Source organism: Conchiformibius steedae (genome assembly GCF_014054725.1).
GTDB classification, from domain to species: domain Bacteria; phylum Pseudomonadota; class Gammaproteobacteria; order Burkholderiales; family Neisseriaceae; genus Conchiformibius; species Conchiformibius steedae.
In genome coordinates this window covers 1,259,673-1,317,343 of sequence record NZ_CP059563.1, presented here as the reverse complement: position 1 = coordinate 1,317,343, position 57,671 = coordinate 1,259,673, and the positions used below count along the sequence as shown (strand labels likewise).

At 50.4% G+C, this 57,671-nt stretch carries 56 protein-coding genes (2 of these 56 cut by a window edge); 32 read left to right on the top strand and 24 right to left on the bottom strand.

Features of this window, described 5'->3' with window-relative positions; translation table 11 throughout:
- From H3L98_RS07010 to aroA, 3 genes are all read left to right on the top strand, one after another.
- Positions 1-1,266: the 3' portion of a murein hydrolase activator EnvC family protein gene (locus H3L98_RS07010; RefSeq protein WP_051531974.1), read on the top strand. 3 nt of this gene lie to the left of the window's left edge; 1,266 of the gene's 1,269 nt are visible here — the last part of the coding sequence; the start codon falls outside the window, past its left edge; the stop codon is at positions 1,264-1,266.
- Between the two features lie 192 nt (positions 1,267-1,458).
- The gene (locus H3L98_RS07005) at positions 1,459-3,477 is read left to right on the top strand and encodes an OPT family oligopeptide transporter (RefSeq protein ID WP_027021377.1); all 2,019 of its coding nucleotides are present in this window, start codon (positions 1,459-1,461) and stop codon (positions 3,475-3,477) included.
- 108 nt (positions 3,478-3,585) lie between these two features.
- Complete coding sequence (gene aroA / locus H3L98_RS07000; protein ID WP_027021376.1) at positions 3,586-4,881, top strand: 3-phosphoshikimate 1-carboxyvinyltransferase; 1,296 nt, start codon at positions 3,586-3,588, stop codon at positions 4,879-4,881.
- A 65-nt stretch (positions 4,882-4,946) separates the two neighbouring features.
- Here the strand turns inward: aroA and H3L98_RS06995 are convergent, their stop codons facing one another.
- From H3L98_RS06995 to rtcR, 3 genes are all read right to left on the bottom strand, one after another.
- A complete protein-coding gene (locus tag H3L98_RS06995; protein WP_084481832.1) occupies positions 4,947-5,780 on the bottom strand; it encodes a transporter substrate-binding domain-containing protein in 834 nt (277 codons plus the stop codon).
- A gap of 172 nt (positions 5,781-5,952) precedes the next feature.
- Positions 5,953-6,678: a hypothetical protein gene (locus H3L98_RS06990; RefSeq protein WP_027021375.1), complete on the bottom strand. Its 726-nt coding sequence runs from the start codon at positions 6,676-6,678 to the stop codon at positions 5,953-5,955.
- Positions 6,679-6,699: 21 nt separating this feature from the next.
- On the bottom strand, positions 6,700-8,316 hold the full coding sequence (gene rtcR, locus H3L98_RS06985; protein WP_182078427.1) for an RNA repair transcriptional activator RtcR: 1,617 nt from the start codon (positions 8,314-8,316) through the stop codon (positions 6,700-6,702).
- Between the two features lie 254 nt (positions 8,317-8,570).
- Between rtcR and H3L98_RS06980 the strand changes: the two genes are divergently transcribed.
- The 10 genes from H3L98_RS06980 (at position 8,571) to H3L98_RS06935 (ending at position 18,113) form a co-directional block, all read left to right on the top strand.
- Positions 8,571-9,353 (top strand): hypothetical protein, encoded by a 783-nt coding sequence (locus tag H3L98_RS06980; protein ID WP_051531972.1) that lies wholly within the window; start codon positions 8,571-8,573, stop codon positions 9,351-9,353.
- A gap of 9 nt (positions 9,354-9,362) precedes the next feature.
- The gene (locus H3L98_RS06975) at positions 9,363-10,877 is read left to right on the top strand and encodes an RNA ligase (protein WP_027021373.1); all 1,515 of its coding nucleotides are present in this window, start codon (positions 9,363-9,365) and stop codon (positions 10,875-10,877) included.
- Between the two features lie 14 nt (positions 10,878-10,891).
- Positions 10,892-11,545: a phosphoesterase gene (locus H3L98_RS06970; protein WP_027021372.1), complete on the top strand. Its 654-nt coding sequence runs from the start codon at positions 10,892-10,894 to the stop codon at positions 11,543-11,545.
- A 56-nt stretch (positions 11,546-11,601) separates the two neighbouring features.
- Entirely contained in the window at positions 11,602-13,167 is a 1,566-nt protein-coding gene (gene guaA, locus H3L98_RS06965) for a glutamine-hydrolyzing GMP synthase (protein ID WP_027021371.1), read from the top strand.
- A 69-nt stretch (positions 13,168-13,236) separates the two neighbouring features.
- On the top strand, positions 13,237-13,974 hold the full coding sequence (locus tag H3L98_RS06960; protein WP_051531971.1) for an SIMPL domain-containing protein: 738 nt from the start codon (positions 13,237-13,239) through the stop codon (positions 13,972-13,974).
- A 72-nt stretch (positions 13,975-14,046) separates the two neighbouring features.
- On the top strand, positions 14,047-14,610 hold the full coding sequence (locus H3L98_RS06955; RefSeq protein ID WP_027021369.1) for a hypoxanthine-guanine phosphoribosyltransferase: 564 nt from the start codon (positions 14,047-14,049) through the stop codon (positions 14,608-14,610).
- A gap of 9 nt (positions 14,611-14,619) precedes the next feature.
- Positions 14,620-15,120, top strand: a complete 501-nt coding sequence (locus H3L98_RS06950) for a hypothetical protein (protein ID WP_027021368.1) — start codon at positions 14,620-14,622, stop codon at positions 15,118-15,120.
- Between the two features lie 60 nt (positions 15,121-15,180).
- Entirely contained in the window at positions 15,181-15,369 is a 189-nt protein-coding gene (locus tag H3L98_RS06945; protein WP_027021367.1) for a zinc-finger domain-containing protein, read from the top strand.
- A 14-nt stretch (positions 15,370-15,383) separates the two neighbouring features.
- Positions 15,384-16,061: an epoxyqueuosine reductase QueH gene (locus tag H3L98_RS06940; protein ID WP_027021366.1), complete on the top strand. Its 678-nt coding sequence runs from the start codon at positions 15,384-15,386 to the stop codon at positions 16,059-16,061.
- Between the two features lie 24 nt (positions 16,062-16,085).
- Positions 16,086-18,113, top strand: a complete 2,028-nt coding sequence (locus H3L98_RS06935) for a UDP-glucose:protein N-beta-glucosyltransferase (protein WP_027021365.1) — start codon at positions 16,086-16,088, stop codon at positions 18,111-18,113.
- Positions 18,114-18,245: 132 nt separating this feature from the next.
- Here H3L98_RS06935 and trpB read toward each other — a convergent pair whose 3' ends face one another.
- The 7 genes from trpB to H3L98_RS06900 form a co-directional block, all read right to left on the bottom strand.
- Positions 18,246-19,445, bottom strand: a complete 1,200-nt coding sequence (gene trpB, locus H3L98_RS06930) for a tryptophan synthase subunit beta (protein ID WP_027021364.1) — start codon at positions 19,443-19,445, stop codon at positions 18,246-18,248.
- A 106-nt stretch (positions 19,446-19,551) separates the two neighbouring features.
- Positions 19,552-20,565, bottom strand: coding sequence for a ketol-acid reductoisomerase (ilvC, locus tag H3L98_RS06925; protein WP_027021363.1), 1,014 nt, complete (start codon positions 20,563-20,565; stop codon positions 19,552-19,554).
- 263 nt (positions 20,566-20,828) lie between these two features.
- Complete coding sequence (locus H3L98_RS06920) at positions 20,829-21,443, bottom strand: glutathione S-transferase family protein (protein ID WP_027021362.1); 615 nt, start codon at positions 21,441-21,443, stop codon at positions 20,829-20,831.
- Between the two features lie 35 nt (positions 21,444-21,478).
- Positions 21,479-22,372, bottom strand: a complete 894-nt coding sequence (locus H3L98_RS06915) for a pirin family protein (protein ID WP_027021361.1) — start codon at positions 22,370-22,372, stop codon at positions 21,479-21,481.
- A gap of 4 nt (positions 22,373-22,376) precedes the next feature.
- The gene (locus H3L98_RS06910) at positions 22,377-22,901 is read right to left on the bottom strand and encodes an NADPH-dependent FMN reductase (RefSeq protein WP_027021360.1); all 525 of its coding nucleotides are present in this window, start codon (positions 22,899-22,901) and stop codon (positions 22,377-22,379) included.
- Between the two features lie 75 nt (positions 22,902-22,976).
- Positions 22,977-23,540 (bottom strand): YceI family protein, encoded by a 564-nt coding sequence (locus H3L98_RS06905; RefSeq protein ID WP_027021359.1) that lies wholly within the window; start codon positions 23,538-23,540, stop codon positions 22,977-22,979.
- Positions 23,541-23,771: 231 nt separating this feature from the next.
- Positions 23,772-25,352: an AbgT family transporter gene (locus H3L98_RS06900; protein WP_027021358.1), complete on the bottom strand. Its 1,581-nt coding sequence runs from the start codon at positions 25,350-25,352 to the stop codon at positions 23,772-23,774.
- A 224-nt stretch (positions 25,353-25,576) separates the two neighbouring features.
- On the opposite strand from H3L98_RS06900, the gene H3L98_RS06895 reads away from it, so the two are divergent.
- From H3L98_RS06895 to qatD, 7 genes are all read left to right on the top strand, one after another.
- Positions 25,577-26,224 carry a CDP-alcohol phosphatidyltransferase family protein gene (locus tag H3L98_RS06895; protein WP_246327797.1) on the top strand — a complete coding sequence of 216 codons (648 nt, stop codon included), beginning with the start codon at positions 25,577-25,579 and terminating at the stop codon, positions 26,222-26,224.
- 164 nt (positions 26,225-26,388) lie between these two features.
- Positions 26,389-27,783, top strand: coding sequence for an MFS transporter (locus H3L98_RS06890; RefSeq protein WP_027021357.1), 1,395 nt, complete (start codon positions 26,389-26,391; stop codon positions 27,781-27,783).
- A 5-nt stretch (positions 27,784-27,788) separates the two neighbouring features.
- On the top strand, positions 27,789-28,316 hold the full coding sequence (locus tag H3L98_RS06885) for a single-stranded DNA-binding protein (protein WP_027021356.1): 528 nt from the start codon (positions 27,789-27,791) through the stop codon (positions 28,314-28,316).
- A gap of 227 nt (positions 28,317-28,543) precedes the next feature.
- Positions 28,544-30,328: a KAP family P-loop NTPase fold protein gene (locus H3L98_RS06880; protein ID WP_246327796.1), complete on the top strand. Its 1,785-nt coding sequence runs from the start codon at positions 28,544-28,546 to the stop codon at positions 30,326-30,328.
- Positions 30,329-30,331: 3 nt separating this feature from the next.
- The gene (locus H3L98_RS06875; protein WP_027021354.1) at positions 30,332-31,072 is read left to right on the top strand and encodes a hypothetical protein; all 741 of its coding nucleotides are present in this window, start codon (positions 30,332-30,334) and stop codon (positions 31,070-31,072) included.
- Positions 31,072-32,388, top strand: a complete 1,317-nt coding sequence (gene qatC, locus H3L98_RS06870; RefSeq protein ID WP_034333013.1) for a Qat anti-phage system QueC-like protein QatC — start codon at positions 31,072-31,074, stop codon at positions 32,386-32,388. The genes H3L98_RS06875 and qatC overlap by 1 nt, the downstream gene beginning before the upstream one ends.
- Entirely contained in the window at positions 32,385-33,110 is a 726-nt protein-coding gene (qatD, locus tag H3L98_RS06865) for a Qat anti-phage system TatD family nuclease QatD (RefSeq protein ID WP_027021352.1), read from the top strand. The genes qatC and qatD overlap by 4 nt, the downstream gene beginning before the upstream one ends.
- Positions 33,111-33,153: 43 nt before the next feature.
- Here qatD and H3L98_RS10820 read toward each other — a convergent pair whose 3' ends face one another.
- Positions 33,154-33,393, bottom strand: coding sequence for a hypothetical protein (locus tag H3L98_RS10820; RefSeq protein ID WP_211247090.1), 240 nt, complete (start codon positions 33,391-33,393; stop codon positions 33,154-33,156).
- A 690-nt stretch (positions 33,394-34,083) separates the two neighbouring features.
- Between H3L98_RS10820 and ilvB the strand changes: the two genes are divergently transcribed.
- The 10 genes from ilvB to trpS all read left to right on the top strand — a co-directional run bounded on the left by ilvB (position 34,084) and on the right by trpS (position 43,238).
- Positions 34,084-35,862 carry a biosynthetic-type acetolactate synthase large subunit gene (gene ilvB, locus H3L98_RS06855; RefSeq protein WP_027021350.1) on the top strand — a complete coding sequence of 593 codons (1,779 nt, stop codon included), beginning with the start codon at positions 34,084-34,086 and terminating at the stop codon, positions 35,860-35,862.
- Complete coding sequence (gene ilvN / locus H3L98_RS06850) at positions 35,862-36,353, top strand: acetolactate synthase small subunit (protein ID WP_027021349.1); 492 nt, start codon at positions 35,862-35,864, stop codon at positions 36,351-36,353. Before ilvB ends, ilvN begins: the two co-directional genes overlap by 1 nt.
- Positions 36,354-36,426: 73 nt before the next feature.
- Positions 36,427-36,738: a hypothetical protein gene (locus H3L98_RS06845; RefSeq protein WP_027021348.1), complete on the top strand. Its 312-nt coding sequence runs from the start codon at positions 36,427-36,429 to the stop codon at positions 36,736-36,738.
- A gap of 10 nt (positions 36,739-36,748) precedes the next feature.
- Positions 36,749-38,161 (top strand): phospholipase D-like domain-containing protein, encoded by a 1,413-nt coding sequence (locus H3L98_RS06840; protein ID WP_027021347.1) that lies wholly within the window; start codon positions 36,749-36,751, stop codon positions 38,159-38,161.
- Between the two features lie 39 nt (positions 38,162-38,200).
- On the top strand, positions 38,201-39,535 hold the full coding sequence (gene deoA, locus H3L98_RS06835) for a thymidine phosphorylase (RefSeq protein WP_027021346.1): 1,335 nt from the start codon (positions 38,201-38,203) through the stop codon (positions 39,533-39,535).
- 92 nt (positions 39,536-39,627) lie between these two features.
- Positions 39,628-40,149 (top strand): hypothetical protein, encoded by a 522-nt coding sequence (locus tag H3L98_RS06830; protein WP_027021345.1) that lies wholly within the window; start codon positions 39,628-39,630, stop codon positions 40,147-40,149.
- A 61-nt stretch (positions 40,150-40,210) separates the two neighbouring features.
- Positions 40,211-40,678, top strand: coding sequence for an LPS-assembly lipoprotein LptE (locus H3L98_RS06825; protein WP_034333011.1), 468 nt, complete (start codon positions 40,211-40,213; stop codon positions 40,676-40,678).
- Between the two features lies 1 nt (position 40,679).
- Positions 40,680-41,690, top strand: a complete 1,011-nt coding sequence (gene holA / locus H3L98_RS06820) for a DNA polymerase III subunit delta (RefSeq protein WP_027021343.1) — start codon at positions 40,680-40,682, stop codon at positions 41,688-41,690.
- Positions 41,691-41,739: 49 nt separating this feature from the next.
- Complete coding sequence (locus H3L98_RS06815) at positions 41,740-42,159, top strand: hypothetical protein (RefSeq protein ID WP_027021342.1); 420 nt, start codon at positions 41,740-41,742, stop codon at positions 42,157-42,159.
- Between the two features lie 71 nt (positions 42,160-42,230).
- Positions 42,231-43,238, top strand: a complete 1,008-nt coding sequence (trpS, locus tag H3L98_RS06810; RefSeq protein WP_027021341.1) for a tryptophan--tRNA ligase — start codon at positions 42,231-42,233, stop codon at positions 43,236-43,238.
- A gap of 60 nt (positions 43,239-43,298) precedes the next feature.
- On the opposite strand, the gene H3L98_RS06805 is transcribed toward trpS, so the two are convergent.
- From H3L98_RS06805 to H3L98_RS06795, 3 genes are all read right to left on the bottom strand, one after another.
- Entirely contained in the window at positions 43,299-45,764 is a 2,466-nt protein-coding gene (locus H3L98_RS06805; RefSeq protein ID WP_027021340.1) for a heavy metal translocating P-type ATPase, read from the bottom strand.
- 132 nt (positions 45,765-45,896) lie between these two features.
- Entirely contained in the window at positions 45,897-46,970 is a 1,074-nt protein-coding gene (gene pheA, locus H3L98_RS06800) for a prephenate dehydratase (RefSeq protein WP_027021339.1), read from the bottom strand.
- A gap of 48 nt (positions 46,971-47,018) precedes the next feature.
- The gene (locus H3L98_RS06795) at positions 47,019-47,561 is read right to left on the bottom strand and encodes a hypothetical protein (protein WP_156932204.1); all 543 of its coding nucleotides are present in this window, start codon (positions 47,559-47,561) and stop codon (positions 47,019-47,021) included.
- A gap of 73 nt (positions 47,562-47,634) precedes the next feature.
- On the opposite strand from H3L98_RS06795, the gene hscB reads away from it, so the two are divergent.
- Positions 47,635-48,135, top strand: a complete 501-nt coding sequence (gene hscB / locus H3L98_RS06790) for a Fe-S protein assembly co-chaperone HscB (protein ID WP_027021338.1) — start codon at positions 47,635-47,637, stop codon at positions 48,133-48,135.
- Between the two features lie 79 nt (positions 48,136-48,214).
- Here hscB and hscA read toward each other — a convergent pair whose 3' ends face one another.
- From hscA to H3L98_RS06740, 10 genes are all read right to left on the bottom strand, one after another.
- A complete protein-coding gene (gene hscA / locus H3L98_RS06785; RefSeq protein ID WP_027021337.1) occupies positions 48,215-50,071 on the bottom strand; it encodes a Fe-S protein assembly chaperone HscA in 1,857 nt (618 codons plus the stop codon).
- Between the two features lie 152 nt (positions 50,072-50,223).
- The gene (locus H3L98_RS06780) at positions 50,224-50,646 is read right to left on the bottom strand and encodes a F0F1 ATP synthase subunit epsilon (protein ID WP_027021336.1); all 423 of its coding nucleotides are present in this window, start codon (positions 50,644-50,646) and stop codon (positions 50,224-50,226) included.
- A 10-nt stretch (positions 50,647-50,656) separates the two neighbouring features.
- The gene (gene atpD, locus H3L98_RS06775; protein ID WP_027021335.1) at positions 50,657-52,054 is read right to left on the bottom strand and encodes a F0F1 ATP synthase subunit beta; all 1,398 of its coding nucleotides are present in this window, start codon (positions 52,052-52,054) and stop codon (positions 50,657-50,659) included.
- 33 nt (positions 52,055-52,087) lie between these two features.
- Positions 52,088-52,966: a F0F1 ATP synthase subunit gamma gene (gene atpG / locus H3L98_RS06770; RefSeq protein WP_027021334.1), complete on the bottom strand. Its 879-nt coding sequence runs from the start codon at positions 52,964-52,966 to the stop codon at positions 52,088-52,090.
- A gap of 21 nt (positions 52,967-52,987) precedes the next feature.
- The gene (gene atpA / locus H3L98_RS06765) at positions 52,988-54,535 is read right to left on the bottom strand and encodes a F0F1 ATP synthase subunit alpha (RefSeq protein ID WP_027021333.1); all 1,548 of its coding nucleotides are present in this window, start codon (positions 54,533-54,535) and stop codon (positions 52,988-52,990) included.
- 10 nt (positions 54,536-54,545) lie between these two features.
- Positions 54,546-55,091, bottom strand: a complete 546-nt coding sequence (locus H3L98_RS06760; RefSeq protein ID WP_027021332.1) for a F0F1 ATP synthase subunit delta — start codon at positions 55,089-55,091, stop codon at positions 54,546-54,548.
- A gap of 4 nt (positions 55,092-55,095) precedes the next feature.
- Positions 55,096-55,566: a F0F1 ATP synthase subunit B gene (locus H3L98_RS06755; protein ID WP_027021331.1), complete on the bottom strand. Its 471-nt coding sequence runs from the start codon at positions 55,564-55,566 to the stop codon at positions 55,096-55,098.
- Between the two features lie 58 nt (positions 55,567-55,624).
- The gene (atpE, locus tag H3L98_RS06750) at positions 55,625-55,852 is read right to left on the bottom strand and encodes a F0F1 ATP synthase subunit C (protein ID WP_027009047.1); all 228 of its coding nucleotides are present in this window, start codon (positions 55,850-55,852) and stop codon (positions 55,625-55,627) included.
- A gap of 49 nt (positions 55,853-55,901) precedes the next feature.
- Positions 55,902-56,783, bottom strand: coding sequence for a F0F1 ATP synthase subunit A (gene atpB / locus H3L98_RS06745; protein WP_027021330.1), 882 nt, complete (start codon positions 56,781-56,783; stop codon positions 55,902-55,904).
- Complete coding sequence (locus tag H3L98_RS06740) at positions 56,773-57,168, bottom strand: ATP F0F1 synthase subunit I (RefSeq protein WP_124793863.1); 396 nt, start codon at positions 57,166-57,168, stop codon at positions 56,773-56,775. Before H3L98_RS06740 ends, atpB begins: the two co-directional genes overlap by 11 nt.
- Before the next feature lie 202 nt (positions 57,169-57,370).
- Here H3L98_RS06740 and H3L98_RS06735 point away from each other — a divergent pair, with 202 nt between their 5' ends.
- Positions 57,371-57,671, top strand: the start of a protein-coding gene (locus H3L98_RS06735) for a YebC/PmpR family DNA-binding transcriptional regulator (protein ID WP_027021328.1). The gene runs 428 nt beyond the window's last position; 301 of the gene's 729 nt are visible here — the first part of the coding sequence; the start codon lies at positions 57,371-57,373; its stop codon lies off the right edge, out of view.

The window sequence follows — 57,671 nt, the reverse complement described above, 5'->3', positions numbered from 1 at the left end:
CAACTGAAAAAATTCGCCGCTGTTGCGGCTTTGGGTGTGTTGTTTGCCCCTGCCGCGCATGCCGACCCCGAAACGGTTATTGAAATCAACCCCGCCATTCCGTCTGCCGAACTGAACCGCAAAGCAGCCAAAGCGCAGGTTAAGCTGAAAGAAGTCCGCAAAAAAATCCAAACGGTGCAAAAAGACCTGAAAGTCAAACAGGTACAACAGCAACGCGCCAAACAGGTGATTTCGCAAACCCAGATTGCCTTGGAAAAAGCGCGCGCCGAATTGGCAGCATTAGATAAACAACAACGCATTTCGTGGGAAAAACTGCAACAACTGCAAAATGATTTGAGCAGTTTGGAAACCGAAGTAAGCGGCACCAAAACCCAAATTGCCAACCTGCTGGTGAGCAGCTACAAAAACCGCCGTCCCGAAGCCTTGATTTTGTTTTTTAAAAACGTAGATGTGGCACAAAAAGGACGTTTGCTGCAATACAGCCGCTACATCAACGAAGCCAACAACCGCGTACTGCGCCAGTTGGCAGAACAAAAAGAACAGCTGATTCAACAAGAAGCAGCAGTCAAAGCAGAGCTGGCGCGTTTGAAAAAGCTGATTGCACAGCAACAGGCGAAATTGCGCGAATTGGGCAGTTCGCACCGTGATGCGGTGGCGGACAGTCAGCGTTTGGCGGGGGAAATCGGGCGTTATGATGCCAATATCCGCCAATTGCGCCAAAACGAGCAGAATTTAAATCAGGTATTGGCACAAATCGCGGCACGGCGCACGGCACAGCAACGCAACCAAGCCGCCGCCAAACGCAAAGCGGCACAACAGCGCAACCAAACCGCCAACGCCAAAACCCCAACCCCAGCACCCGCCGCCCAAGTTAATCATGTCGGTTTGGCGCGTTTGCAGGGTCAGTTGCGCCGCCCTGCATCAGGCAGGGTAATGGGACGTTTCGGACAGGCGCGTGCCGGTGGCGGCGTGTGGAACGGCATTTTTATCGCCACCCCCGCCACTTCCGTCCGCAGCGTGGCGGCAGGCGAAGTGGCATACGCCGCGCATTTGGCGGGCTATGGCAACACCGTGATTATTGACCACGGCGAAGGCTATTTATCGGTGTATTCGGGTTTGGGCAGCTTGAGCGTGGGTGCAGGTGGAAAAGTGTCTGCCAACCAAACTTTGGGCATCACAGGCACTTTGCCCGCAGGCGAACAGGGGCTGTATTTTGAAATCCGCTACCGCAACCGCGCCATGAATCCTTTGGCATGGCTGCGTTAAGCGCAAAAAGCGTTAATATTCGCTAAATTTGCTTACATTTTCTTGCAATTAAACCTAAAAAACCGCTACCCGTATCTGCGCCAGATACGGGTATTTTGCATTAGAATAATTATTTTTCTTGCCGCAACAGCTGATTACAAAAAACAAACGCCGTATAATGCACCTGTGATTAACCGTTAAGGAATGTAAATCATGCCTTCCGATGCTTACGCCGCCTACCGCGAATTAACGCTGCGCGGCATGATTTTGGGTGCGTTGATTACGGTGGTGTTTACCGCTTCCAACGTGTATTTGGGGCTGAAAGTGGGTTTGACTTTCGCTTCGTCCATTCCCGCCGCTGTGATTTCCATGGCGGTGCTGAAGCTGTTTGCGGGTTCCAATATTTTGGAAAACAATATGGTACAAACGCAGGCTTCGGCGGCAGGTACGCTGTCTTCGGTGATTTTTGTGTTGCCCGGACTGCTGATGTTGGGCTATTGGCAGGGTTTTCCGTTTTGGCTGACCATGCTGGTGTGTGCCACAGGCGGAATTTTGGGGGTGATTTTTACCGTGCCTTTGCGTCAGGTGATGGTGGTAAACAGTGATTTGCCCTATCCTGAAGGCGTGGCAGCAGCCGAAATCCTGAAAGCAGGCGCACACGAAAACGGCGACGGTGCTGCGGCACAAACGGGGATTAAAGAAATTGCTTCAGGCAGTCTGTTGGCGGGTGCAGCGGCGTTTGCCACCAATGGTTTACGAGTAATGGCGGACAGCGCGGGCTATTGGTTTAAGGCGGGCAATGCGGTGTTTCAAGTGCCGATGGGTTTTTCCTTGGCATTATTGGGTGCGGGCTATTTGGTCGGTATTGTGGGCGGATTGGCGATTTTAAGCGGGATTGTGTTGGCGTGGGCGATTGCCGTGCCGTATTTTACCGCTGCCGCGCCCATGCCTGCCGATGCAGACATGGCGGCTTACGCCATGCAGGTTTGGAAAGAAAAAGTGCGTTTTATTGGCGTGGGTACCATCGGCATTGCCGCCATTTGGACACTGCTTACCCTGCTCAAACCCATGGCAGAAGGCATGCGCCGCTCGTTTGCCGCCTTGAAAAATCCGCATCAAACCGCGCAAAGCCGCGTAGAACAGGATTTGCACCCGAAAACCATGATTTACATCACCTTGGCAACCGTGGTCGTGATTGCGGCAACGGTGTATGGTTTTGTACAAGCCGCTTTGCTGCCTGCGGGCATTACCGTGATGCTGGTGCTGGCGTGTACGCTGCTGGCGGTGCTGATTGGTTTTTTTGTGGCGGCGGCGTGTGGTTATATGGCGGGTTTGGTGGGTTCTTCTTCCAGCCCGATTTCAGGCATCGGCATTATTTCGGTGGTGGTAATTTCCTTAACGCTGTTGCTGTTGGGTAATATTAGCGGGCTGACCGCCACCGCAGACGGTACGCGCTTTTTAACCGCGCTCACCATCTTTTCCGCATCCATCGTTTTGGCGATTGCCACCATTTCCAACGACAATTTACAGGATTTGAAAACAGGTTTGCTGGTACACGCTACTCCGTGGCGGCAGCAGTTTGCGCTGTTAATCGGCTGCGTGGTGGGCGCAGCGGTGATTGCACCCGTGTTGGAAACGCTGTATCACGCCTATGGTTTTACAGGTGCGATGCCGCGTGAGAACATGGACGCAGCCCAAGCCCTTGCCGCACCGCAAGCCACGCTGATGACCACCATCGCCCAAGGGATTTTTTCAGGCGATTTGGAATGGACCTATATTTTTACAGGCATTGGTTTGGGGATTGCCCTGATTATCGCCGACAGCCTGCTCAAACGCAGCAGCAACGGACGTTTTGCCCTGCCCGCGCTGGCAGTAGGCATGGGTATTTACCTGCCCCCTGCCGTGAATATGCCGATTGTAGCGGGCACGCTGGTTGCGTGGTTTACCGCCCGTCACCTGCGCCGCCGCGCCGCACAAACAGGCGAAGATGCCGCTGCCTTGCACAAACGCGCCGAACGCAACGGCACTTTGTTCGCCGCAGGTTTGATTGTGGGCGAAAGCCTGTTAGGTGTGATTTTGGCATTTGTGATTGTCGCTTCGGTCACATCAGGCGGTTCAGATGCGCCTTTGGCGGTGAATTGGGTGTCGGAACACGCCGCACAATGGTTGGGCTTGCTGGTGTTTGCTGCTGGTGCGGTGATTTTTATCCGCCGTATTCTGTCGCGCCGATAAGTCCACTTGATTGTTGATAAACCAGCCGTCTGATTCCCCTGTCAGACGGCTTTTTTTGGTTTCCACAGCAAACCCGCTATAATCGCCCTTTTTACCCCCATTCCCGCCATGACCCAATCCCTACACCTGTCTGCCCGCACCATTTCCCGTCCCGTTTCCGTGCGCCTGCCTGGTTCCAAAAGCATCAGCAACCGCGTTTTGCTGCTGGCTGCGCTGTCGCACAACCCTTGCGAAATCCGCTCGCTGCTGCATTCAGACGACACCCAACGCATGTTGGAAGCCCTAAACAGCTTGGGCGTTCAAGTAGAAACCCTTGCCGAAAACAGCGTGCGCGTACACAGCTGCGGCGGACGTTTTCCCGTGCAGCACGCCGATTTGTTTCTCGGCAACGCAGGCACAGCCTTCCGCCCGCTAACCGCCGTATTAGCCCTGCTCGGCGGCGACTACACCCTGCACGGCGTGGCACGGATGCACGAACGTCCCATCGGCGATTTGGCAGATGCCCTGCAACAAGCGGGCGCGTCCATTGATTATTTGGCAAACACAGGCTTTCCCCCGCTGCACATCGGCGCATTCAACGATTCGGGTTCGCGCCTGATTCGCGTGCGCGGCAATGTGTCCAGCCAATTTTTAACCGCGCTGCTGATGGCATTGCCGCTGGTGGGCGAAGCCTACACCGTAGAAGTAGAAGGCGAACTGATTTCGCGCCCCTATATTGATATTACCCTGAATCTAATCAAACAATTTAGTGTGGAAATTGCATGCGAAGAGTACCGCCGCTTCCACATTCCCGCACAAGCCCGCTATACCGCACCCGCCGTGTTAAACGTGGAAGGCGACGCATCGGGCGCATCGTATTTTCTCGCAGCAGGGCTGTTGGGCGGCAATCCCGTGCGCGTGTGCGGCGTGGGCAAACAATCCATTCAAGGCGATACCGCTTTTGCCCGCGAATTGGAAAAAATCGGCGCAACCGTGGTTTGGGGCGATGATTTTATTGAAGTTTCCCGCACTGCAGGGCAAACCGTACTGCCGTTTGATATTGATGCCAACCATATTCCCGATGCCGCCATGACTTTAGCCGTAGTGGCGCTGGCAACGGGCGGAACATGCAGCATCCGCAATATCGCCTCATGGCGTGTCAAAGAAACCGACCGCATCGCCGCCATGGCAAACGAATTACGCAAACTGGGCGCAACCGTCCGCGAAGAAGCCGATGCCATTCACATTACCCCACCCGCACGCCTAATCCCCGATGCCCGCATCGACACCTACGACGACCACCGCATGGCAATGTGTTTTTCACTGGTTTCGCTGCTGGATACCCCCGTTATCATCAACGACCCCGATTGCGTCCGCAAAACCTTTCCCGACTACTTTAATACCTTTGCCCAACTATCTGTTTGAGCAAATTAAAAATCAAAAGGCTGCATGAAAATCCATGCAGCCCAACGATTTAAAACCTCAAACTGTTAATGACCAAACCACTTTTTTACCAAAGCATCGTATGTACCGTTTGCCTTTACCGCACTCAAGCCCTGATTTAATTTTCTCTGTAATTCCTTATTGCCTTTTTTCACCGCAAAACCAATATGTCCCACAGGGTCGTTGATGGTAATATAACGGAACTTCACTTCTGCGTGGTCTTTATCATAGGCGCGTAACATATTCACATCACCCAATACACCGTCTGCTTTATCTCCCTGCACCGCATGAATCGCCAAAACAAAGGTTTCACTATGCAACACTTTATCAGGCGCACCCGTCAGCGTAACAGCTTTGTTTAAGGTTTCCTGACTGCTGTTTTTATTGACCGAAATGATTTTTTGTTTTAAATCTGCCGCAGTTTTTAAAGGCGAATGTTCCAATACCGCCACCACACGGTAAAAATCCATCAAACTGTCGGTGTAATCGGCATCAATGTCCACACCGATTTGAAACGCCGAAACCCAAATATGATGACGCCCCGTGTCCAAATAGTGTTGTGCATCTTTGCGTTTATTGGGCAGAATAGTAATATTAAATTGTTGATTCTGCGCAATGGCATAAAGCAAGTCAATTTCAAAACCTACGGGGTTGCCTTGGCTGTCGCGAAATTCAAACGGCGCATAGGTGGTTTCCGTTCCCACCAGATAAGTGGGCCATTTCGGATTAACAGGCGGGCGTTCCACCGCAAACTCATCATCAGGGCGTGCCGCTGAAGCTGAAGCCGAAGCCGTAGAGGCGACCTCTGGTGGCGCATCGTTACACGCTCCCAATAATAAACAAACGGTCAAAAATGCACCAATACGTTTTAACATCATCATTCATCCACAAAATTTTAAATACTTCGCCTAATAATAACACAATCAGGCTATAGGTTATAATAAAACCATACGAGTCTTTTTCCTGATATTGTTATTCACACAAGGAAACAAGTCGCACACGGTATCAACAGTCGGGCAATACGAACCGATGTTGTCACCATCTCAAAGCGGATTAGCTATCATCACTTTTGATTTCCATTAGGATAGTGTTTACATCGGAAATAAAAACATTGCCCTTGTACGCAATTAAAATTCTTTTCAATGTCTCTATATTTTCATTATCCTCTTTGGCGAGCCAATTGGCTTTGCAAACCGCCGTTAAATAATCGCTTAAGAAAATTTCTTCATACGCATCCCATTTATTTGAAAAGTATGTTTTAAAATCAATTTCCAACCCAATCATGGCATCTTGATACAGTAGAAAGGATAAAGACGGGCTGATGCCTACCTTATCCATTTCCAAACCGACAGGATGGATTTTATTGCTGATAAAGACTATTTTATTTTTCAAAATATAAGCAAGTTCCCAATTGGCTATACTTGATCCTTCTTCAAGATAAGCGTCAAAATACAAATTGCCAATTATTTTCTTATTCAACAAGAAATCTGCCTGCAAGAAATAAACGTTTTCAATATTTTCAGTATATAAAAAATATTGAAGCTGTTTTGTTTGCGTAGAAAATCTCATTATCGGGGTAGTGGCATATACATCCAGATACCCCACGGTTTTATCAATAATATCTATTGGTTTGACATGTGCAGCATCGTTACTCAAACAAACGGATAATCCCGATAAATCCAAATTTATTTTTAAAGCATCATCATTAAAATCAAATTTATTTAATGGCTTGAAATTTAACAGCATCTGCAATGCAGATAATTGATTTGCTTCATTCATCAATTTTTCCAAGATATTTAGTTAATTATTTTCTTTCCCCTCTGACACATCCGCCAACGTCAGCCCAAAACGCGCCAAATATTTGCGTAAACGGTCGCCATCGTTGGGCGTGCTGCGTTTTAGCCGCGACACTTGAAACAACGCCCGCCCCGCCTGCGCCAGCGTGGGATATTGACGGCACACCGTCAGCACATTTTGCAACTGCATCAAATCAAACTCATCAAATGCTTCCGTGTTCACTTTTTCAGGTAGCCGCGCCGCATCACGGCTGCCTGAAAGCGTGTCCTGCCATTGCCATTTTAAACGTTCAATTTCCGCCGCCACCAAATCCGCCGAAATCCGCCCTTGCGGTGCCAAAGTTGCCAAACGCATCACGCTGGCAGCCAAATCACGGAAATTACCCGTCCACACCGCTTGCGGCGATAAGGCAAAATCCAAATACGCCTGTTGCGCCTCGCGGTTAAAACGGGTGGCGCGACCCAATTCCTGCGACACCAGCGCCAACTGATGCGCCAAATTCGGCTCAATGTCTTCACGCCGTTGCGCCAATGGCGGCAGCGCGTAATGCCAAATATTGATGCGGGCAAACAAATCTTCCCGAAACCGCCCCGCCCGCACTTCGGCGCGTAAATCGCGGTTGGTGCCTGCAATCAGCTGAAAACGGCTTTCGGTTTCGCTGTCGCTGCCCAGTGGGTAAAAACTTTTTTCCTCAATGGCTTTTAACAACATTGCCTGTTCGTCCAAGCCCAATTCGCCAATTTCATCCAAAAACAACACACCTTTGTCGGCACTTTTCAGCCAGCCGTCGCGTTTGTCCGCCGCGCCCGTAAACGCGCCTTTTTTGTGTCCGAACAAAGCCGAAGCCGCCGCATCGCCGCGCAAAGTGGCGCAATTCACGTCCACAAACCGCCCCGACACCAAATGACGGGCTTTTTTCAGCTCAAAAATCCGCCGTGCCAACATGGATTTACCTGCCCCAGTCGGACCACTTAATAAAATCGGTGCAGGCGAATGCAGCGCAACCTGTTCAATTTCGGCAATCATGCGGTTAAACGCGGGATTGCGGGTGGCAATGCCGCTTTTCAGATACAACACCGCATTGTCGCGCACTGCCGCCAGCCGCGCCGCCAACGCATCATAACGCGCCAAATCCAAATCAATCACTTCATAACTGCCTGCATAATCATGGGCTTCGTGATTGCGTGGCGATTTCGGCGGCGCGGTTTGCAGCAGCACACCGGGGATTTGACGGCTTTCCACCAGCAAAAACAGGCAGATTTGCGCAACGTGTGTGCCTGTGGTGATGTGCGTCCAATATTCTTCTTTTTCCGTATCAAAGGGATAGGCAGCCGCCCAATCGTGCAGCTTGGCATATACCTCGCTAAAGTCCCACGGATTGTCCAATGCCATCGGCACGAGATTCACGGTGGTTTGCGGCGACACGGTGGCAATATCGGCGCATACCTGTTGTGCCAAGCTGCGGAATTTTTCGCTATAAAACAATTCCAAACGGTCAATCTGCAAACCGTTTTGCTGATGAATGGCGACATTCGGTCGCCATTTGCGCCAGCGCCCTTGCCCGAATGTGCTGTCTAAAACCGTGCCGAGAAAGCTGATAACGATGCGTTGTTTGTTCATCACGTCCAAACTCTGAAAAATAATCAGGCGATTTTATTTTCTCGTTTCCGCTTTTTCAAGCGCGTTTTTTGGTTTTTTCAGGCAGCCTAAAAATGGCGAAAAATATTTTTATTTTATTTTGATTCAATCTATTAAAAACTTATTCAGCAAAATAAACAGCATAGGCACGGATGTTGCATTAAAGCCAGCAAGTTGATTCTTGCCCTGATGTATCAAGCAGCCTGAAAACCAATACTTTCAAACGGTACTGAACCATGAGCATCCAAACCGACCTAAACCGCGCCATTGCCACGCTATACGATATTTTCCAATCTTATCGTGCTGTTTTTCCGCTGCACGCTTGCGATTGCCCCAGTTGTATGCCAGAGGAAATGATGCGCGAAATGATGCGTATGCCGCTGAAACAGTTAAGCGCAAACTATTTTTATGAATACAACAACGCCCCTTGTGACATCAGCGACAAAAAAACCTATGCCGATGAAATCAAATATTTTCTACCGCGTTGGTTTGAGCTGCTGATACAAGGCGAGGAACTGCACCATTCGCCCGAACTGTTTTTATCGCGGCTGCGCGACTGTTTTCCCGATTATTTCAGCGACAGCGAGCGTGAAGCGGTGCAGCATACCGCCAATTTACTGTTTCGCCGCCGTTTGCATACCTTTCCATGGCAAGACGATTTAATACCGATACACGGCAGTCTGTTTGAGAGTTTGGCGATGTTTCACACAGGCGGCATAGACATCCGCCCCATGCTGGCAGATTGGCGGCGCACCCCCAACCCCACTGCCGCCGCGCATTATGTAGGCGATATGCTTGGCTACAGATGGCGCATCGGCATAGACAACGCCTTTGTTGAAGATGAGCAAGATTTTCAAAAGCTGATGCGCGAATGGATAGAACACCCCGACCACCGCCGCCATTTTGCCGAACAAATTTTAATCACACCTTTTCCCGATGACGAAACTTATCAATATTATTATCCCATTTTAAACTGGCGCGATGCCGCAGGCTTTGTATTTGACCAAATTACTTTTTAAGGACACACCATGCAAAAATTTATCCTGATTCGCGGACATCAAGGTTCGGGCAAATCTACCTTTGCCGCCGAACAGATTGCCGCTTTCCAACGCGATTACCCGAATGGCGAAGTCGTCCATATTGAAAACGACCTGCTGATGACCGATGCACAAGGCGAATACCGTTTCAGTAGCGAAGCCCTTGCCCAAGCGCAAGCAGCGGGACAAAAGCGTTTTCAGGCAGCCTTAAAACACGGGCAGAAAAATCCGCAAGCCGATATTTTGATTGTTAATTCCAATACCAATCAAAAATCATCTGCCTGCATTGCCCTGCTGCAAAATGCCCGCAAACACGGTTTCGCTACTGAAGTGTACCGCCTGCACAATTTTTACCCCAATCTGCACCGCGTACCCGAACACGCCGTTTTAGCCGCGTATCAAAAGCTCAACACCAACCCCCTGCGCGACGAAATCCACGTTCCCGCCGTGCGCCCCATCAGCGCGGAACAGGCAGCCGCCGTCGCCGCAGCAGAACAGTTCCGCCAGCGCAAACTGCCCTTTGACGAAGCCCAGCAAACTTTTGTTACCCCAGAGTATTTTCAGTTCGGACAACGCGATTTCATCTGCAAAACCAGCAAACGCCATCCCGATTTACGCGTGCTCAAATACGCCCGCAGCGTGTTTTACGAAAACCGTTTTGACGATGCCTTATTGGAAATGCGCGGGCTGGTGTTGGATAAGCATCATCAAATCATTGTGCGCCCGTTTAAAAAAACCTTTAATTATTCGGAACGTATTGCCAAAAACAGCCTGTATCCGCTGGATATTGACGATCATCACCGCGTGTATGCCGTAGTCAAAATCAACGGTTTTCTCGGCTGCTGCACCTTTGTGCAACTGCCCGAACACCACCCCAGCCACGGCGCAGCATTTGACGGGCAAGTGCTGTATTCCACCACAGGTTCGCTGGACAGCGATTTCGCCAAAATGACCGAAAAACATTGCCGTCAATACGAAGCCTTGTTTAAACAATATCCCAACCACACGTTTTTATTTGAAATTACCGATAAAAATGATGTGCATATTATCCGCGAACGTTTGGGCGAAACCCTGATTGGCGCGATTGAAGTGGCAACAGGAAAAATGATGTGCGAAAGCGAGTTAGACGATTTGGCAGCGCAATTTAGCGCGGCGCACCCCGATACGCCTTTGCACCGTCCCGAAACCTTGCGCGATTTACGTTTCGGCGAACTGAAAACCTTATTAAAAAACGTGAAACACGAAGGCTTTATGGTATTTGATGCAGAAACGGACGAGTTGTTGTTTAAGCTGAAATCGCAGTTTTACCTGATTTCCAAGTTTTTCGGGCGCAGCAACAGCGCAACGCTGCCGCGCAAGCTGAACCGTCATGATGTGGAAGAGGAATTTTATCCGCTGCTGGAATACATCCGCGCTTATCAACAGCAGTTTAATCAGTTGAGCGAGCAGGAAAAAATTGCGTTTATTCAAGATTTTTTAAACAATGGCGGCTTTCAGGCTGCTTAAAATGGAGAACATTGATGAGTAAAGTTTTTTTTACGTCCGATTTGCATTTTTCCCATGCCAATATTATTAAATTTTGTCCTGCCTTTCGTCCGCAATATGTTGATGAAATGGATGAATGTTTAATTTCACAATGGAATGCAGTGGTTAGCCCTGAAGACACGGTGTACAACTTGGGCGATGTGTCGTTTGCCCGCGATATTGGGCGCGTGGAAGCGGTGCTGCGCCGTTTAAACGGTACACATCATTTGATTTATGGTAATCACGATGCTTTGATTCGCCAACACGCACCGCGCTTGCTTAATACGCCCAAACACGACGGTTTGCCGCTGCTGGCATCGGCGCAGGATTATCTGCTGCTCAAACTGCCTGACAGCAAACAAAAAATGGTGTTGTTTCATTACCCGATTCACGAGTGGGACGGTTGCCATAAGGGTTGGTATCATCTGCACGGGCATATCCACGACCGCATCGCGCCTGTGCGCGGGCGCGTGTTGAATGTGGGTTGGGATTTGCACGGGCGTTTGCTGGAAGCGGCGGATATTGAAGGCTTTTTAAGTGCTTTGCCAAAAGTTTCCCATTTTGGCGGCGATAAGGCGTGGTTGCCAAGCAGCCCCGAACAGGCAGCGGCAGATATTCATGCCATATTGAAAAAACACAATTTGCAGTAAGGGCAAACGGCGCTTATGTTAAAATCGCCGTTTTGTGTTTTTCCGTTTTCCGCATCATGACCCAAGACAATATTTTGATTCTCGATTTTGGTTCACAAGTGACCCAACTGATTGCCCGCCGTGTGCGCGAGGCGCATGTTTACTGCGAGCTGCACCCCTACGATATGCCTTTGGATGCGATTAAAGCCTTTAATCCCAAAGGCATTATCCTTTCAGGCGGACCCAATTCGGTTTACGATTCCGAATACCAAGCCGACCCTGCATTGTTTGATTTGGGCGTGCCTGTGCTGGGGATTTGTTACGGTATGCAGTTTATGGCACACCATTTGGGCGGTGCGGTAACGGCAGGCAACCAGCGCGAATTCGGTTACGCGCAAGTACGCACCGCAGACGGCGAGCTGACACGCGGTATTTTTGACGGCGAACCCAATGTTTTGGACGTGTGGATGAGCCACGGCGATAAAGTGTCCAAGCTGCCTGAAGGTTTCCAAATTACAGGGAAAACCGACAGTTGCCCCATCGCCATGATGGAACACGCCGACAAACATTTTTACGGCATTCAGTTTCACCCCGAAGTGACCCACACCAAACAAGGTCGTGCGCTGATTAACCGTTTTGTGCTGGATATTTGCGGCGCACAACCTTCTTGGACCATGCCCAATTATATTGACGAAGCCGTTGCCAAAATCCGCGAACAGGTGGGCAGTGAAGAAGTGGTATTGGGCTTGTCGGGCGGCGTGGATTCCAGCGTGGCGGCGGCCTTGATTCACCGCGCCATCGGCGACCAACTGACCTGCGTGTTTGTTGACCACGGCTTGCTGCGCCTGAACGAAGGTGAAAAAGTAATGGAAATGTTTGCCCGCAATTTGGGTGTCAAAGTCGTGCATATTGATGCGTCTGACGACTTTATGGGCAAGCTGGCAGGCATTACCGACCCCGAACAAAAGCGCAAAATTATCGGTGCGGAATTTGTGGAAGTGTTCCAGCGCGAAGCGGGCAAGCTGCAAAACGCCAAGTGGTTGGCGCAAGGCACGATTTATCCCGATGTGATTGAAAGCGCAGGCGCAAAAACCAATAAAGCCCATGCGATTAAATCGCATCATAATGTCGGCGGACTGCCCGAAACCCTGAATCTGAAATTGCTTGAACCTTTGCGCGATTTGTTTAAAGACGAAGTGCGCGAATTGGGCGTGGCATTGGGTTTACCGCGCGAAATGGTGTACCGCCATCCTTTCCCTGGTCCCGGTTTGGGCGTGCGTATTTTGGGCGAAGTGAAACGCGAATACGCCGATTTACTGCGTCAAGCCGATGATATTTTTATTGAAGAGCTGCGCCATACCCGCGATGACAACGGCACATCTTGGTATGACTTGACCAGTCAGGCGTTTGCCGTGTTCCTGCCTGTTAAATCAGTGGGCGTAATGGGCGACGGGCGCACTTATGATTATGTGGTGGCTTTACGCGCCGTGGTAACCAGCGATTTTATGACCGCGCATTGGGCGGAACTGCCCTACAGCCTGCTGGGGCGTGTGTCCAACCGCATTATCAATGAAGTGAAAGGCATTAACCGCGTGGTGTATGATGTCAGCGGCAAACCGCCCGCCACGATTGAATGGGAATAATGGAAATAAAAAGCGCAGACAGTATCAAGTGCCGTCTGCGCCCCGATTACCGTTTAAACGAGAAAACCCATGTTCTACAATAAAAAAATCTGCCGTTTGACAGCAGTATTGCCTGTAACACTTCTTGCCCTGCCCGCAGCAGCAGCCGATAACGAAACTTTACATTACAATCTGGTTAATTTCCGCGAAAGCGTCAGCGTTACCGTTGCCAACGATACTTTAAATGTCAGCTTTAACATCAGCGAAAAAGCCAAAAACCGCCAACAAGCAGCGCAAGTGGTGACGCGCCGTTTAAATGCGCTGCTGGCGCGTATCAAAGCCAACCGCGCTTTTGAATCGGAAACCACCAACCGCCAAAGCTATCCCGAATACGATGATAAACAACGGGTAAACGGCTGGCGCGACAGCGTAGAAGTGCAGGTCAGAAGCCAAGATTTTGCCGCGTTGATGCGCCTGATTGCCGACAGCGAACAAGATGCGGCGGTAACGCGGATGTATTACAGCGTGTCGCCGCAAAAACGCGCGGCGGCGGTGGAAGAAGCCACCGAAAAAGTTTTGCAGACTTTTCAACAGCGGGCGCAGGGTTTCAGTCGTTCATTGGGATTTAGCGGATATAAAATAGTGCGTTTGGATTTAAACAGTTCGTTTACAAACGTTGCCGAAGAAGGCGTTTCTTACGCCCGTGCGCCATTGCCGATGGCTATGCCGGTAACCATGCAAGCAAAATCGGCTGCCAATGCGATGGACAACAACCCCGGTAAACAGCAAATCCACCAAAGTATCAATGCTTCGGTGCAAATGTATTGATTACCGATAAAATTGCCCTACAGGTAAAGATGGCGGTAGAATGATAAAGTTGAAATGATTTAGAAATATTGCATGATGAACCCCGATTTATCCGCCCGCCGTCAGGAAGCCGTATCACTGCTGGCACACGCAGACGAAATCCACAGCCCTGCCGTGTGTCAAGCGGCAATTGAACGCATGGCGGCAGATTTGCGCCGCGATTTGGGCGGACATTATCCTTTGGTGCTGCCGATTATGGGCGGCGCGGTGGTGTTTGCAGGCAAGCTGTTACCATTATTGGATTTTCCGCTGGATTTTGACTATATCCACATTACCCGCTATGGCGACAAGCTGGAAGGCGGGGCGTTTCAGTGGCTGCGCCGCCCCCAAAACATTGAAGGGCGCGATGTTTTGATTTTAGATGATATTTTAGACGAAGGGCATACCCTGCACGCCGTGCGCGAACACGTTTTGGCAGCAGGCGCGAAATCCTGCCGCACCGCCGTGTTTGCCGATAAAGCCATCGGACGTGCCAAACCTGTTCAAGCGGATTATGTGGGCGTGAGCGTGCCCAACCGCTATGTGTTCGGCTACGGCATGGACGCACAAGGCATGTGGCGCAATCTTGACGCGGTGTATGCCATAAAAAATAAATAAGAAACAAAAATGTATCCATTACTTTTCATTAACCGCCTGCTCCGGCAAAACCCCGATGTGTGCCGTGAGTTGAGCGGCTTTAACGGTTTGACGGTGGGCATACGCACTGCCGGTTTTGATTTGTGCGGGCGCATCAACCCGCAAGGGTTGTTGGACGACACCCTGCGCCGCCCGCACGCCGTTTTGATTATCCACCCCCGCGCCCTGCCCGAACTGATGCAGGGCAAAAGAATAGATTTCAACGATTTGGCATTTGAAGGCGATGTGGAACTGGCAATGAACCTGATGTTGCGTTTGAGCGCGGTGCGCTGCAATTGGGTAGAGCTGTTGGGCGACGAATGGGCGGAAAAAGCCGCCAAACTGGGACACGCCTGCCAGCAAATTGCGCAGTTTCTCAATCCCCACAACGATGCCGCCGCCCAAATCGCCCGCCTGCAGCAACAACTGGCGCAAGCGCAACAGCGTTTGGACGAACTGGAACAAAACCGCGCCCCACGCAGCAAAAAATAAACAATCGCGGTAAAATAACGCCTCAAGCATTTTTTCCACCCCACAATAAAGGAACACACCATGTCTGCCCAAAATCCCGTTGTCCGCATTACCCCACACCAGCTACCCCTGCACTGCACTGGTCCGCAAGAGCAGCCGTGGAACGGACATCCGCGCGTTTTTCTGCCGATTGAATCGCACAGCCAATACACTTGCCCCTACTGTGGCACTATTTACCATCTGGACGGCGAAGCCCACGCCCACCACTAAACCGAACACCCGCTATGACCGCACCCCTCGTTACCCCCATTGAACGCCCCGTATTGGAAGCCCCCAACGGTGCGAAAAAAGTGCTGCTGCATTCCTGCTGCGCCCCCTGTTCGGGCGAAGTGATGGAAGCCATGCTGGCATCGGGCATTGAATACACCGTATTTTTTTACAACCCCAATATTCACCCGCTCAAAGAATACGAAATCCGCAAACACGAAAACATCGCCTTTGCCGAAAAACACGGCGTACCGTTTATTGATGCCGATTACGACGTAGATAACTGGTTTGCCCGCGCCAAAGGCATGGAACACGAACCCGAACGCGGCATTCGCTGCACCATGTGTTTTGATATGCGTTTTGAGCGCACCGCCTTGTATGCCTACGAAAACGGTTTTCCCGTGATTACCAGCAGCCTAGGCATTTCGCGCTGGAAAAACATGAACCAAATCAACGATTGCGGCGTACGCGCCGCCGCCAAATACCCCGGTATCACCTATTGGGAATACAACTGGCGCAAAGGCGGCGGCAGCGCGCGCATGATTGAAATCAGCAAACGCGAACATTTTTACCAGCAAGAATACTGCGGTTGTGCCTATTCACTGCGCGACAGCAACGCCCACCGCCGCAGTCAAGGGCGCGAGCCCATCCGCATCGGCGAAAAATACTACGGCGATGATACCCAAGAAAGTTAAAACAAACATAAAAAAGGAAAAACCATGTCCGACACCCCCAAGCCCAGCCTGCCCCGTTTGCAACAGTACATCGCCCAAGGCGACCACGAAAACGCCTGCGCCGAATTACTGTCCATCCTTACCCGTCTTGACAGCCAATTCGGGCATATTCACGACATAGAATTTACCGTTCCCGACCAATTAAACAACCCCAATTTAGGCAACGACTACCACATCAGCTTCTGCACCCAAATGGCAGATGCCGTTACCCGCCTGTTTACCGACCCCACACTCACCATTTCCGACAGCGGCTGTGTGCGTTTTCTTACCCTGCAACGCTGGTTGGGCATGATTTTCGCCTCATCGCCCTATATCAATGCAGACCACATCCTGCAAACCTACAACCGCAATCCCGAACCCCAGCACCCGCTGGACATCCAATTAGAAAACAACCGTTATGCCCTGATTAAATTTGCCATTCTGTACCTGCCCGAATCCAATGTACAGATAAGTTTGGACGCGTTGTGGCAACTGGACCCCGCCATCTGCATTTCGCTGTGTTTTGCCTTACAGTCGCCGCGTTTTCTCGGCACACCTGCCGCGTTTGGCAAACGCCACGCCATTTTGCAATGGCTGCCCGAAAAGCTGGCACAGCTGGAAAACCTGAACGGCCTGCCCTCCGGCATTGCCCACGACGTGTATATGCACTGCAGCTACGATATTGACGAAAACAAACACGCCGTTAAAAAAGCCTTAAATCAGGTAATCCGCCGTCATCTGCTGGCATTGGGTTGGCAAGACCGCGACACGGCTGCTGCGCCCGTCACCCGCAACGGCAAACCCGTGATGTTGGTAGTTTTGGAACATTTCAACTCTTCCCATTCCATTTACCGCACCCATTCCACTTCCATCCGCGCCGCGCGTGAACATTTCCATATTATCGGCATCGGCAGCGAGCGTGTAGATGAAGCGGGACGCGCCGTATTTGACGAGTTTTATACCGCACAGGGCGACAGCATTTTAGAAAGAATGCAGCACATCCGCATGATTTGCGAAGAAAATCCCCCCGCCGTGCTGTATATGCCCAGCATCGGCATGGATTTGCTCACCATCTTCCTGTCCAACACCCGTCTTGCCCCCGTACAAGCCGTTGCCCTCGGACACCCCGCCACCACCCATTCCGAATTTATTGATTATGTGGTGGTGGAAGACGACTATGTCGGCAGCGAAACCTGCTTCAGCGAAACCCTGCTGCGCCTGCCGAAAGATGCCCTGCCCTATGTGCCTTCTGCCGATGCCCCTGAAGAAGTGGAGTTTCACCTGAACGGCGGTCCAACTACCGTACACATCGGCGTGGCTGCCACCACCATGAAATTAAACCCGTACTTTTTAGAAGCCTGCCGTGCCATCCGCGACCGTGCCAAAGTAAAAGTACATTTCCACTTTGCCTTGGGACAATCCAACGGCATTACCCACCCCTATGTGGTGCGTTTTATCCGCAGCTACTTGGGCAGCAACGCCACCGCTTATCCGCATCTGCCCTATATGCATTATTTAAGCATTTTGCGCGGCTGCGACCTGATGCTCAATCCCTTCCCCTTTGGCAACACCAACGGCATTATCGATATGGTAACCTTGGGTTTGGTGGGCGTGTGCAAAACCGGCAACGAAGTACACGAACACATTGACCAAGGCTTGTTTGCCCGTTTGGGCTTACCCGAATGGCTGGTAACACAAAGCGCGGACGAATATGTGGAATGCGCCCTGCGCCTGATTGAAAACCACGAAGAACGTTTGAACCTGCGCCAGCACATTATTGAAAACGACAGCCTGCAAACCCTGTTTAGCGGCAATCCTGCCCCGTTTGGCGAAGTGATGCGCGAATTGGCGGATCAATACTTGCAAGCGGAAGCCACACAAGCCGCTGTAGAAACGCAAGATTCGGTTCAAGAAGCAGCCGAAACGCCGTCTGGCGAAAGCCCTGCTGCTGAAGCCGCCCCTGCCGTCAAACAAACGGCTGCACCCAAAACGGTTGCCAACAAGAAAAAACGGCGCGGTAAAAAATCCCGCTAAACGGTTTGGCTGAATCATTAAACGGACACAGGTTTACTGTGTCCGTTTTGATTTTATAAGGCGACAACGCCCACCGTGTACGGGTAGTCCATCAGGGCGTTGGTAACGCGGTATCGTTGCGATTTTAATCAACTATAAATCAATGCCTTTTAATTTGGCAACGGTATTGATGTCCTTATCGCCGCGCCCCGACAGGTTGACCAAAACCACTTGGTTTTTATCCATTTTCGGGGCGTGTTCCACTGCCCACGCCAAGGCGTGCGAGCTTTCCAAAGCGGGAATAATGCCTTCGTAACGGCACAATAAATCAAAGGCTTCTAAAGCGGCATCGTCGTTGGCAGCAGTATATTCCACGCGGCGGATGTCGTGTAGGTGGCTGTGTTCCGGACCGATGCCCGGATAATCCAAACCTGCCGATACCGAATGCGTACCCAATACCTGACCATGCGTATCCTGCATCAGATAGCTGCGGAAGCCGTGCAATACGCCCACGGGTGCGCCCGATGTAATCGGTGCGGCATGGTCGGGGGTGCTCACGCCGCGTCCGCCTGCTTCCACGCCGATTAAACGCACGTTTTCCGCCAAATAGGGATAAAACAAGCCGATGGCATTCGAGCCGCCGCCCACACACGCCACCGCCACATCAGGCTGTCTGCCGATGGCTGCCTGCATTTGTTCTTTGGCTTCGTTGCCGATGACGCATTGAAAATCGCGCACCATTTCGGGGTAAGGCGCAGGACCTGCCGCCGTGCCGATAATGTAAAAGGTGTCGTCCACCCGCGCCACCCATTCGCGCATGGCTTCGTTCATGGCGTCTTTTAAAGTGCGGCTGCCGCTGTCCACGCCAATCACATTCGCGCCCAACAGCTTCATGCGGAACACATTGGGGGCTTGGCGTTGAATGTCGTCTGCGCCCATATAGACATGGCATTCCATGCCGAAACGCGCCGCCACGGTCGCCGTTGCCACGCCGTGCTGACCTGCGCCCGTTTCGGCAATCACACGGCGTTTGCCCATGCGTTTGGCAAGCAAGGCCTGCCCGATGGTGTTATTGACTTTGTGTGCGCCCGTGTGGTTCAAATCTTCGCGTTTGAGCCAAATTTGTGCGCCACCCAAATGCGCCGATAAGCGTTCGGCATGGTAAACGGGGCTGGGACGACCGACATAGTGCGCCAAATCGTGATGAAATGTTTGCCAGAATTCAGGGTCTTGTTTGGCATCGGCATAGGCTTGTGCCAGTTCGCGCAAGGCGGGAATCAGGGTTTCGGCAACGTAAACGCCGCCGTGTTCGCCGAAAAATCCTTTCGGGTCGGGTGCTTGGTAAGCAGTCATAATGGTCTCGCAAAAGGCAAAAACGGGCTGCCCGTGTGTGTCGGACAACCCGTGTGCGCTGCAATCCGATGTTTTTTACCGTATTGCAAGCGTTTGATGACAGAAATTAGTTTTTGTCGGTGTCCACCAATTTGTTTTTGGCAATCCACGGCATCATTGCGCGCAGCTGTGCGCCCACTTTTTCAATTTGGTGGTCGGCGTTCAAACGGCGGCGGGCGGTCATGCTGGCGTAATTGGTCGCGCCTTCAGTGATGAACATTTTGGCGTACTCGCCGCTTTGAATGCGGTACAGGGCTTTTTTCATCGCCTCTTTGGTGGCGGGAGTGATGACTTCAGGACCGGTAACGTATTCGCCGTATTCCGCATTGTTGGAAATGGAGTAGTTCATGTTGGCAATACCGCCTTCATACATCAAATCCACAATCAGCTTCAGCTCGTGCAGGCATTCAAAATACGCCATTTCGGGCGCGTAACCCGCTTCTACCAGTGTTTCAAAACCGCATTTCACCAATTCCACCGCGCCGCCGCACAATACGGCTTGTTCGCCGAACAGGTCGGTTTCGGTTTCTTCACGGAAATTGGTTTCAATCACACCGCCTTTGGTGCCGCCGTTGGCAGCCGCATAAGACAGCGCCACATCGCGGGCTTTACCGCTTTGGTCTTGGTAAACCGCAATCAGCGACGGCACGCCGCCGCCTTTCAAAAACTCGCTGCGTACGGTATGCCCCGGACCTTTGGGCGCAACCATAATCACATCAACGTCTTTTTTCGGCACGATTTGGTTGTAATGCACATTAAAACCGTGAGCAAACGCCAGCACCGCACCCGATTTCAGGTTGTCGTGAATTTCGGCGTTGTACACGGCAGGCGCAGTTTCATCGGGCAACAAAATCATGACCACATCAGCCGCTTTGGTGGCATCAGCCACACTGCGTACGTCAAAACCCGCAGCTTGCGCCTTGTTCCAAGACGCGCCTTGGCGCAGACCCACAATCACGTTTACGCCCGAATCTTTCAGATTGGCGGCGTGGGCATGACCTTGCGAACCGTAGCCGATAATGGCAACGGTTTTGCCCTGAATCAGCGACAAATCGGCGTCTTTATCGTAATACACTTGCATATTGATTCCTTAAAAACAAAATGATGGACGGAAAGGAAAAGCCGAAAAAACCAACGCGGCGGGTGGGCGGCGCGGATGTTCGGATGCGGGCAGAAGTTGTGCGACAACCCGCGCAAAAGCTGGGCGCATGGTACACTATTTTTGCGTTTGAAGCAGCCCAAATGTAAAAAAACCTTTACGCAAACACAAAAAACGGCTTTCAGCCTGCCTGAAAACCGTTTTGACAACATTAAAGACTACACGTCAAGCGCAGCCCGATTCCCTTATTGTCCTTGTTCCGCCAACACTTTCTGCACGGCAGCATCTTCCTGCATGCGTTCCATAAACGCAGCAATATGCGGATAGTCGCGCCAAGTTTTGGGCAGGTATTCTGTCCAACGCATCATCACAAAGGCATAGGCATCGGCAATGCTGCGGCGGTTGTCGTACAAATAGCCGTTGCCTTTTTGCAAACGCTGTTCAATATGCAGCATGGCACGGTCAATGCGCGGATAAGCGGCTTCTTTGGCAGCAGTTAATGCGGCTTCGTCTGTGGCGGTGGTGTAGCGTTGCGGAAAGAAAAACGGCCAAAACGCAGGATGCAAATCGCTGGCGAGAAACAGCAATACTTCGTTTAACAACAAAGCATTTTCCAAACCTTCGCTGCTGCCGATGTTGGCATCAGGGTATTTGTCGGCAATGTATTGCAAAATGGCGGCAGCTTGGCTGATGGCGCGTCCGCTGCCGATGTCCAGCGCGGGAACGGCTGCCAAGGGATTGATGCGTTTGTATTCTTCAGACGCATAATCGGCACGGACGGCTTCGTAATCCGCGCCCGCCCATTCCAAAGCAATCCAACACGCCAAAGCGCAAGTACCGGGGGCATAATACAGTTTCATATTTTTTCCTTTAAATCAGAAACATAGTTAAAAAATCAAGGCATTTCGGGTGCAGGCAAACGCTGCAATGCAGTTCCCGACAAATCAATATTGCCAAAACGCGGGTGTCCGCTGTTCCAATCGGCTACGGCGCGGCGCAGGGCTTCGCGGCTGTCGGCAACAAAATTCCACCACATCACCACAGGTTGCGGCAGCGGTTCGCCACCCAACAGCAACAAATGCGTGCCTGCTTCGGCATGAACGCGAATGGTGCGCTCGGCATCGCCGCAATCGGTAAACGCTGCCAGTTCGTCCGCGCCGTAACTTTGTCCGTCTTCGCCACGCACGCTGCCCGCCAACACCAGCAAACCGTATTCCCAAGCCGCACGGGCAGGGATTTCCAGCGTTTGCGCCTGATTGACGCGAATATCCACGCCCACCAGCGGGCTGTATTGCAAAGTGGGCGCAGTACGTCCGCCATAACTGCCGGTGGTCAAAATATAATCCACGCCGTTTTCCGACCATTCGGGCAATTCGGGATAATGATGGAAAGACGGGGGAATGTCCTGTGCAGTCGGCAGGGCAATCCACAATTGCACGGCGTGCAGGGCTTTAACGCCTTCGGGGGTTTGTTCGGTGTGGCTGATGCCGTGATGGTCGCCTGTGCCTGCCGTCATCAAATTTACCTGCTTGGGACGAATCAACTGACGGTAGCCCAAGCTGTCCTGATGCCACACTTCGCCTGCCAGCATCCAAGTAAAAGTTTGCAGATTGGTGTGCGGGTGTGCGCCCACCTGCATACCGTCTTCATCTACAGCAAAATCGGCAGGACCAGCATGGTCAAGAAAACACCATGCGCCGATAGTACGCCGTTTGGATTGCGGCAGCAAACGGGCAACGGGAATTCCGCCCACGTCTTTGGTACGGGCAATGATTTTATCAACACTCATCAGTTTACTCCTGCGCCCATGCGTAAAACGCAGCGGCAAATTTGTTTAAAAACGCGGCGGTGCGCTCGTCTTCAGGCGATTGTGCGTTGGCACGGCTCAAATACACTTCGGGGGCAACCAGCACGTTTGCGCCCATGGCTTGCAAAATCTGGCGCAGATGTACACCCGCATTGATGCCGCCGTACGCCCCCGGTGAAGCCGTTACCACCGCCACTTTTTTGCCTGACCACACGCTTTGTCCCTGTGGGCGCGTGCCAATGTCCAACAGGTTTTTAAGCGCTGCGGGTACGCTGCGGTTGTGTTCGGGGCTAACCAGCAAAACCGCAGCGGCATCACGCAATTGGGCGCGAACACGCTCGTAAGCAGGCACGGTTTCTTTATCCAAATCCTGTGTGTACAAAGGCAAATCGCCGATTTCCACTTCCACCACCGACACGCCTGCAGGGGCTTGCGCGGCGAGGTGTTGCGCCACCACGCGGTTGATTGATTGACGACTCAAGCTGCCGACAACCAAAGCAATTTTACTCATTCTGATTCCTTACTGATAAGACAAAAAACCATGCAAGGCTTGCGCCCTGCACGGATTGGAATGGTTTACACAGGTTTATTTTTTACCTGCTTCAATTTGAATATGCAAACGCACGTTTTTGCTGATGCCTGCGTCCACCAGATAGTTCATGCCCCAACGAGTGCGGTCAATGGTGGTGGTTAAATCGGCGCCGCAAACTTGGGTTTTTAAAATCGGGCTGTCGTAGCAGTTGAATTTGTTTACTTTCAAACGCACGGGGTGGGTTTTACCCAAAATGGTCAATTTGCCGTCAATTTGGCTGGGGCGTTGTCCTGCAAAATGAAAACGGGTGGATTGAAAACGCATTTCGGGATATTTTTCGGCGTGGAACAAATCAGCAGATTGCAAATGGGCGGTAAATTCTTTAGAGCCTGTTTGCAGGTTTGCCAAGGGCAGGCGCACATCAATGCTGCCGCTGCGTTTGACGGGGTCAAACTGCAAATCGCCGCTCAAGCGGTTAAACGAACCCATATTGGTGCTGGCACCGAAGTGGTCAATAAAAAAATGGGCGTGGGTGTGGTGGGGGTCCAGCGTGTATTCTGCTGCGGAAACAGGCAGGGCAAGAGCGAGCAGGCTGGCTGCCAACAGGGATTTTTTCATCATCGTTCCTTTTCGGTTTCGGTTTGAAATCCCGCCGTTTACGGCGGTAGGCGGTAAAATAAGCGTTTGTTCGGGCGGGGTGTTACCCCGTCCGAATCAGGGCAACACATAGGGTTGTACTTTATGTGCTGCCCTGTGTGTTGAAACCTTAAAAAAAGTGATTGGGGGAAAGTGGTTTAAGCGGTCTGCCTGCCAAAATTTGGGGCAGACCACAACAGAAATGTACAGTATTTACGGCGTGTAGTAAATCGGTGCACCTGGTCCGACAGGTAAACCGAATACAAACACCCACACATAAAACAGCAAGCTCCAGCCCGTTAAAAACGCCACCGAATAAGGCAGCATCATCGCCACCATCGTACCAACACCCGTGTCGCGTTTATAGCGGATGGCAACCGCCAAAATCAAGCCGAAAAAGCTCATCAGCGGGGTAATAATGTTGGTAACCGAATCGCCGATACGGTAGGCTGCTTGAATGGTTTCGGGGGAATAGCCCACCAGCATCAGCATGGGAACAAAAATCGGCGCAGTTACTGCCCATTGTGCTGAAGCCGAACCAATCATCAGGTTAATAAAGGCGCAAATCAGAATAAAACCAATCATCAGCAATCCGCCCGTCAGCCCGATGCTTTTCAAAAATTCCGAACCTTTTACCGCTAACACAGGACCAATATTGCTCCAACTGAAATAAGCAATAAATTGCGATACAAAGAAAATCAGCACCAAATACAATGCCATAGAACGCATGGAATTGGTCATGCCGTCAATGATTTCATCGGTGGTTTTCATTGTGCCTGCCACGCGCCCGTAGGCAATGCCCGCTGCCGAGAAAAACAGGAAAATAAACGCCACAATCCCGTGCATAAAGGGCGAATTGGCGATTTTACCTGTTTCGGGGTTACGCAAAACGCCGTTTTCGGGCAACACGGTTAAGGACAGCAGCACACCCAACGCCAACACCGTGATTAAAGCAGCGCGTAAACCGCGTTTTTCGGCGGGGTTGAGTTTTTCAATATTGATGCCTTCTTGGGCGGCATCACCTTCGTTTTTATCGTATTTGCCCAAACGCGGTTCAATGATTTTGTCGGTAACGATAAAGCCCAAGAACACAATCATAAAGGTGCTGACACTCATAAAGTACCAGTTGGCTTCTACGCCCACAGTGTAATCGGGGGCAATCAGTCGCGCGGCTTGTTGGGTAATGCCCGACAAAATTGGGTCAAGCGTGCCAATCAGCAAGTTGGCGCTGTATCCGCCCGATACGCCCGCAAATGCAGCGGCAATCCCCGCCAAAGGGTGTCTCCCTAAAGAATAAAAAATCATGCCTGCCAAGGGAATAATCACCACATAACCCAGTTCTGCCGCCAAATTGGACATCACGCCCGCAAACACCACGGCAAAAGTAATCATGCGCGGGGGTGCACTCAGCACCACTCCGCGCATGGCAGCGGCAATCAAACCCGAACGTTCGGCAATCCCCACGCCCAGCAATGCCACCAAAGAAGAACCCAAAGGCGCAAATCCAGTAAAGTTTTTTACCAGATTTTCCACCATTTTGGCCAAACCTTCGCCGTTGAGCAGATTAACCACGCGAATCACGCCGTCTGCGGCGCGACCTTTTGCGCCTTCGGGGCGTGGGTCAATGGCGCTGATGTCAAAATATGCACCCAACGCCGATGCCAGCAGCAATGCGCCGATAAAAAACAGAAACAATACCACGGGGTGTGGCAGCAGATTGCCTAACCATTCAATGCCGTTGAGCAGGCGGTCAAGGCGTTTTTCGGATTTGGGCGGGGGTGCGGTCTGCGCCATGCCGATTCTCCTAAAATCAAATCAAAAGGATTTATTTTGCAACTTGCGACAGGGGTTGGCAAATCACAAAAAGTTATTTGCCAAATTCTTTGCGGTAATAGCGTGACAGTGGGCGTGGCGTAATGGCGAAAAAAGCAGGTTTGATGCGGGATTCGGCTTGGTTTTCGCGTGGCGGTTTGCTATGATGGGATATTATTCATACCATCTTTCTCAACGAGGTAATCATGATACTGACCAGCCACTACTTGAAACCACAATTGCGCCAATGGCTGAAAGCACCCGCACAGGCTTTGGTGAATCGGGGCATCAGTGCCAACCAGCTGACTTGGGCGGCGGCGGGTGGCTCTTTGGTGGTGGGGTTGCTGCTGGCACTGCTCCATCAAACGGCGTGGCTGTTTTGGCTGTTGCCCGTGTGGTTGTTGTTGCGCTTGGCATTGGATGTGTTGGACGGGCTGATGGCGCAGGATTTTATGCAGGAATCGGCTGAAGGCGCATATTGGGCGGAAGCGGGTGCATTGGCGGCAGACGCGGCATTGTGGCTGCCGATGACGTGGTTGGCGGGTGCGTTTCCTGTGGGGGTGTTGATTTGGTTGGGTGCAGTGTGCGAAAGCGTGGGCTTGCTGGGCAAGGTACACGGTTTTCACGGTCGCCGCGAAGACGGTCCGATGGCGCGTGGCGACCGCATGGTGGTGTTGGCGGTGCTGGCGGTGTGGTATGCAGTGGCAGGCAATTTAAATTGGGCGGCGCAACTGCTGGTATGGCTTGCCGTTGCCGCGACTGCATACACCTGCTGGGTGCGTATGCAAAACGGTTTGCGCGGTTACGGTGCAGCCCAAACCGCTGCCGTTACCGACGATAACGACAACGAATAAGCCCGCACAGTCCATTCGCAACATACAGGCACAGGTTTTCCACCGTGCCTTTTTTATTGCGCCAAACCACGCCCATGCCTTAATAAAAATATCTGTCTGCCGCTGCAAACGGTGGCGTAATTTCGCGTATAATCCGCATTCCGTCCGCTTTAGAGCACGATTCGATGGCACGAAAATCCGCAATCCAAATGTTTCCCGCCGAATGGCGCGCCAGCACTTCGCTGGCTGCCGTGTATGCCTTGCGTATGTTGGGCATGTTTTTGGTTCTTCCCGTGCTGTCGCTGCACGCCTACAGCCTGATGCCCGCAGGGGCTTCGCCTGCCGAATGGGCGCCTTTGGCGGGGCTGGCGGTGGGTGTGTACGGACTCACACAAGCCTTTTTGCAACTGCCCTTGGGTATGCTTTCCGATAAATGGGGACGCAAACCCGTGATTTATGCAGGTTTAACCGTGTTTGCCGCAGGGTGTTTTTTAGCCGCTGCCGCTGAAAGCCTGCCAATGCTGATTGCGGCGCGTGCTTTACAAGGTGCAGGCGCAGTCAGTGCTGTAGTAACGGCATTGCTGGCAGATTTAACCCGCGAAGAAGTCCGCACCCGCGCCATGTCTATGGTGGGTTTAACCATCGGTTTGAGCTTTTCGGTGGGATTGGTGTTGTCGCCTATATTAAGCAATTTAATTGGGGTAAACGGTTTGTTTGCGCTGATGGGTGGATTAACTTTGGCAAGCATGGCGGTGGTGGCGTTTTTTACCCCCAATCCGCTGCGCTCGCGCCTGCACCAAGACACCCAAGCCCAAGCAGGGCGCATTGGCGAAGTATTGGGAAATGGTCAGTTACTGCGTTTGAATTACGGGATTTTTGCCCTGCAAGCGGGACTGATGGCGATGTTTACCACCCTGCCTTTGGCGTTTCAGCAATTGGGCTGGGACAAGGCACAATTGTGGAAAGTGTATCTGCCTGCCACTTTAATCGGCTTGGTGCTGATGGTACCCGCGATTATCATCGGCGAAACCCGCAATAAACTCAAACCGGTATTTGTGTGTGGGATTGTGCTGGTGTTGGCGGCGCAGGCGGTACTGGCGTTTGCCACGGGTTCGGTGCTGGCGATTGCGCTGTGCCTGATTGTGTACTTTATCGGTTTTAATATTTTGGAAGCCAGCATGCCTTCGCTGGTGTCTAAAATCGCCCCCGCTGATTTAAAAGGCACGGCAATGGGCGTGTACAATACCATGCAGTCGGTAGGCGTGTTTGCGGGCGGTTTGATTGGCGGTAAAATGTATGCGCTTTATGGCTACGGTGGTACGTTTGGTTTTTGCTGCACGCTGGCGGCGTTGTGGCTGGTGTTGGCAATGGCATCGCCTGCGCCTTTGCCCGTTAGAAATATGGTGGCAGCCGTGCCGGAAACGCGCCGCCGTGATTTGGACGCACTCGCCCGCGATATTCAAACGCTGGCGGGTGTGCAAAGCGTGGCATTCAGCGAAGACGGGCAAACTGTGTTCGTGAAAATTCTGCAGCAGGGTTCAGATGAAACCGCGCTGCGTTCCATTTTATCAGGAGAATAAGTTTTATGTCTGTAAACAAAGTGATATTGGTTGGACGTTTGGGGCGCGACCCTGAAGTGCGTTATATGCCCAACGGCGAAGCGGTGTGCAATTTTTCCATTGCCACCGATGAAAGCTGGACCGATAAGCAAACGGGACAAAAGGTCAGCAAAACCGAATGGCACAATATTACCCTGTACCGCCGTACTGCCGAAGTTGCCGGACAGTATTTGAAAAAAGGCAGTTTGGTGTATATTGAAGGCAAAATCCAAAGCCGCAAATACACAGGCAAAGATGGCATTGAGCGCACTGCTTACGACATTATCGGCAACGAAATGAGAATGCTCGGCGGTAAAAACGACAACGGTGGTGGCAGCGCCCCGTATGATGGTGGTCAGTCTTATGGTGCATCATCTGCCGCCGCGCCTGCCGCAACAGCTTATGCCCCGCCGCCGCTACCCGCATCGTATGACGCACCCGCTGCGCCGCAACAACGCCCCGCCGTATCTGCACCCCCGCCAGTGGAAGATATCGACGACGATATTCCATTCTGAATTCCATATATATATAAGAACCTGTATTTATAAGATTGATGACTTGATTGCCAATTTTTGTGAATACGAGGCGGATTTTTATGCCGATATTGAACATATCGGCATAAAAATGCCAACGCAGTAGGCGTAAAAAGTGGGAATAAAAGTCTAACTTCCTACAACTTTATCATCATAAAAACATTTCAAATGTTTGTTGAAAGTGCCTTATAATATAAGGCTTGTATTTTATGAGTGAGAGTAATTTAATGTGGTCAGATACTGAATCTAAAGAAGATTATCTCAATTTTGGTGAAGTATCCCAAATTATTACTGAAATATTGGAAACGGAAGCTATGCTACCAGTTTCAATAGGTGTTTTTGGTAACTGGGGCGTGGGCAAATCCTCCCTGTTAAATTTGATTGAGCAACAAATCAAACCTGATGAGTGGATTGTAATTAAATTTGATGCTTGGCTTTATCAGGGATTTGATGATGCCAGAGCGGCACTTTTAGAAACTATTGCAAGCCATTTGATTCAGGCTGCCAAAGATAACGAAACCATCTTGCAAAAATCCAAAAATTTATTAGCCAGAATTGATGGTCTGCGTTTGACAGGTTTGCTTGCAGAGGGAGCTGCTTTAGTAGCAGGTTTTCCTACTTTTGGTTTGGTTTCTAAAATATTTGGAACAGCGCAAAATGCTTTGGATGGTATTCAAGATGAAACAGAAAGTAAACAAGTTGTAGAAACAGGAAAAAACATTGTTGATTCAGGAAAAAATCTTATCAAGCACAAGGAAAGGCAAACTCCACCACAACAAATTGAAGAGTTTAGAAAAGAATATGGTGAGATATTACAAGACTTAGGTAAAAAGTTGGTTATTGTGATTGATAACCTTGACCGTTGTCTACCTGCTAATGCTATTCAAACATTAGAAGCCATTCGTTTATTCTTATTCTTAAATCATACAGCTTTTATTATCGCAGCTGACGAAGAAATGATTCGCCATTCAGTTGCCGAACATTATAAAGATTTATCATATCGTCATCAAATTGATTATTTGGACAAGCTCATTCAGATTCCTATTCGTGTACCTAAAGCGGGCGTTCTTGAAATTCGTGCGTATTTATATATGCTGTATGCCATTCATCAAAAAGTGCCAACCGAAAAATTATCAATCTTACGTCAATTTTTAGAAATTCATTTGCAACACTCTTGGAAAAGTCAATCCTTAAGTCCAGAAGAAGTGATCCAAACTATTGAAGAACAAAATAATCAAGCTCTATTAGCAGATTTTGAACGAGCGAACAGAATAGCGCCTTTATTAGCAAATTCACCTAATATTCACGGTAATCCTAGAATTGTAAAACGTATTTTAAATACTATTAAAATGCGTGCCAAAATCGCAAACAAGCGTCAAATACCGTTAGAGGAAGCGATTATTACCAAATTGGTAATTTTTGAACGATGCGTGGATTCTGATGTGGTAACAAAATTTTATCAGAGTATCAATGAAAAAGAGGGTAACTCTGAATTATTAAAAGATCTGGAAAATAACAATGAGCAAAATTTATCAGATCTCTCTGAAAATAAATTCATTCAAACATTTATCAAAGAATGGGCAAAGTTAGAGCCAAAATTATCTGATGTTGATTTGCGAGCAGCGATTTATTTATCCAGAGAAACTATACCGTTAAATGCTTATACCGCTCAACTTTCTCAAAAAGCTCAAGACGCTTTAAGTATCTTACTTAAAATTACATCAAGAACAGGTTCACAAAATACCCAAAATGCCATTCAACAATTAACAATGGACGAGCAAATCTCTGTTATGGAGACCTTAGTTGAGCAATTAAGAAAAGTTGATAATTGGGATAAAAAACCAGATGGTTTTACGGGAGCTTGTTTGTTGGCTGAAAATTCAGAAGATGGTGCAAAAATTTTAACTCGCTTTATTATTGAATTAAAAAATAAAGGTGTTAATTATCCGTGGTTTAATACAAGATTAAAAAACACAACTTGGTATCAGGAGTAAGCAATGGGTACTTCACAATCTAGCGTAGGACCAAATGGTCATTCCCCTTTATTGCCCCCTTGGGTTGATGACGACCAAGCATTACCACAAACACCAGAACCGCAACGATTAAAAGGCTTCCGTCAAGCAATCGGCAGAGCTGTTGGAGGAGGTGGGCGTGAGGATGTGCGTAAAGCACTTGGTCATTATGCTCGAAAAGCCAGCGGTGGTAAGCATACTTCTGTACAAAGACTAGGGAAAATTACCCAAGCAGGTGCGGGTTTATTTGGTATTTTTTCAGGCAATCAACAGCAACAATATTCGGTTAATTTAAATAGTTTAAATGGTCAGCCTTGCGATGAAGTCATCAACCAAATTAGCGAACTTTTCGCTGGACATCACGGCGATTCAGATAAAATTCGTTCTGCAATAAATATTGCTTTATCAGAAGCATTGGAGGGAATGACAACTTTTGATGAAAACAGTATTACTGCTGACGTTATTGGTAAAATGATGGTTTGTTATTTAACTGAAAGTATTTTTCTGCAAATTGCACACGACGCTGGCAAAGCTTGGAAGAAAGGTGATAATCCTGTGCAAATTGCCGAAGCGGAAAATGCTTTAAGGCAACTCATTCGCGAGGTGGTGGATATTACGCTTGCCCCTAAATTTACGGATGATGTTTGTCAGTTAACGACCGAACAAATGCAAGAAATTCAAAACCAAGCTATTTCGGAAATTTGGGAAGAATGGGAGGATTATTGATGACTCAATTGGTTTTTCATCATGACTTTGAGCAATTAAAAAATTTGCCTAGTGGTGTTTTGCCTATTCGTCTTTATGGTATGGGGGATAAAAGTCTACAAATTGCTCATATTGGTAATATGGTTTTGGATAGAGTAAGAAGATTAGGTATTGAACTCAATAATCAAGTAATGGATTTTCTAACTATTGCTATGGCAGTTACAGCAGCAGATACTTTTGTTTTGCGAAAAGATACTGCAAATGGCTGGTGTCGTTCCTTTTCTATCACTTTACCATTGTGCCAGCCAGATATTTGGCAAGCAAACAAAGTTCATTTAGAACAGATTTTACACTTTTTAAGTGGTGATATTTGGCAATTTAATTTTCAGGCAGGCGGACAATTACCGCCACAGCCCTATAAATTAAGTGGCAGAACCAAATTGGTAGATTTAAGAAATAAAGACTGTGTTTGTTTATTTTCAGGTGGTTTAGATTCAGCGATTGGGGCAATTGATTTATTAGAACAGGGTTATTCCCCCGTATTGGTTAGCCATTCTTATAAAGGTGATAAATTACGTCAGCAAGCCATTATTCAGCAACTTAACCAAAATTGTTATATTAATCAATTTTCTCAATTTAATGCAATTGCACAACCACATTTAAACAATGGTGGAGCAACTGAAATCACAATGAGAACCAGAAGTTTAAATTTTTTGGCATTTGCAGTTGTATCAGCTTATGCATTACAGGAGGTTGTGCAAGAAGAGATTGATATTTTTATACCTGAGAATGGGGTTATTTCAATCAATGCACCTTTAACAGCACGCAGAATAGGCACTTTGAGTACCCGCACCACACACCCGTATTTTATCCAAGAATTACAAAAACTATTTACCTCAGTCAATATTCCTTTTGCGTTAAGAAATCCTTATCAATTTAAAACTAAAGGACAAATGATAGCAGAATGTGCAAATTTACCATTATTACAGCAAATTATCCCTAATACTGTTTCATGTAGTCATTGGAAACGTAAAAATCAACAATGTGGGGTTTGTGTTCCCTGTCTGATTCGTAGAGCGTCACTGCATTATGCTGGTATTACCAATGATGCCCAATATGAATTTAATGACATTCGGCAAATCTTAACACATCAGGATAGAAGGGATGATTTATTTGCTTTAATGAATGCTCTTCGTCAGAAAAATCATCGCAATATCAATCAATGGGTTTTACAAAGTGGCTCACTACCCACTCAACAATTAAATCAGTTTGCAAATGTTTTTATGAATGGATTAGATGAAGTGGAACAACTTTTAATAGAGAATCAAATATTATGATGGATATGCATTGCCATTTGGATTTATATACCAATCCACAATACGTTGCAAAACGATGTAAGGATGAAAATCTGTATGTATTGTCTGTTACAACCACACCAAAAGCATGGTACAGAACAAGTTTATTAGCAAAAGATTGTCCTCGTATTCGTACTGCCTTGGGACTGCATCCCCAACTGGCTCACGAACGTTGGCAGGAGTTGGAATTGTTTGATGCATTATTAAACCAAACGCGCTATGTGGGTGAAATTGGTTTGGATGGCGGAAAAGAGTTTAAAACACATTGGAGAAACCAATTAAAGGTTTTTCGCCATATTTTAAGAAGTTCAGCAAAATCTGGTGGAAAAATATTGAGCATACATTCTAGAATGAGTGCAAATGCTGTACTAGATGAATTAAGTCAAGTAAATGATAACTTGCCAATCCTTCATTGGTTTTCAGGCACAAAACAACAGATAAAACGAGCGAGTGAAATGGGTTGCTATTTTTCTGTAGGACCTGCAATGTTAAGTAGTAAACAGGGTTATGCGTTGGTCCAACTCATGCCAATAGAAAAAATATTGATTGAAACCGATGGACCTTTTGGGAGTTTTAAAGCACAAACTTTACTCCCTTGGAATGCCCATATTGCCATTGCAATATGGGCAGATATGTGGGGGATGAATATTTTAGAAGCTGAAAATATATTGAGACAAAATCTATTTAACGTGAGTTCGGGATAAGCCCTTATTTACTGATTGGGTAACAAAGAATTTTTCCCTAACATCATTGGTTATATGGAAACAGGCAGTACTCCGCCAAAACCGAAATCAGATTTAACAAAAAAACCCGTTTCCAAATGGTAACGGCTATTGTATGCTTCGGCGCTTTTTGCTTTAATGCTGGACGGTTATCGGCATTGCCCGCAGTCAAACGGAATGTAATCAATTCCCCCAAACGATTGAATACTGCATGCAGTTTTGAAACTGCTAAACTAACATGTACTGATTTTACCAAGTTTTTCAAGTTCTTTAAACACCTTACGTGAATAAATATGGCGGTTATGGCTTACTGCCAACGTGGTGGAATCAAATATACCTACGTCTGTACGGTGTCCTATTTGAATCTTTTAAAAGACCAACATGGCAGGCAAAACACGTTGAGCCAGTTTTACAAAACGGTTCTAGCTTGGCATGTCAGGAAATTCACTACGCAACATGGTTTTGATTTGCCACAGATAATAAGTTTTAAAATCGCGCATCCCGCATCCGTAGATGATGGAAATAAATCCAAATGGTAATGATTTCAGCTGTACTAATGTGATTCTTATCCCGAACTCACGTTATGCTCAAAGCACCCATTTAAAGTCAAACGGGGAAGGTAGGTGCCTTCCCCGTATTTTCTGAAAAAGCGCTTGCACGTTTACACAGATTGGGTTATCTTTTACACTTCTTATCAAAATGCCTTGTGGTTTGAAACATAAGATTGATTTGGACGGGGCGTTGCCCTGTTTCCATTAGGACAACATATAAAAGTTCCCTTTTATGTGTTGAAACTTAACAGAACCCAGCGTCCGAACCCTACCGCTGTGCGTTTGCCACGCCCCCGCCCGAACGTTTCGCGTACCCCAAACCGCCGTGCGTTCCGGCAGCACTTACCGGTGCAACGGCAAAGCGTCGCCCACCCTAGGTTTGCACGCCCAAACAAGAGGTTGTCATGCAAATTTCCGGTGCACAAATCATCGTGCAAAGTCTGAAAGCCGAAAATGTAGAATATGTTTTCGGCTACCCCGGCGGGGCCGTTCTCGAAATCTACGATGCCCTGTTTCAACTCAATAAATTTGAACACATTTTGGTGCGCCACGAACAAGCTGCCGTCCACGCCGCCGATGCCTATGCGCGGGTGAGCGGACAGGTGGGTGTGGCATTGGTTACATCAGGACCGGGTGCAACCAACGCCATTACCGGCATTGCCACCGCCTACACCGATTCCATTCCACTGGTGGTAATTTCAGGACAGGTCGGCTCGCCCATGATTGGCACCGATGCTTTCCAAGAGATTGATATGGTGGGGATTTCCCGCCCCTGCGTGAAGCACAATTTTTTGGTAACCGATATTAACGATTTGGCAGTAACCATCAAAAAAGCCTTCCAAATTGCCCGCAGCGGTCGCCCTGGTCCTGTAGTGGTGGATATTGCCAAAGACGTTACCCAAGCCACTGCTAAATTCAGCTATCCGCAAGAAGACGTTTTTATCCGTTCTTATCAACCTGTTACCCAAGGACACGTTGGGCAGATTAAAAAAGCCGTGCAAATGCTCGCAGCTGCCAAACGCCCCTTGGTGTATTTCGGCGGCGGCGTGGTGTTGGGCAATGCTTCGGGCGAATTGATGGATTTTGTCCGCACTTTGGGCTTGCCCTGCACCGGTACGCTGATGGGCTTGGGCGCGTATCCGTCTGACGACCGTCAATGGCTGGGTATGCCCGGAATGCACGGCACTTACGAAGCCAATTTAGCGATGCAAAACGCCGATGTGATTGTTGCCGTGGGTGCGCGTTTTGACGACCGCGTGGTATCCGTACCGTCCAAATTTGCCGAAAGCCCGAAAAAAATCATTCACATTGATATTGACCCGTCCAGCATTGCCAAGCGCGTTAAAGTTAATGTTCCCATTGTGGGTGATGTGAAAAACGTGTTGGCAGAAATGCTGAAATTGTGGAAAAAACAGGAATTGATGTTTAATGCCACCGCATTGGAAAAATGGTGGCAAAAAATTGAAAGCTGGCGCAGCCGTCAATGCCTGTGGTTTGAACCGCAAAACGATGTGATTTTACCGCAGCAAGTGATTCAAACGCTCGCCAATAGCACAGAAAATCAAGCCATTATCACTTCAGACGTGGGGCAGCACCAAATGTTTGCCGCCCAATATTATCCCTTTGTGCGCCCGCGCCAATGGCTCAATTCAGGCGGTTTGGGTACGATGGGCGTGGGTTTGCCCTATGCCATGGGCGCGTATCTTGCCGACCCCTCTAAAGACGTGTGCTGCATCACGGGCGAAGGCTCGATTCAGATGAATATTCAGGAAATGGCAACCTGTTTGCAATACAAAATCCCCATTAAAATCATCTGTTTGAATAACGGTTATTTGGGCATGGTGCGCCAATGGCAAGAGCTGTATTACAGCAACCGCGAATCCGAAACCTATTTTGATTCGCTGCCTGATTTTGTCAAACTTGCCGAGGCGTACGGTCATGTTGGCATGCGCATCAGCAATCCCGCCGATGTGGAAGGCGCATTGCGCGAAGCCCTTGCCATGAAAGACCGTTTTGTGTTTATGGATTTTATTACCGACCGCAAACAAAACGTTTACCCCATGGTAGGCAACGGCAAAGGTTTGGACGAAATGGTGTTGCCGCCACATATGCGCGAGCGTAAAGCCGATTCGGATGTAAACGACGTAAACGACCGCGATTACGACACAAGGAGCGTGCCATAATGCGACATATTTTATCCATTCTGATGGAAAACCGTTCGGGTGCCATGAGCCGTGTGGTGGGACTGTTTTCTGCCCGCGATTATAATATTGATTCTTTAGCGGTTGCCGCTACCGAAGACCCTACTTTATCGCGCATGACCATTGTGACCCACGGCGACGATGCCGTGTTGGAACAAATCACCAAGCAATTGAATAAATTGATTGAAGTGGTGAAAGTAGTGGACTTGAACGAAAGCCGTTTTGTTGAGCGCGAACTGATGCTGGTTAAAGTACGCGCCGTAGGCAAAGACCGCGATGAAGTCCTGCGCCTGACCGATATTTACCGCGGACAGGTGGTAGATGTCAGCGATAAAACCTATACCGTTGAAATTACAGGCACAGCCGAAAAACTGGACAGCTTTTTGGAAATCCTGCCCAATGGTCTGATTTTGGAAACCGTGCGTACGGGCGCGGCAGGCATCGGACGCGGCGAACGGATGCTGCGGATTTAAGTTTTGTTTGAAACACAGGCTGTCTGGAAGTCTTTTCAGGCAGCTTTCATTTTACCAATAACGACAGTATTTTATGACACGAACCCACCAAAATGCCCGCTTATTGGCGGTGCGCCACCTGCCTGACGAAGAAAAACTGGTACTCAGCTTTGAAAACCTGCCCGAACACGAATTCAGCTGCGTAGCCGATTTTATGTTTAACGGCTTTTTTGCCCATAATGTCTTGTTTGGTATTGACGAATACAGCGTAGAAACCTTACCGCCGCGCATTGCTGCCGAATTTCCCGTGTTGTCGTATTATCTGCACAGCGGCGAAGAGTGGCAGATTTTCCATCTGTCGCCCAGCGCGGGATTGGGCGGGATTGTGGTGTGTGCCACATTATAGTGGATAAAAAATGAATTTAAATAGCGATTTATTTGAACGTTTGCAAGCGCGTGCGGGTGCGTGTGATGTGCGCGACGGTTGCGAATTACGCATTTTGCACGACAGCAGCGAGAATTTTTCTGCATGGTTGGCGGCTTTGGCGGCTGCCGAGCGTTTTATCCTGATTGAAATGTATATTTTTGCCGATGACGCATTTGGCAGAAAAATCCGCGATTTGTTGGTCGAAAAAGCCCGCGCGGGTGTGCAGGTGTGCTTGGTGTATGACTGGGTAGGCAGCATTGTTCCTGCTATGAAAAACTTTTTCCGTCCTTTGCATATGGCGGGCGCACAAGTGGTGGCATACAATCCTTTCGGTTTTGCGTGGGGCATTGGGCTGATTTCGCGTAACCACCGAAAATCCATTATTATTGATGGACATACTGCTTTTGTTAGCGGATTGTGCCTGTCGTCTGCATGGGAAGGCAATCCCGCGAAAAAGATTGCGCCGTGGCGTGATACGGGCGTGATGTTGCGCGGCGAAGCGGCTATTGCGGATTTGATTGCCGCGTTTGCCGATACTTTGTCGGCGCAAGGCAAAACCTTGCCTGATAATATTCGCGCCCAAACAGGTAGCAGCCAAGCACACGCCCGCATTGGTATTGTGGCAACCACGCCCAATGATAACAATATGTTACGTGTGGATTTAAACGCCATTGCCTTGGCAGAACGCCGTTTGTGGCTGACCGATGCTTATTTTATGCCCACGCGCCTGTATACGCAGGCTTTGATTAACGCGGCAGCAGCGGGCGTAGATGTGCGGATTCTCGTCCCGCAAACATCTGATATTGCTTGGATTGCCCGCGTATCGCGCACCCGTTACCGCGAGTTGCTGCAAGCGGGTGTGCGCGTGTTTGAATGGAATGGCACGATGATTCACGCCAAAAGTGCGGTGGCAGACGGGCGTTGGGCGCGTATTGGTTCTACCAATCTGAATTTTGCCAGCTGGCATTTTAACCGCGAATTAGACGTGGTGTTGGAAGACACGGATTTGGCGGAACAATTGGAAGTGCAGTTTTTGCGCGATTTGGACAATGCCACGGAAATTGTGTTAAACGATGCGGAAAACGCGGTGGCGGTGGAACGGCGCAAACAAGGTTTATTGCGCTTGAAAATCCGCAGCCGTACACAGGCGCAGGCGGTGGCGCGACAGCTTTTGCGTTTTGGACATGCTTTTGAAGGCAATTTTTACGGCGCGAAAATCGTGGACGAGCGCGAAGCCTATGCGTATTTGAGCTTGGGGGCGATGCTGTTGGGCGCGGGACTGCTGTTGTGGTTTTTCCCAAAACTGCTGGTGGTGCCGGTGATGTTGCTGCTGCTGCTGGGCGGGGCTTCTACCGTGTGGTCGGCGTGGCGGCAGATTCGGCGTTTTCACAATAAAAAATAATGATTTAACCTACTGAATTTCAAAACAAGGATTTACCCTATGGCATTGTTAATGCAAGAAATTATCCGCAAAGTCCGCGACCGTCAGCCTGTAAGCAGCGAAGAAATCCAATTTTATATTCAAGGGGTAACAGACGGCAGCGTCAGCGAAGGGCAAATTGCTGCGTTTTGTATGGCGGTTTTTCTCAATCCGCTTGCCATGCCCGAACGCACCGCGCTCACCCTTGCCATGCGCGACAGCGGCGACAGCCTCAATTGGCAGCAGATGAATTTAAACGGTCCTGTGCTGGATAAGCATTCAACAGGCGGCGTGGGCGATGTGGTGTCGCTGATGCTCGCGCCTATGTTGGCAGCTTGCGGCGGTTATGTGCCGATGATTTCGGGACGCGGGCTGGGGCATACGGGCGGAACGCTGGACAAATTGCAGTCTATTAAAGGTTTTAATCCCTTTCCCGCCGTTGCCGATATGCAGCGCATCGTAAAAGAACACGGTTGCGCCATTATCGGGCAAACCGCCAACCTTGCCCCCGCCGACCGCAAAATCTACGCCACCCGCGATGTTACCGCCACAGTAGAATCCATTACCCTGATTACCGCGTCTATTTTGTCTAAAAAACTGGCTGAAGGCTTGGACAGCTTGGTAATGGACGTTAAAGTCGGCAACGGCGCGTTTATGCCTACCTACGAACAATCACAGGAACTGGCGCAATCCATCGCCAACGTCGCCACCCGTGCAGGTTGTCCCACCACTGCGCTGCTAACCGATATGAATCAGGTGTTGGCATCCAGCGCGGGCAATGCCGTGGAAGTGCGCGAAGCGGTGCGCTATCTGCGCGGCGACTACCGCAATCCGCGTTTGCACGAAGCCACGCTGGCATTGTGCGCCGAACTGCTGATAAACGGCAAACTCGCCGACAGCCGCGAAGAGGCTCGCGCCAAACTGCAAACCGTGTTGGACAACGGTGAAGCGGCGGAACGTTTTAACCGCATGGTTTACGCCCAAGGCGGCGCGGCGGATTTCTGCGAACGCTTTGAACAACTGCTGCCAACTGCCCCGATTGTTAAACCCCTGTTTGCCCCGCGTGCAGGCGTGGTTTGCGGCATGGACACCCGCGCTGTCGGTATTGCCGTGATTCAGTTGGGTGGCGGACGGCGCGTGGCAGACGATGCCATTAACCACAGCGTCGGTTTTGACCATATTTTGCCTGTGGGCGCACACGCCGATGCACACACCCCGCTTGCCGTGATTCACGCCCAAAGCGAAGACGACTGGCAAGCCGCTGCCGCCGCGTATCTGGCAGCCGTAACCATCGGCGACCACACACCCGAACCCCTGCCCGTGGTGTACGAAACACGACACGCCAGCCCCGTTTAAGCCGCCTGCGCCTGTTTAGAATATTCACTCTTTTTAAGACGTGTCATGATTAGCCAAATAATTGAACACGCAAAAGAAAGGAGTAGAAAAACATGACAGGCAACCGAAACTTTATTCCCATTTTAATTGCTATTTGGCTGGTATTTGCTGGTGTGATGGCTGCTGCTTGGTTGTTTCCCGCGCAGCGGCAGCATTCGCCCAGCGTGTCGCCACCTGTGTCAGACATACGCCCCATCAGCGTGCTGGACGAACCGAACCAATCCATTCCACAGGAGGAAGCATACGCCGAAACGGACACACTTGCGCCCGAATTCAACGACTATCCGCCGCCCGTCCGCACCGATGTACCACCCCCTTCCCGCACACACCGTTTTCCCCTGCCAACTTTTTTGCTGTGGGAAACGGTGTTTTTTGTGTTGGCGGCGGGCTATATCGCCGCTTCCTTGCCGCACAAATTGAGCTTTTTAAGCAAGCACCACCCCACTTTAGGCAATTTCACCAATCTCAAATACACGCCGCTGCGCCTGATTGGCGTGGGCGACGGCATTGCCTTACTGATTGCCCACAATCTGATGCTGGTGTTTTTTTATGCTTATTACCTGCACAATCCTTGAAACACCCCAAAACGCCATTATGCGGCTATAATCGTGCCTTTATTTATGTCGGTTTTGCGCCATGCCCGTGTTACGCCCCCTGCTGCTGTGCCTGATTTTCACTGTAAACGCCTGTGGTTTCCAACCCAAAGGACGTTTGAGCAGTTTGTCTGCCCAACCGTTGTGGCAGCTGGAAAACGCGGGCAGTTTGCAGGAAGCCTTAAACACGGCGTTGAAACGCGCAGGCGCAACGGTACAAAGTGATGCGCCGCAGCAATTGCAGATTGTGTCGGTAGAACGGCAGAAAGACATTTACACCATTACCCGCGCCGCCAAATTAAGCGAATACCGTTTAAGTTTAAACGTGGGTTTTCAAGTGCGCCGCCAACACGCGCCCGCAGGCTTGCCCGCGCAAGTGCGGGTAGAACGCACCCTGCCTTATGCCGATGCGATGGTATTGGGTAAGCAGGAAGAAGAAGCCTTGATTTGGCGCGAAATGGAACAGGACGCCGCCGAGCAGATTGTGCGCCGTTTGGCAGCGGGGCAGTAAGATGCCGCACGCCGCCGCCGACCGTTTTACCGCTGCCTTGCACGCGCCTTTGCAAGCTGTGTATGTGCTGCACGGCGAAGAAGAATTATTGCGTTTGGAAGCCTTGGACGCGCTGCGTGCAGCAGCAGCGGCGCAGGGTTTTCACGAACGCAAACGCTTGTTGGCAGAAGGCACAACATTTGATTGGTCGGCTTTGGCAGCAGAACGGCAAAGCACAGGTTTGTTTGCCGAAAAAAAATGGTTAGAAATCCATGTCCCCAGTGGCAAAGTCGGCAAAAACGGCGGCGATGCCTTGGCAGAATGGGCGACCCATCCGCCTGATAATACTGCCACGGTGGTCGTCCTCCCCAAACTGGAACGCGCCCAAAGCCAAAGCAAATGGTTTGCCGTGTTAAGCAAACACGCTTTAACTTATGAATGCAAAGCCGTTACCCCCGCGCAACTGCCCGCATGGATACGCGCCCGCTTGCAACGTTACGGCTTAAACGCCGAAAGCGAAGCCGCTGCCCTAATCGCGCAACGGGTGGAAGGCAATCTGCTCGCTGCCAAACAGGAAATCGACAAGCTGGCTTTGCTGTATCCGCAAGGGCATTTGCTAACCGAAGCCGAAGCCGCCGATACGGTGGCAGACGTGGCGCGGTTTGATGCCTTTCAACTGGCGGCGGCGTGGATGTATGGCGACAGCACCCGACTGATGCGGCTGTTGGACAACCTGTCGGCAGCCGAAAACGACCCCGTGTTGCCACTGTGGGCGTTGGCAGACGACATCCGCACCCTGTTGCGTTTGAGTGCCGCACAAAAACAAGGCAAATCCGCCGCCGCCCTGCGCCAAGAATTGCGCCTGTGGAACGGCAAAGACCGCGCCGCCGAAGCCGCCCTGCGCCGTCTGACCCCCGCCCGTTTAACCGCTGCCCTAATTGAATGCGCCCGCACCGACCGTCAAATCAAAGGCGCGGAAGCAGGCGACGCATGGGCATCGTTCAAACGGCTGATTATCGGGCTGTCTGCCTAAACGCTACACCCCCATTCCCCTACCCTATGATTTTACAAGGAGTTCCCCTATGGACAGAAAACGCGCCATTCTGATTTGGATTGCCATGGCAGCCACCATCGCCCTCACTGCCTACCTGCTCAACGCCCCGTGGTGGCTGGCACTGATTATCGGTGTCGGTGCCGTTGCCGCACTGGTGGGCGGTGCCACAGGCGCGATGTATTGGAAACAGAAAAAACTCATCGCCAGCGCCGCCAAATTCAATATTGATTTAAAAAACGGCAAACTGCATCCCGCCGATTTGCGCCGCATGTATTTCAGCGGCGGACAAGCGCGTAAAGATGCCCTGCTGATTGCCAGCCAAGCCATGCAGTGTTCCGTACAGGAAGCCGAAAAACGCCTGAGCGAACGCCCCAACAAACAAGCCGCCAATCAGCAGATGGCACAACAGCAAAGCGGTGGCAAACGCCGCAATCCGCGCCCGCGCTAATTGATGTTTGTGCTGTCTGAAAATGCCGATTATTTTCAGACAGCCGCCCAACCCTTTAAGGAAACCCATTTATGACCGCACAACGCGTCCTAACAGGCATTACCACCACCGGCACGCCCCACTTGGGCAACTATGTCGGTGCCATCCGCCCCGCCATCCGCGCCGCCGCCACCCGCCCCGACAGCGAATCCTATTTCTTTCTGGCAGACTACCACGGCATCATCAAATGCCGCGACCCCCAACAAATCCACGAATCCACCCGCGCCATCGCCGCCACATGGCTTGCCTGCGGTTTAGACCCCGAGCGCACCGTGTTTTACCGCCAGTCCGACATCCCCGAAATCCTAGAATTAAACTGGATTTTAAGCTGCATGACCGCCAAAGGACTGATGAACCGCGCTCACGCCTACAAATCCGCCGTAGACAACAACCTTGCCGCAGGCAACGATGCCGATTATCAAGTGGATATGGGTTTGTACAGCTATCCCGTGCTGATGACCGCCGACATCCTCATGTTTAACGCCCACAGCGTACCCGTGGGGCGCGACCAAATCCAACACATTGAAATGGCGCAGGATATCGCCCAACGCTTTAACCACCATTACGGCGAAACCTTTGTCCTGCCACAAGCCGAAATCGATGAAAACGTACAGCTTTTAGTCGGTTTGGACGGGCGCAAAATGTCCAAAAGCTATGGCAACACCATTGCCCTGTTTCAAACGCCCAAGCAACGCCAAAAAGCTGTCAATAAAATCCTGACCAATATGAAAGAACCGGGCGAACCCAAAGGCACGGACGAAAGCCCCTTGTTTGCCATTTACCAAGCCTTTGCCACACCAGCAGAAACCGCCGCGTTTGCCGATGCTTTGGCACAAGGTTTGGCATGGGGAGAAGCCAAAAAAATGCTTTCTGCCAAAATCGGCGAAGAATTAGACCCGTTTACCGAAAAATACGAACATTTGCTCGCCCATCCGCAGCAAATTGAAGATATTTTGCAAGCTGGCGCAGCCAAGGCGCGTGTACAGGCACGCGCATTATTGGATAAGGCACGCTATGCGGTAGGGATTCGCTCTTTGTAATCATTGGCTGATTAACAATAAAAAACGCGCAAGATTTAAATATCTTGCGCGTTTTATTTTTCAAGTGTTTTTTCCGCCTTTACGCAAACGCAGCGCGTTCCACACCACCAGCAGCGAGCTGGCACTCATGCCCAAGGCTGCACCCCACGGTTTGACCCAACCGCACACCGCCAACGGCACAACCAGCAGGTTATACGCCGTAGCCCACCACAGGTTTTGACGGATAATGCGTTGTGTGCGTTGCGCCTGATGCAGCAATTGTGGCAGCAGCGACAAATCGTCTTGCAACAACAGCACATCTGCACCGTCACGGGCAACATCGGCGCTGCCTGCCACCGCCACGGAAACATCTGCCACCGCCAACACGGGGGCATCGTTAATGCCATCGCCCAACATCAGCACCCGTTTTTCTTGCGCTTGCAAATCATGCACATAAGCGAGTTTATCTTCGGGTGTGGCTTCGGCGCGGAATGCGCCCATGCCTGTTTGTTCGGCAGCGGCGGCGACAGCGGCTCTGCGGTCGCCACTCAATAAATGGGTGTGCAAACCTTGTGCGTGCAGTTGCGCCAATACGCTTTCGGCATCGCTGCGGATTTGGTCTTCCAGAACGAACATTGCCTGCCATTGCCCGTCTTTGCTTAAAAATATGGCAGTACCGCTTTCATCAGCTTGCTGCCATGCGGCGGGCAAGGGGATTTGCGCGACAAAATCGGCACGCCCTAAATGCCATTGGTTTTCTTCGCCCTGAATCTGCAAACGCGCCGATACGCCATAACCGACACGGTTTTGTACGCTGCCATTAACGTTTACGGTGCAAGCGGGTGCGGGCAACAGGGCAAAGGCGCGGGCAATGGGGTGTTCGGAATGTTGTTCCAAGGCTTGCGCGGCGGCGGTGGCAAGGTTGGCATTGGCGGATTCGGCAAAATGGCTTTCGGTAATGCGGAAAGCGGCGCGAGTGAGCGTGCCTGTTTTGTCAAACACCACATCGGTGATGGCGGGCAAGGTTTCCAAAACGTGTCCGCGTGTAAGCAAAACGCCGCTTTTTGCCAAACGCGCGGTGGAAGCCGCCAACGCCGCAGGGGTCGCCAAAGACAAGGCGCAAGGGCAGGTAATCACCAGCAGCGATACAGTTACCCACAACGCTGTTCCTGCATCGGCATACCACCACCAGCCCAAAAAAGTGGGAACCGCCATCACAATCAAACTCAAGGTAAACCCTGAAGCGTAACGTTGTGCCATTTCCGCCAAACGCGGTTTTTGCGATAAGGCGCGGTCAAGCAGGCGCACAATATGCGCCAAACGGGTGTGCGCGCCCGTTTGTTCGGCGCGGACAATCAGTTCGGCGGCGGTGTTGAGTGTGCCTGCGGTAACTTTGTCGCCCGTGCGTTTGGCAACAGGCAGGTTTTCGCCCGTGAGCATGGCTTCATCGGTTTCGCTTTCGCCCGCCAACACTTCGCCATCTACGGGAACAGTTTCGCCTGCGCGTATCAGCAGAATGTCGCCACTTTGCAGGGCAGCAACAGCGGCTTCTTCACTGCGGCGGCTGTGCGGATAGTCGGGCAAACGGTGGCAGAACGCAGGCACAAGGCGCACCAAACGCTCGGCGGCATCGCCTGCTTTGTGGCGGGTGCTTTGTTCCATAAAACGCCCCACCAGCAAAAAAAACACAAACATGGCAAGGCTTTCAAAATACATGCCCTGCCCCGCCTGACTGAACAGCGCATACACCCCCGCTGCAAAAGTCAGCGTTAATGCCAATGCCACAGGCGTGTCCATGCCCGAACGGCGGTTTTTCAAATCGCGCCACGCGCCTTGGTAAAACGGCGTGGCAGCGTAAAACATGGCGGGCAACACCATCACAAACGCGCCCCAATGCAACACCTGCACAAAGGAAGTTTCAATGTTTTCATCTAAATAAGTGGGCAACGCCAACATCATGGTCTGCATGGACGCCAAACCCGCCACCGCAATCCGAATCAGCATGCCGCGCCGCTGTTTTTGCGCGGCGGTGTCGCGTTTTTCGGCATCGTAAGGCTCGGCGCTGTAACCTGTTTCGCGCACCGCCAGCATCACTTGCGACAACTTCAGTACGTCATCATTCCACACCACGCGGGCGCGTCCGCTGCCGTAATTCAATTCCACTTTTTCCATGCCCGACAAACGCAGCAGTTTTTGCTCAATCAGCCACGCACAGGCAGCGCAAGTCATGCCGCCGAACATCAGCACCGCTTCACGGCATTGGTCGGGGCGCGTGGCGACAAATCCCTGTTGCACTTCGGGCAAATCGTATAGTTTCAGCTGTTCCAGCAATTCGGGTGGCGGCAAAGCGACTTGTTGCGCCTGTGCGGTACGGTGACGGTAATAATTGTCCAAACCCGCATCAATAATACTTTGCGCCACCGCCTGACACCCCGCGCAACACACCCGCCGCGGCTGCGATTGGTAGGTAACGCTTAAATCAAGCTGCTCTGGCACGGGCAAGCCGCAGTGAAAACAAGAATCGTGGTCGGTCATGGCGGAACACATCGGATAGGAAAAAGTCAAAAGAAGATGCCCGCACACAGCGGTACGGGCAATATTGTACGCCAACACAGCGCGAATACGCATCACAACACGCCTATCGCCCCCGTATGGATTTTTGATGTGCTTGTTAAAAGCCTAAATCACCGCCGCAGGATACGAACCCGATACCTTCACAAACGCCGCCCGTTCGCGCAAACCGTCTAAAGCAGTCTGCACCGCCGCATCGTCAATATGTCCTTCAATATCCACAAAAAACAAATATTCCCACAAACCGTTGCGGCTGGGGCGGCTTTCAAATTTCGTCATAGAAATCCCCGCACGGGTAAACGGCTCAATCAAACGGTTCAGCGTACCCGCCTTATTGGGCGCACTCACCACCAGCGAAGTTTTATCGCGCCCGCTTGGGGCGGTTTGCTGCTGACCCAACACCAAAAAACGGGTAGTGTTATCGGGTTCGTCTTCAATATTTTCCGCCAATTTGTTTAAAGCATAAATTTCCGCTGCCGTTTGCCCCGCAATTGCCGCTGCTGATGGCTGCTGTGCTGCCAACCGCGCCGCTTCCGCATTGCTCGACACCGCCACACGGCGCACCGTATCGGGCAAATATTTCCCCAACCAATGATGACACTGCGCCAACGCCTGCGCGTGCGCGTACACCACTTCCAAACCGTCCAAATCCGTGCTTTGGCGCAACAAATGATGATGAATCCGCAGCACCACTTCCCCACAAGCATACAAAGGCGTGGACACCAGCAAATCCAAAGTTCGCCCTACCGAACCTTCAGTAGAATTCTCAACAGGCGCAACCGCATAATCTGCCTGCCTTGCTTCCACCAAACGCAGACTTTCATCTACTGTGGCACACGCCACTGTGTGCGCCGCATGTCCAAAATGCTTGACTGCTGCCTGCTGGGTAAACGTTCCCTGTGGACCCAAATAAGCAATCGTTAGCGGACGTTCCACCGCCAAACATTCGCTCATTACCTCGCGGAATAAACGCGCCACCGCTTCATCGGGCAAAGGTCCGCTGTTTAAATCTTGAATCCGCCGCAACACCTGCGCCTCACGTTCGGGACGGTACACCACTCCCGTGCCTTTCAGTTCGCCAATGGCACGGGCGTGAGTGGCACGGCGGTTAAGCAATTGCAAAATTTCGCCGTCAATCGCATCAATGGCTTGGCGGTGCGGCAGCAGTTTTTCATCAGACATGGCGGGTACTCGCTTTAAAATCGGTTAATCGGGCTGAATCACGGCATTTTAACGTATTTTACCCCTACCGTATGTTCGCAGCTTACCCAAAAAAGGACGCTCACGCCACGACAAGGAAAGCAACGAAAAATCATTCGGATTAATCAGGTTTTCACCCCCAAAACACAGCTCTATTTGACTTACAGGTAAATACAAAACAATCCAATCACTTACACCACGATACTTTTCAAAATCAATATCGTTTTGGTTTAATTCATATATCACTTTTTGCAAAGTCAAATTTGCCGCATCATTCAAAATCCATGCATCCAAATCCAAAGCCACCCCGCCACTTAATTTACAACCATCTGTTTTATTTTGAAAACAATCGGTGTATATCATATTTAAACGCCCATCTGCAAAGTGAAATTCCCAATCGCCATAACGCCAAATATCGTTTTTCCGATAACGAAACGCACTTTCATCATACCAATCGGGGTCTGGAAAATTCGCCAAAATCCATTCCTGCGTTTGCCCCAATTCCAAAAAATCAAACTTGCCCGTTAGAAAAAAATTCCGTATATCTATTTGAATTTTTTTAGATAATTTCATATATTTCCGCCTTTGGTTGTCAGTATGGCACATCCGTTTTATGATACCGTTTTTTCAAATATCGGAAAACACCATGCCCTGCCCTTTTACCCTGTTCGGATTGCCCGAACAATTCCCTTTAGACGAAACCGCATTAGACACCCGCTACCGCGAACTGGCAGCGCAATTCCACCCCGACCGTGCCGCCGCCGCTTCCGCTTTTGAACAAAAACAAGCCGTGATGATGAGTGCCGCCGTGAATGAAGCCTACCGCGTATTGCGTCATCCGCTGGAACGCGCCGCCTATCTACTGCAAAAACAGAACATTGATGCCGATGCCCCCGAACACACCCATTTTGCCCCCGAATTTTTAATGCAGCAAATGGCATGGCGCGAACAGCTTGCCGAAGCAGACGACAGCGCAGCCATTCAAGCGTTACAGGCAGAAATCGCCGCTGCCTACCATGAATTATTGGCACAACTGCATAGCGCATTTGCAGCGGAACAATACGAAGCCGCCGCGCAACTGCTGCGGCAAGGACGTTTTTTAGACAAAATGCTTAAAGAAATCAAAAATACACTACCTGACAGTTAAAATGCTTGATTCCAAAAATAAATAAACAGGCAAACACCAATTATTTAATGTTTGCCTGTTTTGACAGTTCATCAATACTTTATAACTCGCCAATCGCCTTGCCCTGCAAAGCGCGTTGGATATTGCGGTCCATACGGCGGGCAGCGAAGGTATCAGTTGCCTGTACCAATACCTGCGTTTGCGCCCGCAACACATCGGCAGCGGCTTCAGGCAAGGCGTTTTCCAGCGCATCCAAATGGCGGTTGACTTCAGCAAGCTCTTGTTCGTTCAACAAATCCGCATCCAAAGCCAAAGCCCCGTGCACCGCTGCCAGCAAACCTTCGGCTTCTACCTGCGCTTCGGCACGGGCGCGCGCAGCGGCATCGTCTTTGGCGTGCGACAGGCTGTCTTGCAGCATCTGCGTAATCGCGGCATCGTCCAGTCCGTAAGACGGTTTCACTTCAATTTGTGCCTGTACGCCCGTGGTTTGCTCACGCGCCGATACCGACAACAAACCGTCTGCATCTACTTGAAAGGTAATCCGAATCCGCGCCGCGCCCGCCACCATCGGCGGAATACCGCGCAAGGTAAATTTCGCCAGACTGCGGCAATCTGCCACCAATTCGCGCTCGCCCTGCACCACATGCACAGTCATGGCGGTTTGTCCGTCTTTAAATGTGGTAAATTCTTGCGCCCGCGCCGTGGGTAAGGTGCTGTTGCGCGGGATAATGCGCTCTGCCAAACCGCCATAGGTTTCCAATCCCAGCGACAGCGGGGTAACGTCCAACAACAACCATTCGTCTTCGCGCTTATTGCCTGCCAACACATCTGCCTGCATCGCTGCGCCCAAAGCAACCACTTGGTCGGGATTGAGATTGGTCAGCGGGGTTTGCCCGAAAAAGGTGGCAACGGCTTGGCGGACGTGTAACATCCGTGTCGCTCCACCCACCAAAATCACGCCTTTAATATCCGCTTTGGACACATCGGCATCTTTTAATGCCTGCTTAACGGGTTCAATGGTTTTCGCAACCAGATGTTGGGTCATCGCGTGAAATTCGCTGCGGCTGATGCGGGCTTCCAACAATGTGCCGTCGTGCAATTCGGCGCGAACGGTGGTTTCATCGGCTTCGCTCAAGGTTTCTTTGGCTTGGCGTGCCAAACCCATCAGCAATTGCACATCGCCGTCATCGGTTAGGGAAAGATTTTTGGATTCCAGCAGGTGGCAGAACAAACGGTGGTCAAAATCGTCGCCACCCAATGCGGAATGTCCGTTGGTGGCTTTGACTTCAAACAAGCCTTTGGACAATTTCAGCACCGATACGTCAAACGTGCCACCGCCCAAATCGTACACCACAAACGTGCCTTCAGACGCATTGTCCAAACCATAGGCGATGGCGGCGGCAGTGGGTTCGTTAAGCAGGCGCAAAACATTGATGCTCGCCAAACGCGCCGCGTCTTTGGTGGCTTGGCGTTGCGCGTCATCAAAATAAGCGGGAACAGTAATCACCGCACCCACCAAATTACCGCCCAACGCAGCTTCGGCACGTTCACGCAAACTGTCTAAAATGGCAGCAGACACTTCAATCGGGGTTTTGATGCCGTGGCGGGTGTGAATGCCGATAATCTGCTCGGACGGGCTGAAACGGTAAGGCAGATGGGCAGTATCAATATCGTCCAAACTACGCCCAATCAAGCGTTTGGCAGAGCTAATGGTGTGGGCGGGGTCGCGCTTTTGCATCGCCAACGCCGCTGCGCCCACCACGGTTTCGCCGTTTTCAGCATAACGCACCACCGAAGGCAGTGAAACTGCGCCCTCTGCATCCGCCAAACACACGGCAGAACCACTTTTTACCGTTGCCACCAAACTGTTGGTTGTTCCCAAATCAATGCCCACAGCCAAACGGTGCTGGTGCGGTGCAGCCGCCATACCGGGTTCGGCGATTTGCAAAAGTGCCATAATTTCCTCAAAACATCATTTAAAGCAGCGATATTTTAACATTGTTGAGTGGATTTGTCGGGTTTACCCCGTGTTGAAAATCCTGCCGATTAGCAATAACAAATGCCGCCCTGTATCACAGGGCGGCGGTTTGATGCTTGGCATTTGCAAAATTAAATTCTGCGTTTAGACAAGTATTCCAAAGTTTTCAGTTCGGCGATAGCGGCAGCCAAAGCAGCTTGTGCGCGGGCGCGTGACTCATCGTCTTTCGCTTGCGAAATAGATGCTTCCGCTGCTTTTTTGGCTTCTTCGGCGCGCTGCTGGTCGATTTCGGCACTGCGCACCACCACATCGGCCAACACGGTGATTTTGCTCGGGCATACTTCCAGCACACCGCCGGCAACTGCCACCAATACCTCTTCATCCGAATCGGCAGGGGTCACACGCAAAGCACCTGGGCGCACCAAACTCATAATCGGCTCGTGTCTGGGACAAATCCCCAATTCGCCGTTTACGGTAGGCACAACCACGAACTTTGCCTCACCAGCAAAAATCAGTTCTTCGTTGCTGACCACCTCAACCTGCATGATGCTCATGCCAGCCTCCTTAGCTTAAGGTTTTCGCTTTTTCAACGGCTTCTTCAATGCCGCCGACCATATAGAATGCCTGTTCGGGCAAATGGTCGTACTCTCCGCTCAAAATCGCTTTAAAACCGGCAATGGTGTCACGCAGGGAAACGTATTTACCGGGTGAACCCGTAAACACTTCAGCAACGTGGAAAGGCTGTGACAGGAAGCGTTGGATTTTACGCGCACGCATCACGGTCATTTTGTCTTCGTCAGACAACTCGTCCATACCCAAAATGGCGATAATATCACGCAACTCTTTGTATTTTTGCAAAGTAGATTGCACACCGCGTGCTACATCGTAATGCTCCTGACCCAAAACCATCGGGTCCAGCTGACGTGAAGTGGAATCCAAGGGGTCAACCGCAGGGTAAATACCCAAAGATGCAATATCACGGCTCAATACCACAGTGGCATCCAAGTGGGCAAAAGTGGTCGCAGGCGACGGGTCAGTCAAGTCATCCGCAGGTACATACACTGCCTGAATGGAAGTAATGGAACCGGTTTGCGTAGAAGTAATACGCTCTTGCAAACGACCCATTTCTTCTGCCAGTGTCGGCTGATAACCCACCGCAGAGGGCATGCGTCCCAGCAGCGCCGATACTTCCGTACCCGCCAGCGTATAACGGTAAATATTGTCCACAAAGAACAATACGTCGCGACCTTTGCCGTTTTCGTCTTTTTCATCGCGGAAGTGTTCCGCCATAGACAAACCGGTCAATGCCACGCGCAAACGGTTACCGGGCGGCTCGTTCATCTGACCATACACCATGGCAACTTTATCCAATACATTGGAATCTTTCATCTCGTGATAAAAGTCGTTACCTTCACGGGTACGTTCGCCCACACCTGCAAATACAGACAAACCGCTGTGCGCTTTGGCGATGTTGTTAATCAACTCCATCATGTTTACGGTTTTGCCCACGCCCGCACCGCCGAACAGACCCACTTTACCGCCTTTGGCAAACGGACACAGCAAGTCAATCACTTTAATGCCGGTTTCCAACAGTTCGGTAGCGCTGGACAGTTCGTCAAATTTGGGCGCAGGCTGGTGAATGGCGCGGGTTTGCTCGGCATTGATGGGACCTGCTTCGTCCACAGGGTGTCCCAACACATCCATAATCCGTCCCAAAGTGGCTTTACCCACCGGTACGGTAATCGGCGCACCGGTATTGTTTACCGCCATGCCGCGTTTCAAACCGTCGCTGCTGCCCATGGCAATGGTACGCACCACGCCGTCACCCAGTTGCTGTTGCACTTCTAAAGTCAAATCAACATCAACCAGTTTCAAGGCATCGTAAACACGGGGAATTGCGTTACGCGGAAACTCCACGTCCACAACGGCACCGATAATTTGTACAATCTTACCTTGGCTCATTATCGTATCCTAATTCTGTTTGGCGGACGGGGCTTATACAGCCGCCGCACCCGCCACAATTTCTGACAATTCTGTGGTAATTGCGGCCTGACGTGATTTGTTATACACCAAACGCAATTCTTTGATGGCATTGCCGGCATTGTCGGTTGCCGCTTTCATCGCCACCATCCGCGCCGCCTGCTCGGAAGCCATGTTTTCGCACAAGGCCTGAAACACCACGGATTCCAAATAACGCTTAACCAAATGCTCCAATACTTCCAAGGGGCTGGGTTCGTAATGGTAATCCCAATTGTAGGTTTCATCGCCTGCCATTGGCTCTTCCAATTCAGATTTACCGATGGGCAGCAATACTTCCGAACGCGGTTCCTGCTTCATTGTATTGATAAAGCCGGAATACACCAAATGCACGATATCCAAATCGGCGCTTTCATAGCGTTTAACCACATTGCTGACCGCGCCCAACAGCATGGTCATTTTTGGCGTATCGCCCAAATTCACCACGCTGGCAACCACATTCAAACCGACACGCTGACAGGCAGCCAGGCCTTTTCCGCCCAAGCAAACCACTTCCACTTCCACGCCTTGGCTTTGATAAGCCTGAACCTGCATGAAAAACTTCTTCAGCAAATTGGCGTTCAAACCGCCGCACAAGCCTTTATCCGTGGTAATCAGGATAAAGCCTGCGCGTTTCACTTCATCACGGCGCTGCAGAATCGGCAGACCGTGATATTCGTTGGTTTTTGCCAAGTGGTTCATAACCAAACGGACTTTTTCCGCATACGGTCTTGCCAAACGCATCCGGTCCTGAGTCTTGCGCATTTTGGAAGTGGATACCATCTGCATCGCTTTAGTGATCTTTTGGGTATTTTGAACACTGCGGATTTTGGTCAGAATCTCTTTTCCTACTGCCATTTCAGACTCCTTCTTTCCTGCTTATGATGCGTAGTTGGAAGAAGCCTTAAAGGTCTTCATGGCATCGGTCAGCACTTTTTCGTTTTCGTCCGACAAAGCACCTGAAGCGTTTACCGCGTCCAGCAAATCGCTGTGCTGGGTACGTACAAACGACAGGAAATCCGCTTCAAATGCCAAAGCTTTGGCAACAGGCACATCGGCATAAGAACCGTTGTTAATCGCCCACAGGGTCAAAGCCATTTCAGCGGTATTCAAGGTATTGAACTGCTTTTGTTTCATCAGTTCAGTAACCACTTCACCATGTTGCAGCTGCTTGCGGGTAGCTTCGTCCAAATCGGAAGCAAATTGCGAAAACGCTGCCAATTCACGGTATTGTGCCAATGCCAAACGGATACCGCCGCCCAATTTTTTGATGACTTTGGTTTGTGCCGCACCACCTACGCGCGATACCGAAATACCCGCGTTAATCGCAGGACGGATGCCCGAATTGAACAAGTCGGTTTCCAAGAAAATCTGACCGTCGGTAATAGAAATCACGTTGGTAGGTACGAATGCAGATACGTCACCCGCTTGGGTTTCAATAATCGGCAGTGCAGTCAGTGAGCCTGTTTTGCCTTTTACTTCGCCATTGGTCAATTTTTCCACTTCATCGGCATTGATGCGTGCTGCACGTTCCAGCAGGCGTGAGTGCAAGTAGAATACGTCACCTGGGTAGGCTTCACGACCGGGGGGGCGGCGCAACAGCAGAGAAATTTGACGGTAAGCTACGGCTTGTTTAGACAAATCGTCATACACAATCAGGGCATCTTCGCCGCGGTCGCGGAAGTATTCACCCATGGTGCAGCCTGAATAGGGGGCAATAAATTGCAGAGCAGCTGCTTCAGATGCGGTTGCCGCCACCACAATGGTATGCTCCATTGCACCGTGTTCTTCCAGCTTGCGAACCACGTTGGCAATAGAAGACGCTTTTTGACCAATTGCCACATAAATACAGATAACGCCTGTACCTTTTTGATTGACAATCGCATCCAATGCCACAGCGGTTTTACCTGTTTGACGGTCGCCAATAATCAGCTCACGCTGACCACGACCCACAGGTACCATAGAATCAATCGCTTTAATACCCGTTTGCATCGGCTGGTCAACCGATTGACGCGCAATCACACCGGGGGCAATTTTTTCAATCGGGGCAGTTTGGGCAGTGTTAATCGGACCTTTGCCGTCAATGGGCTGACCCAAGGCATTAACCACGCGACCAACCAGCTCACGACCAATCGGCACTTCCAAAATGCGACCCGTACACTTAACTTCGTCGCCTTCTTTAATGTGCTCGTATTCGCCCAGCACCACCGCGCCGACCGAATCGCGTTCCAAGTTCATCGCCAAGCCGAAAGTGTTGCCGGGGAATTCCAGCATTTCGCCTTGCATCACATCTGACAAACCATATACGCGGACGATACCATCGGTTACTGAAATCACCGTGCCACGAGTACGCACTTCGGGGGCAGTGTTCAGTTTTTCAATTTTGGCTTTCAGCAAATCACTGATTTCAGCAGGATTAAGCTGCATGAAAACTCTCCTAATTTGTCATCGCCGTGTACAGGCGGTTTAGTTTCGCCTGCACCGACAGATCCAATACCTGATCGCCTACTTCCACTTTCACACCGCCAATCAATTCGGGATCGGTTTGAAAAGATGCTTGCAAACGGGTATTGAAATATTGTTCCAAGTCACTGACAATTTTTGCCTGCTCTTTGGCAGCCACATCGTAAGCAGTATAAATAACCGCTTTTTCGACATGATTTTGCATCAAAACCAAATTTTGATACTGCGCGTAAATTTCAGGCAGAACGGTCAGCCGCTTTTCCTGCGCCAACACCTGCACAAAGTTGCCGAATTCGGCACTCTTGACCGCATCGGGGCAATCAAGCAGCGCCGTTAATTCGTTCGCTTTTTGTGCGGCATCGGTATCAACCCGACCGAGCAAACCGCTTACTTGCGGCTGCTGTACCAGCCAAGCCAACTGCGCAAGACCGCCCAACCAGCATTCAGTTTGCTGCTTTTGTTCAGCCAGCTCAAACAATGCTTTGGCATACGGGCGCGCAACGGTTGCGAACTCAATCATAAGCTTACAGCTCCTGTTTCAAGGCACTGAGCATTTTGGCGTGCTGTTTTTGGTCCACTTCGCGGCGCAAAATAGATTCTGCACCTTTTACCGCCAAAGCAGCTACTTGCTCACGCAATGCTTCACGGGCGCGGTTTACCTCTTGCTCAACATCGGCTTTGGCTTGTGCCGCGATACGGGCGGCTTCACTTGTGGCTTGGTCTTTAGCCTCTTCCACAATTTGTGCCGCGCGTTTTTCCGCATTGGCTACCATTTCGGCAACCTGAGTGCGCCCTTCCGCCAAGAGTTCTGCAACTTTCTTCTCTGCCTGCTCAAAATCACTTTTTCCGCGCTCGGCAGCCGCCAAACCTTCGGCAATTTTGTCGGCACGCTCGTCCAGCTTCTGCATAATGGGCGGCCAAACGTGTTTGACCACAAACCACACCAAAATGCCGAAGACAATGACTTGTGCAATTAAGGTTGCATTTAAATTCACTTTACTTAACCTTCGTATCAGGGTTAATCAAATCCGCCTTGTCAATTCAAAACGGATATTAGCCACCGAACGGATTAACAAATGCAAACAACAGGGCAATTGCCACGCCAATCAGGAACGCGGCGTCAATCAGACCGGCAATCAGGAACAATTTGGTTTGCAACGGACCAATCAATTCGGGTTGGCGTGCAGAAGATTCCAGATATTTAGAACCTACCATGGCGATGCCGATAGAAGCGCCCAAAGCACCCAAAGCAACAATCAAACCACATGCAATTGCGATCATGTTAAAACTCCTTGAAAAAAGTGAAAAAGAGAGGTGGAAAAAACTTTAATTAGTGGTGGTCATGTGCTTGACCAATGTACACAAAAGCCAATGCCATGAAAATAAATGCCTGCAAGGTAATAATCAGAATATGGAAGATTGCCCACGCCGCACCTGCCAAAATATGGAAGATAAACATAATCGGGTCAAGCAAATCAGGTGCATACCAAGTGGTTGCCCACGCACCGCCCAACAAGGCAATCAGCAGGAATACCAGTTCGCCCGCATACATATTGCCGAACAACCGCATACCGTGCGAAACGGTTTTGGACAAGAATTCCAGAACATTCAGAATAAAGTTAATCGGATACAAAAAGATTTTGTTACCGAAAGGCGCGGTAAACATTTCGTGCATCCAGCCGCCGAAACCTTTGATTTTTACGCTGTACACAATACAGGTAATCAATACGCCAATGGCAAGTGCCAAAGAAATATTCAAATCAGCAGTGGGTACGACACGCATCAGTGCATGGTGTTCGCCCGTCATGCCCTGCCAAATGCGCGGAATCAAATCCACAGGCAGCAAGTCCATGGCGTTCATCAGGAAAATAGAAACAAACAACGCCAAACCCAAAGGGGCAACCACTTTGCGCGATTCTTCGTTGCTGATAATGCTTTTACACATATCGTTAACAAATTCAATCAGCAACTCAAAAGCAGCCTGCGCCCGCCCCGGTACGCCTGCGGTAGCAGTATTTGCCGCACGCCATAAGAAAAAGCAGCCAATGGCACTTAATACGACTGAGAAAAACAGCGCATCCAAATTCACAAATGAAAAATCGGCAATGTTTCTCAAACCCTGTCCTTGGGTTACATCCACCACGCTGGTAAGGCTTTGCAAGTGGTGTTTGATGTAATCCGCTGCAGTAACTGTTTCTGCTTCACCCGCCATAACGATTAACCTTTAGAAAAATTAAAAAAACCAAATGACTGACCGTCAATAATCCAATCAGGAACGCCATAAAGTTGCGTCCGTTTTGCAATTCAGGATACAGCAACACGCACAACACCAGCAAAATGGCAGAAAACACGGTTTTGATGCCCGAAGAGCCGATAAACGCTGCGCCCACCAACATGGGGCGCGATGACGACCATTTCAGCAGCAGCGCCGCCGCCAAAGTGGGAATAATATAGCACGCGCCACCCAAAATCATTGACACGGCATTTGCCGCACCAAAACACACATAGGAAACCGCCGCCAAGACGGCAAGCGATGCGGTTTGCACGGCAACAATTCTTAACACGATGGCTACACTGCGTTTCAAAAGTTGGCGCAAATATAATCAAGCCTTGCTGTTTCGTCAAGGAAATTTGTTAATCTTTGTGAAATAAAAGTAAATAAATTTTACGCTTAACTTTGTTTTCAAAAGGTTAAATTTTTCGTCTGCGTAAACGGGGCAAATACGCGGCAACAGCGGAACAAAAAGCAATTTGTGTTAAAATCCACACCTGTTTTTTGTTTGTAGAAAAGGAAAAATCATGGCTGGACACAGTAAGTGGGCGAATATCCAACACAAGAAAGCCCGCGCCGATGCCAAGCGCGGTAAAATTTTTACCAAGCTGATTAAAGAAATTACCGTTGCCGCCAAGCTGGGCGGCGGCGACCCTGCGTCCAATCCGCGCCTGCGTTTGGCAATGGACAAGGCTTGGGACGCGAATATGCCCAAAGACAATGTGCAACGCGCCATTGACAAAGGCACGGGCAATTTGGAAGGCGTGGATTATGTAGAACTGCGCTATGAAGGCTACGGCATTGGCGGCGCGGCGTTGATGGTGGACT

Coding starts and splice junctions, on each gene's coding strand:
- H3L98_RS06905 (WP_027021359.1), bottom strand. CDS start 23,540: ATGAAAAAATCCCTGTTGGCAGCCAGCCTGCTCGCTCTTGCCCTGCCT.
- H3L98_RS06885 (WP_027021356.1), top strand. CDS start 27,789: ATGTCTGTAAACAAAGTGATATTGGTTGGACGTTTGGGGCGCGACCCT.
- H3L98_RS06915 (WP_027021361.1), bottom strand. CDS start 22,372: ATGAGTGTTGATAAAATCATTGCCCGTACCAAAGACGTGGGCGGAATT.
- H3L98_RS06955 (WP_027021369.1), top strand. CDS start 14,047: ATGATGAACCCCGATTTATCCGCCCGCCGTCAGGAAGCCGTATCACTG.
- ilvC (WP_027021363.1), bottom strand. CDS start 20,565: ATGCAAGTGTATTACGATAAAGACGCCGATTTGTCGCTGATTCAGGGC.
- H3L98_RS06910 (WP_027021360.1), bottom strand. CDS start 22,901: ATGAGTAAAATTGCTTTGGTTGTCGGCAGCTTGAGTCGTCAATCAATC.
- atpB (WP_027021330.1), bottom strand. CDS start 56,783: ATGGCGGGTGAAGCAGAAACAGTTACTGCAGCGGATTACATCAAACAC.
- H3L98_RS06995 (WP_084481832.1), bottom strand. CDS start 5,780: ATGATGATGTTAAAACGTATTGGTGCATTTTTGACCGTTTGTTTATTA.
- H3L98_RS06940 (WP_027021366.1), top strand. CDS start 15,384: ATGACCGCACCCCTCGTTACCCCCATTGAACGCCCCGTATTGGAAGCC.
- H3L98_RS06920 (WP_027021362.1), bottom strand. CDS start 21,443: ATGAAACTGTATTATGCCCCCGGTACTTGCGCTTTGGCGTGTTGGATT.
- H3L98_RS06990 (WP_027021375.1), bottom strand. CDS start 6,678: ATGAATGAAGCAAATCAATTATCTGCATTGCAGATGCTGTTAAATTTC.
- H3L98_RS06945 (WP_027021367.1), top strand. CDS start 15,181: ATGTCTGCCCAAAATCCCGTTGTCCGCATTACCCCACACCAGCTACCC.
- ilvB (WP_027021350.1), top strand. CDS start 34,084: ATGCAAATTTCCGGTGCACAAATCATCGTGCAAAGTCTGAAAGCCGAA.
- atpA (WP_027021333.1), bottom strand. CDS start 54,535: ATGCAGCTTAATCCTGCTGAAATCAGTGATTTGCTGAAAGCCAAAATT.
- H3L98_RS06815 (WP_027021342.1), top strand. CDS start 41,740: ATGGACAGAAAACGCGCCATTCTGATTTGGATTGCCATGGCAGCCACC.
- H3L98_RS06825 (WP_034333011.1), top strand. CDS start 40,211: ATGCCCGTGTTACGCCCCCTGCTGCTGTGCCTGATTTTCACTGTAAAC.
- atpE (WP_027009047.1), bottom strand. CDS start 55,852: ATGATCGCAATTGCATGTGGTTTGATTGTTGCTTTGGGTGCTTTGGGC.
- H3L98_RS06950 (WP_027021368.1), top strand. CDS start 14,620: ATGTATCCATTACTTTTCATTAACCGCCTGCTCCGGCAAAACCCCGAT.
- ilvN (WP_027021349.1), top strand. CDS start 35,862: ATGCGACATATTTTATCCATTCTGATGGAAAACCGTTCGGGTGCCATG.
- hscA (WP_027021337.1), bottom strand. CDS start 50,071: ATGGCACTTTTGCAAATCGCCGAACCCGGTATGGCGGCTGCACCGCAC.
- H3L98_RS06890 (WP_027021357.1), top strand. CDS start 26,389: ATGGCACGAAAATCCGCAATCCAAATGTTTCCCGCCGAATGGCGCGCC.
- hscB (WP_027021338.1), top strand. CDS start 47,635: ATGCCCTGCCCTTTTACCCTGTTCGGATTGCCCGAACAATTCCCTTTA.
- H3L98_RS06875 (WP_027021354.1), top strand. CDS start 30,332: ATGGGTACTTCACAATCTAGCGTAGGACCAAATGGTCATTCCCCTTTA.
- trpB (WP_027021364.1), bottom strand. CDS start 19,445: ATGACTGCTTACCAAGCACCCGACCCGAAAGGATTTTTCGGCGAACAC.
- guaA (WP_027021371.1), top strand. CDS start 11,602: ATGACCCAAGACAATATTTTGATTCTCGATTTTGGTTCACAAGTGACC.
- qatD (WP_027021352.1), top strand. CDS start 32,385: ATGATGGATATGCATTGCCATTTGGATTTATATACCAATCCACAATAC.
- pheA (WP_027021339.1), bottom strand. CDS start 46,970: ATGTCTGATGAAAAACTGCTGCCGCACCGCCAAGCCATTGATGCGATT.
- H3L98_RS06935 (WP_027021365.1), top strand. CDS start 16,086: ATGTCCGACACCCCCAAGCCCAGCCTGCCCCGTTTGCAACAGTACATC.
- deoA (WP_027021346.1), top strand. CDS start 38,201: ATGGCATTGTTAATGCAAGAAATTATCCGCAAAGTCCGCGACCGTCAG.
- trpS (WP_027021341.1), top strand. CDS start 42,231: ATGACCGCACAACGCGTCCTAACAGGCATTACCACCACCGGCACGCCC.
- qatC (WP_034333013.1), top strand. CDS start 31,072: ATGACTCAATTGGTTTTTCATCATGACTTTGAGCAATTAAAAAATTTG.
- holA (WP_027021343.1), top strand. CDS start 40,680: ATGCCGCACGCCGCCGCCGACCGTTTTACCGCTGCCTTGCACGCGCCT.
- H3L98_RS06980 (WP_051531972.1), top strand. CDS start 8,571: ATGAGCATCCAAACCGACCTAAACCGCGCCATTGCCACGCTATACGAT.
- H3L98_RS06970 (WP_027021372.1), top strand. CDS start 10,892: ATGAGTAAAGTTTTTTTTACGTCCGATTTGCATTTTTCCCATGCCAAT.
- aroA (WP_027021376.1), top strand. CDS start 3,586: ATGACCCAATCCCTACACCTGTCTGCCCGCACCATTTCCCGTCCCGTT.
- H3L98_RS06795 (WP_156932204.1), bottom strand. CDS start 47,561: ATGAAATTATCTAAAAAAATTCAAATAGATATACGGAATTTTTTTCTA.
- H3L98_RS07005 (WP_027021377.1), top strand. CDS start 1,459: ATGCCTTCCGATGCTTACGCCGCCTACCGCGAATTAACGCTGCGCGGC.
- H3L98_RS06880 (WP_246327796.1), top strand. CDS start 28,544: ATGAGTGAGAGTAATTTAATGTGGTCAGATACTGAATCTAAAGAAGAT.
- H3L98_RS06845 (WP_027021348.1), top strand. CDS start 36,427: ATGACACGAACCCACCAAAATGCCCGCTTATTGGCGGTGCGCCACCTG.
- H3L98_RS06900 (WP_027021358.1), bottom strand. CDS start 25,352: ATGGCGCAGACCGCACCCCCGCCCAAATCCGAAAAACGCCTTGACCGC.
- H3L98_RS06760 (WP_027021332.1), bottom strand. CDS start 55,091: ATGATTGAGTTCGCAACCGTTGCGCGCCCGTATGCCAAAGCATTGTTT.
- H3L98_RS06830 (WP_027021345.1), top strand. CDS start 39,628: ATGACAGGCAACCGAAACTTTATTCCCATTTTAATTGCTATTTGGCTG.
- H3L98_RS06975 (WP_027021373.1), top strand. CDS start 9,363: ATGCAAAAATTTATCCTGATTCGCGGACATCAAGGTTCGGGCAAATCT.
- rtcR (WP_182078427.1), bottom strand. CDS start 8,316: ATGAACAAACAACGCATCGTTATCAGCTTTCTCGGCACGGTTTTAGAC.
- H3L98_RS06780 (WP_027021336.1), bottom strand. CDS start 50,646: ATGAGCATCATGCAGGTTGAGGTGGTCAGCAACGAAGAACTGATTTTT.
- atpG (WP_027021334.1), bottom strand. CDS start 52,966: ATGGCAGTAGGAAAAGAGATTCTGACCAAAATCCGCAGTGTTCAAAAT.
- H3L98_RS06895 (WP_246327797.1), top strand. CDS start 25,577: ATGATACTGACCAGCCACTACTTGAAACCACAATTGCGCCAATGGCTG.
- H3L98_RS06840 (WP_027021347.1), top strand. CDS start 36,749: ATGAATTTAAATAGCGATTTATTTGAACGTTTGCAAGCGCGTGCGGGT.
- atpD (WP_027021335.1), bottom strand. CDS start 52,054: ATGAGCCAAGGTAAGATTGTACAAATTATCGGTGCCGTTGTGGACGTG.
- H3L98_RS06805 (WP_027021340.1), bottom strand. CDS start 45,764: ATGTGTTCCGCCATGACCGACCACGATTCTTGTTTTCACTGCGGCTTG.
- H3L98_RS06960 (WP_051531971.1), top strand. CDS start 13,237: ATGTTCTACAATAAAAAAATCTGCCGTTTGACAGCAGTATTGCCTGTA.